This window comes from Leptolyngbya sp. FACHB-671 (genome assembly GCF_014695745.1).
In the GTDB taxonomy this organism is placed as follows: domain Bacteria; phylum Cyanobacteriota; class Cyanobacteriia; order Elainellales; family Elainellaceae; genus JAAUTN01.
This window is the reverse complement of the sequence record NZ_JACJOV010000059.1, coordinates 57,672-111,397: the sequence shown is the minus strand read 5'-3', so window position 1 is coordinate 111,397 and position 53,726 is coordinate 57,672. Positions and strand designations below refer to the sequence as shown.

The 53,726-nt window shown below is 48.9% G+C and carries 51 protein-coding genes, 1 tRNA gene and 1 riboswitch (1 of these 53 only partly in view); of the genes, 19 read left to right on the top strand and 33 right to left on the bottom strand.

Going from position 1 to position 53,726, the window contains the following annotated elements:
* Nucleotides 1-190: IS1 family transposase (locus H6F93_RS07035; RefSeq protein WP_190678820.1), on the top strand; the 190-nt coding region annotated here is incomplete at its 5' end.
* A gap of 576 nt (nt 191-766) precedes the next feature.
* On the opposite strand, the gene H6F93_RS07030 is transcribed toward H6F93_RS07035, so the two are convergent.
* Nucleotides 767-839 (bottom strand) — tRNA-Val (locus H6F93_RS07030).
* 126 nt (nt 840-965) lie between these two features.
* Between H6F93_RS07030 and H6F93_RS07025 the strand changes: the two genes are divergently transcribed.
* The 3 genes from H6F93_RS07025 (at nt 966) to H6F93_RS07015 (ending at nt 3,790) form a co-directional block, all read left to right on the top strand.
* The gene (locus H6F93_RS07025) at nt 966-1,556 is read left to right on the top strand and encodes a metal-binding protein (protein WP_190679853.1); all 591 of its coding nucleotides are present in this window, start codon (nt 966-968) and stop codon (nt 1,554-1,556) included.
* A gap of 39 nt (nt 1,557-1,595) precedes the next feature.
* The gene (gene mazG / locus H6F93_RS07020) at nt 1,596-2,429 is read left to right on the top strand and encodes a nucleoside triphosphate pyrophosphohydrolase (protein ID WP_190679852.1); all 834 of its coding nucleotides are present in this window, start codon (nt 1,596-1,598) and stop codon (nt 2,427-2,429) included.
* A 104-nt stretch (nt 2,430-2,533) separates the two neighbouring features.
* Nucleotides 2,534-3,790 carry a glycosyltransferase gene (locus H6F93_RS07015; RefSeq protein WP_190679851.1) on the top strand — a complete coding sequence of 419 codons (1,257 nt, stop codon included), beginning with the start codon at nt 2,534-2,536 and terminating at the stop codon, nt 3,788-3,790.
* A gap of 82 nt (nt 3,791-3,872) precedes the next feature.
* Here H6F93_RS07015 and H6F93_RS07010 read toward each other — a convergent pair whose 3' ends face one another.
* Complete coding sequence (locus H6F93_RS07010; RefSeq protein WP_190679850.1) at nt 3,873-4,421, bottom strand: general stress protein; 549 nt, start codon at nt 4,419-4,421, stop codon at nt 3,873-3,875.
* 278 nt (nt 4,422-4,699) lie between these two features.
* Between H6F93_RS07010 and H6F93_RS07005 the strand changes: the two genes are divergently transcribed.
* On the top strand, nt 4,700-4,906 hold the full coding sequence (locus tag H6F93_RS07005) for a chlorophyll a-b binding domain-containing protein (RefSeq protein ID WP_190679849.1): 207 nt from the start codon (nt 4,700-4,702) through the stop codon (nt 4,904-4,906).
* Here the strand turns inward: H6F93_RS07005 and H6F93_RS07000 are convergent, their stop codons facing one another.
* The 6 genes from H6F93_RS07000 to H6F93_RS06975 all read right to left on the bottom strand — a co-directional run bounded on the left by H6F93_RS07000 (nt 4,907) and on the right by H6F93_RS06975 (nt 11,872).
* On the bottom strand, nt 4,907-6,637 hold the full coding sequence (locus tag H6F93_RS07000; RefSeq protein WP_190679848.1) for an ABC transporter ATP-binding protein/permease: 1,731 nt from the start codon (nt 6,635-6,637) through the stop codon (nt 4,907-4,909). It lies immediately after the preceding gene.
* Nucleotides 6,638-6,683: 46 nt separating this feature from the next.
* Nucleotides 6,684-8,009: a guanitoxin biosynthesis MATE family efflux transporter GntT gene (gene gntT, locus H6F93_RS06995; RefSeq protein ID WP_199313531.1), complete on the bottom strand. Its 1,326-nt coding sequence runs from the start codon at nt 8,007-8,009 to the stop codon at nt 6,684-6,686.
* Nucleotides 8,010-8,244: 235 nt separating this feature from the next.
* Nucleotides 8,245-8,895 carry a WGxxGxxG family protein gene (locus H6F93_RS33885; RefSeq protein WP_190679847.1) on the bottom strand — a complete coding sequence of 217 codons (651 nt, stop codon included), beginning with the start codon at nt 8,893-8,895 and terminating at the stop codon, nt 8,245-8,247.
* A gap of 408 nt (nt 8,896-9,303) precedes the next feature.
* Complete coding sequence (gene crtW / locus H6F93_RS06985; RefSeq protein ID WP_347277257.1) at nt 9,304-10,056, bottom strand: beta-carotene ketolase CrtW; 753 nt, start codon at nt 10,054-10,056, stop codon at nt 9,304-9,306.
* A gap of 225 nt (nt 10,057-10,281) precedes the next feature.
* The gene (gene ubiG / locus H6F93_RS06980; RefSeq protein ID WP_190679846.1) at nt 10,282-11,043 is read right to left on the bottom strand and encodes a bifunctional 2-polyprenyl-6-hydroxyphenol methylase/3-demethylubiquinol 3-O-methyltransferase UbiG; all 762 of its coding nucleotides are present in this window, start codon (nt 11,041-11,043) and stop codon (nt 10,282-10,284) included.
* Nucleotides 11,044-11,236: 193 nt separating this feature from the next.
* Nucleotides 11,237-11,872, bottom strand: a complete 636-nt coding sequence (locus H6F93_RS06975; RefSeq protein ID WP_190679845.1) for an HPF/RaiA family ribosome-associated protein — start codon at nt 11,870-11,872, stop codon at nt 11,237-11,239.
* A gap of 441 nt (nt 11,873-12,313) precedes the next feature.
* On the opposite strand from H6F93_RS06975, the gene H6F93_RS06970 reads away from it, so the two are divergent.
* On the top strand, nt 12,314-12,769 hold the full coding sequence (locus H6F93_RS06970; protein WP_190679844.1) for a DUF4383 domain-containing protein: 456 nt from the start codon (nt 12,314-12,316) through the stop codon (nt 12,767-12,769).
* Between the two features lie 73 nt (nt 12,770-12,842).
* Nucleotides 12,843-13,055: a hypothetical protein gene (locus tag H6F93_RS06965; RefSeq protein WP_190645407.1), complete on the top strand. Its 213-nt coding sequence runs from the start codon at nt 12,843-12,845 to the stop codon at nt 13,053-13,055.
* A 215-nt stretch (nt 13,056-13,270) separates the two neighbouring features.
* Here the strand turns inward: H6F93_RS06965 and H6F93_RS06960 are convergent, their stop codons facing one another.
* The 5 genes from H6F93_RS06960 to H6F93_RS06940 form a co-directional block, all read right to left on the bottom strand.
* Nucleotides 13,271-14,503, bottom strand: a complete 1,233-nt coding sequence (locus tag H6F93_RS06960; RefSeq protein ID WP_190679843.1) for an MFS transporter — start codon at nt 14,501-14,503, stop codon at nt 13,271-13,273.
* A gap of 284 nt (nt 14,504-14,787) precedes the next feature.
* Entirely contained in the window at nt 14,788-16,806 is a 2,019-nt protein-coding gene (locus H6F93_RS06955) for a TolC family protein (protein WP_190679842.1), read from the bottom strand.
* Nucleotides 16,807-17,149: 343 nt separating this feature from the next.
* A complete protein-coding gene (locus tag H6F93_RS06950; protein WP_190645411.1) occupies nt 17,150-18,112 on the bottom strand; it encodes a polyphosphate kinase 2 family protein in 963 nt (320 codons plus the stop codon).
* 126 nt (nt 18,113-18,238) lie between these two features.
* Nucleotides 18,239-19,270: a histone deacetylase family protein gene (locus H6F93_RS06945; protein ID WP_190679841.1), complete on the bottom strand. Its 1,032-nt coding sequence runs from the start codon at nt 19,268-19,270 to the stop codon at nt 18,239-18,241.
* A 241-nt stretch (nt 19,271-19,511) separates the two neighbouring features.
* Complete coding sequence (locus tag H6F93_RS06940; RefSeq protein WP_190645415.1) at nt 19,512-19,658, bottom strand: hypothetical protein; 147 nt, start codon at nt 19,656-19,658, stop codon at nt 19,512-19,514.
* Nucleotides 19,659-19,940: 282 nt separating this feature from the next.
* On the opposite strand from H6F93_RS06940, the gene H6F93_RS06935 reads away from it, so the two are divergent.
* Together H6F93_RS06935 and H6F93_RS06930 are read left to right on the top strand one after the other, a co-directional pair.
* On the top strand, nt 19,941-21,764 hold the full coding sequence (locus H6F93_RS06935) for a serine/threonine-protein kinase (protein WP_190679840.1): 1,824 nt from the start codon (nt 19,941-19,943) through the stop codon (nt 21,762-21,764).
* Nucleotides 21,761-22,366, top strand: a complete 606-nt coding sequence (locus H6F93_RS06930; protein WP_190679839.1) for a GspH/FimT family pseudopilin — start codon at nt 21,761-21,763, stop codon at nt 22,364-22,366. The genes H6F93_RS06935 and H6F93_RS06930 overlap by 4 nt, the downstream gene beginning before the upstream one ends.
* A 148-nt stretch (nt 22,367-22,514) precedes the next feature.
* Here the strand turns inward: H6F93_RS06930 and H6F93_RS06925 are convergent, their stop codons facing one another.
* The 4 genes from H6F93_RS06925 to H6F93_RS06910 all read right to left on the bottom strand — a co-directional run bounded on the left by H6F93_RS06925 (nt 22,515) and on the right by H6F93_RS06910 (nt 25,789).
* Nucleotides 22,515-23,099 carry an LURP-one-related family protein gene (locus H6F93_RS06925; protein ID WP_190679838.1) on the bottom strand — a complete coding sequence of 195 codons (585 nt, stop codon included), beginning with the start codon at nt 23,097-23,099 and terminating at the stop codon, nt 22,515-22,517.
* A gap of 142 nt (nt 23,100-23,241) precedes the next feature.
* A complete protein-coding gene (gene thiC, locus H6F93_RS06920) occupies nt 23,242-24,618 on the bottom strand; it encodes a phosphomethylpyrimidine synthase (RefSeq protein WP_190645422.1) in 1,377 nt (458 codons plus the stop codon).
* A gap of 8 nt (nt 24,619-24,626) precedes the next feature.
* Nucleotides 24,627-24,724, bottom strand: a riboswitch (TPP riboswitch).
* 350 nt (nt 24,725-25,074) lie between these two features.
* Nucleotides 25,075-25,485 (bottom strand): fasciclin domain-containing protein, encoded by a 411-nt coding sequence (locus H6F93_RS06915; protein WP_190645423.1) that lies wholly within the window; start codon nt 25,483-25,485, stop codon nt 25,075-25,077.
* A gap of 91 nt (nt 25,486-25,576) precedes the next feature.
* Nucleotides 25,577-25,789, bottom strand: coding sequence for a hypothetical protein (locus H6F93_RS06910; protein ID WP_190679837.1), 213 nt, complete (start codon nt 25,787-25,789; stop codon nt 25,577-25,579).
* Between the two features lie 185 nt (nt 25,790-25,974).
* Between H6F93_RS06910 and H6F93_RS06905 the strand changes: the two genes are divergently transcribed.
* The 3 genes from H6F93_RS06905 to H6F93_RS06895 all read left to right on the top strand — a co-directional run bounded on the left by H6F93_RS06905 (nt 25,975) and on the right by H6F93_RS06895 (nt 28,581).
* Nucleotides 25,975-26,424, top strand: coding sequence for a DUF4112 domain-containing protein (locus tag H6F93_RS06905; RefSeq protein ID WP_190645427.1), 450 nt, complete (start codon nt 25,975-25,977; stop codon nt 26,422-26,424).
* 191 nt (nt 26,425-26,615) lie between these two features.
* Nucleotides 26,616-27,002: a hypothetical protein gene (locus H6F93_RS06900; RefSeq protein ID WP_190679836.1), complete on the top strand. Its 387-nt coding sequence runs from the start codon at nt 26,616-26,618 to the stop codon at nt 27,000-27,002.
* Nucleotides 27,003-27,084: 82 nt separating this feature from the next.
* Complete coding sequence (locus H6F93_RS06895) at nt 27,085-28,581, top strand: protein adenylyltransferase SelO (RefSeq protein WP_190679835.1); 1,497 nt, start codon at nt 27,085-27,087, stop codon at nt 28,579-28,581.
* Between the two features lie 72 nt (nt 28,582-28,653).
* On the opposite strand, the gene H6F93_RS06890 is transcribed toward H6F93_RS06895, so the two are convergent.
* The 5 genes from H6F93_RS06890 to H6F93_RS06870 all read right to left on the bottom strand — a co-directional run bounded on the left by H6F93_RS06890 (nt 28,654) and on the right by H6F93_RS06870 (nt 34,616).
* Entirely contained in the window at nt 28,654-29,424 is a 771-nt protein-coding gene (locus H6F93_RS06890) for an FHA domain-containing protein (RefSeq protein WP_190679834.1), read from the bottom strand.
* 34 nt (nt 29,425-29,458) lie between these two features.
* Entirely contained in the window at nt 29,459-30,568 is a 1,110-nt protein-coding gene (locus H6F93_RS06885) for a hypothetical protein (protein ID WP_190679833.1), read from the bottom strand.
* Between the two features lie 132 nt (nt 30,569-30,700).
* The gene (locus H6F93_RS06880; RefSeq protein WP_190679832.1) at nt 30,701-32,302 is read right to left on the bottom strand and encodes a mechanosensitive ion channel family protein; all 1,602 of its coding nucleotides are present in this window, start codon (nt 32,300-32,302) and stop codon (nt 30,701-30,703) included.
* A 102-nt stretch (nt 32,303-32,404) separates the two neighbouring features.
* A complete protein-coding gene (locus H6F93_RS06875; protein WP_199313530.1) occupies nt 32,405-33,508 on the bottom strand; it encodes a saccharopine dehydrogenase family protein in 1,104 nt (367 codons plus the stop codon).
* A gap of 238 nt (nt 33,509-33,746) precedes the next feature.
* Entirely contained in the window at nt 33,747-34,616 is an 870-nt protein-coding gene (locus H6F93_RS06870; protein WP_190679831.1) for an inositol monophosphatase family protein, read from the bottom strand.
* A gap of 476 nt (nt 34,617-35,092) precedes the next feature.
* Here H6F93_RS06870 and H6F93_RS06865 point away from each other — a divergent pair, with 476 nt between their 5' ends.
* On the top strand, nt 35,093-35,326 hold the full coding sequence (locus H6F93_RS06865; RefSeq protein WP_190645437.1) for a hypothetical protein: 234 nt from the start codon (nt 35,093-35,095) through the stop codon (nt 35,324-35,326).
* Nucleotides 35,327-35,499: 173 nt separating this feature from the next.
* Here the strand turns inward: H6F93_RS06865 and H6F93_RS06860 are convergent, their stop codons facing one another.
* Nucleotides 35,500-36,000 (bottom strand): orange carotenoid protein N-terminal domain-containing protein, encoded by a 501-nt coding sequence (locus H6F93_RS06860; RefSeq protein WP_190645439.1) that lies wholly within the window; start codon nt 35,998-36,000, stop codon nt 35,500-35,502.
* 97 nt (nt 36,001-36,097) lie between these two features.
* On the bottom strand, nt 36,098-36,451 hold the full coding sequence (locus H6F93_RS06855) for a DUF565 domain-containing protein (RefSeq protein WP_190679830.1): 354 nt from the start codon (nt 36,449-36,451) through the stop codon (nt 36,098-36,100).
* Nucleotides 36,452-36,811: 360 nt separating this feature from the next.
* Here H6F93_RS06855 and H6F93_RS06850 point away from each other — a divergent pair, with 360 nt between their 5' ends.
* Nucleotides 36,812-37,429 (top strand): hypothetical protein, encoded by a 618-nt coding sequence (locus H6F93_RS06850; protein ID WP_190679829.1) that lies wholly within the window; start codon nt 36,812-36,814, stop codon nt 37,427-37,429.
* Between the two features lie 82 nt (nt 37,430-37,511).
* A complete protein-coding gene (locus H6F93_RS06845) occupies nt 37,512-39,305 on the top strand; it encodes an ArnT family glycosyltransferase (protein WP_190679828.1) in 1,794 nt (597 codons plus the stop codon).
* 54 nt (nt 39,306-39,359) lie between these two features.
* On the opposite strand, the gene H6F93_RS06840 is transcribed toward H6F93_RS06845, so the two are convergent.
* From H6F93_RS06840 to H6F93_RS06820, 5 genes are all read right to left on the bottom strand, one after another.
* Nucleotides 39,360-40,646 carry a phospholipase D-like domain-containing protein gene (locus tag H6F93_RS06840; protein WP_190679827.1) on the bottom strand — a complete coding sequence of 429 codons (1,287 nt, stop codon included), beginning with the start codon at nt 40,644-40,646 and terminating at the stop codon, nt 39,360-39,362.
* Between the two features lie 186 nt (nt 40,647-40,832).
* Nucleotides 40,833-41,657 (bottom strand): ABC transporter permease, encoded by an 825-nt coding sequence (locus tag H6F93_RS06835; protein ID WP_524537908.1) that lies wholly within the window; start codon nt 41,655-41,657, stop codon nt 40,833-40,835.
* A gap of 45 nt (nt 41,658-41,702) precedes the next feature.
* Nucleotides 41,703-42,620: an ABC transporter permease gene (locus tag H6F93_RS06830; protein WP_190645447.1), complete on the bottom strand. Its 918-nt coding sequence runs from the start codon at nt 42,618-42,620 to the stop codon at nt 41,703-41,705.
* A gap of 61 nt (nt 42,621-42,681) precedes the next feature.
* Nucleotides 42,682-43,833 (bottom strand): ABC transporter substrate-binding protein, encoded by a 1,152-nt coding sequence (locus H6F93_RS06825; protein ID WP_190679826.1) that lies wholly within the window; start codon nt 43,831-43,833, stop codon nt 42,682-42,684.
* Nucleotides 43,834-43,928: 95 nt separating this feature from the next.
* Nucleotides 43,929-45,068: an ABC transporter ATP-binding protein gene (locus H6F93_RS06820; RefSeq protein ID WP_190679825.1), complete on the bottom strand. Its 1,140-nt coding sequence runs from the start codon at nt 45,066-45,068 to the stop codon at nt 43,929-43,931.
* A 364-nt stretch (nt 45,069-45,432) separates the two neighbouring features.
* Between H6F93_RS06820 and mrdA the strand changes: the two genes are divergently transcribed.
* The 3 genes from mrdA to H6F93_RS06805 all read left to right on the top strand — a co-directional run bounded on the left by mrdA (nt 45,433) and on the right by H6F93_RS06805 (nt 49,265).
* Nucleotides 45,433-47,250, top strand: a complete 1,818-nt coding sequence (mrdA, locus tag H6F93_RS06815) for a penicillin-binding protein 2 (protein WP_190679858.1) — start codon at nt 45,433-45,435, stop codon at nt 47,248-47,250.
* Between the two features lie 96 nt (nt 47,251-47,346).
* Nucleotides 47,347-48,273: a homoserine kinase gene (gene thrB / locus H6F93_RS06810; RefSeq protein WP_190679824.1), complete on the top strand. Its 927-nt coding sequence runs from the start codon at nt 47,347-47,349 to the stop codon at nt 48,271-48,273.
* 32 nt (nt 48,274-48,305) lie between these two features.
* Complete coding sequence (locus H6F93_RS06805; protein ID WP_190679823.1) at nt 48,306-49,265, top strand: HEAT repeat domain-containing protein; 960 nt, start codon at nt 48,306-48,308, stop codon at nt 49,263-49,265.
* Nucleotides 49,266-49,509: 244 nt separating this feature from the next.
* Here the strand turns inward: H6F93_RS06805 and H6F93_RS06800 are convergent, their stop codons facing one another.
* Together H6F93_RS06800 and H6F93_RS06795 are read right to left on the bottom strand one after the other, a co-directional pair.
* Nucleotides 49,510-51,327 carry an ABC transporter ATP-binding protein gene (locus H6F93_RS06800; protein WP_190679822.1) on the bottom strand — a complete coding sequence of 606 codons (1,818 nt, stop codon included), beginning with the start codon at nt 51,325-51,327 and terminating at the stop codon, nt 49,510-49,512.
* Nucleotides 51,328-51,507: 180 nt separating this feature from the next.
* A complete protein-coding gene (locus tag H6F93_RS06795; RefSeq protein WP_190645460.1) occupies nt 51,508-51,648 on the bottom strand; it encodes a hypothetical protein in 141 nt (46 codons plus the stop codon).
* Nucleotides 51,649-51,888: 240 nt separating this feature from the next.
* On the opposite strand from H6F93_RS06795, the gene H6F93_RS06790 reads away from it, so the two are divergent.
* Nucleotides 51,889-52,842, top strand: a complete 954-nt coding sequence (locus H6F93_RS06790) for an SGNH/GDSL hydrolase family protein (RefSeq protein WP_190679821.1) — start codon at nt 51,889-51,891, stop codon at nt 52,840-52,842.
* Between the two features lie 58 nt (nt 52,843-52,900).
* Here the strand turns inward: H6F93_RS06790 and H6F93_RS06785 are convergent, their stop codons facing one another.
* A complete protein-coding gene (locus H6F93_RS06785; RefSeq protein ID WP_199313529.1) occupies nt 52,901-53,686 on the bottom strand; it encodes a HoxN/HupN/NixA family nickel/cobalt transporter in 786 nt (261 codons plus the stop codon).
* Nucleotides 53,687-53,696: 10 nt separating this feature from the next.
* Nucleotides 53,697-53,726 carry the 3' end of a DUF6640 family protein gene (locus tag H6F93_RS06780; RefSeq protein ID WP_190679820.1) on the bottom strand. 405 nt of this gene lie beyond the right edge of the window, so only the last 30 of its 435 coding nucleotides appear in the window; the start codon falls outside the window, past its right edge — the gene reads right to left on this strand; its stop codon occupies nt 53,697-53,699.

Sequence of the window (53,726 nt, the reverse complement as noted above, 5' to 3'; positions counted from 1 at the left end):
AGATGGCGATCATCTGGTGAGCAAAACAGCCATGACTCGGGTTGAAGGAGAAAATAGTCGATTACGGCACCATCTGGCGCGGCTGCACCGCAAAACCTTCTGCTATTCCAAGTCCATTGAGATGCTTCAGGCATCGATTCGCTTGTTAATTTACTACTTGAAGCATCGACAAGTGCCTACTTTGAAATGATCATTCACCCATTGTGCAACGCCCAAAATCTAACTGGAGTTTAGACTTAAGTGTGATAAGTTGATGCGCGTGTGCTCTAACCGTTGTTTGTGGAGTGCTCCGCCTAAGTATAGTGGCAGAGGTAGACCGCGTGTACATGGTGCCAAGTTCAAGCTCAACGCTGCAACCCTGACCAGTCGGTTGAGGTGAATGACCCCAGACAAGGACGACTGCGCTTGCGCTGCTAGCAGCAGATGCACTTCCGCTCTGCAACGACTCATTCGATGCAACTGGTCTTGGTGGAACGACTTGATGCACAGAGCAATTGCCGCATGGATAAACCTGTCTGGCTGACTTGGGTAGGTGAATCAATCCACCGCTAGACCAAATTTGGCAACTCTACTGCCGCCGGTTTGAGGTTGACCACTGGTTTCGCTTTGCCAAGCAACGACTGCATTGGATCCTGCCCAATCTCAGCATCGCTAAACAAGCCGAACGTTGGAGTGATCTGATGCCCCTGCTCGCTTGGCATAAGAATGTTAACGACGACAAGAACTTGTTAACGACGACAGATAAAGTGTTACCTGATACCGGGAATGGGCAGTGAGGGACTCGAACCCGCGACATCCTGCTTGTAAGGCAGGCGCTCTACCAACTGAGCTAACCGCCCGGAGAGGCTGTGAAATTCCATCAATTGAAATCGCACGAATTCTAATATAGCAGATAAATTTGATTCTGCTGCGCTAAATCGCAGATAAACTATTAAAACTGCTAATCTAATTTGCTCCGTTCAATCATGCCATCGGGTCGGACGCACGATCGTATTACGCTTTGGACTCTGCCCATATTGGCGGGGCTGACGTTGGCGATCGCCCGCAACAGCACGATTACGCTGATTATTTGTGCAGGCTTTCTGTTTGGCGGTTTGATGTTTGGGCCTGACCTGGATGTGCTGTCGATTCACTACAAGCGCTGGGGCTGGCTCCGCTGGATCTGGATTCCCTACCGGGGCAGCATGAAGCATCGCTCAATCTGGTCACACGGCCCGATTATCGGCACAACGGTGCGGGTTCTCTATCTCTCGGTTTGGCTAACCTTTTTGGGGCTATTAGGCTTAGCTTTGATTAATGAAGTGCTGCGCGTCGGCTGGACGTGGAATGGAATTGGGCAATCATTGCAACGATCGTTTCAGCGTTACACGATTGAGTGGCTGCTGTTTTGCCTGGGCTTGGAATTGGGGGCATTAAGTCATTACGTAGCGGACTGGGGTGTATCCGCTCAAAAGCGCTATAAAACTCAAGGATGGAAAGCTGTCTTGCCACCTGCACCCAAAGCCAAGAAACGCATGACTAGACGGAGTAAGGGACAACGGCAAAGTAAACGTTAGCTAAGATCAACCCATTCTCATGTTAGTCTTTGTTTTTTTATGTCTACCCCACCCGCATCTCACTCATTTGAGTCAGCTATTCTCAGCGCCCTGCAACGGCTAGTTGAAGTTGTGGCACAGTTGCGATCGCCCAACGGGGGCTGTCCCTGGGATCTAGCCCAAACACCTGAAACGCTGATTCCTTATGTAGTTGAAGAAGCCTACGAAGTAGTAGATGCGATTCGGCAGGGCAATCAGGAGGCGATCGCCGATGAGTTAGGAGATTTGCTGCTGCAAGTTGTTTTACAGGCGCAGATTGCTAGTGAAGCTGGGCAGTTTGACCTCAAGGATGTGGCAGAAGGAATTACCGAAAAGCTAATTCGCCGTCATCCGCATGTGTTTGGCGATGTCGAGGTGCAGAGCGTGGAGGAGGTGCATCAAAACTGGGAGCAAATCAAAGCGGCTGAAGAACAGTCTCCTGCTGAGCCTCAGCGACTCACCCCGCGACTCAGCCGCTATGCGCGATCGCTCCCTCCACTAATGGCGGGGATGAAAATCTCCCAAAAAGCAGCAGCGGCTGGATTTGAGTGGGAAAACGTAGACGGTGTATGGCAAAAGTTTCATGAGGAGCTAGCAGAATTTCAGCAGGCGATCGCTTCTGAAAGCAAAGCCAACCAGCAAGCCGAGTTAGGTGATTTACTCTTTACCCTGATTAATATTGCTCGCTGGCATGACCTCGACCCGGTCGAAGCGCTTGAGGGCACTAACCAGCGATTTATTCAGCGTTTTGCCCAGGTGGAGGCAGGGTGCGATCGCCCCCTTTCGACTTACACTTTGGACGAACTAGAAACGCTGTGGCAGCGAGCAAAGGCAAAATTGGCGGGTGGAGATTAGGGTCGCAGCGTAGCTTGCTGTAGGGGCTTGGCACTGCCAAGCCCCTACCTAGACCAAACCTAATCCACGATAGCGCTTGTTCATTTACTTACAGGACGAGGGACATGGCCCGCATCACCATTTTGACGGTTGGCTCTCGTGGCGACATTCAACCCTTTTGCGCGATCGCCTTAGGCTTAATCCAAAGCGGACACCAAGTCACATTGGCGAGTAGTCCTAACTTTGCTGACTTTGCCGCTCACTGGAACATTCCGTTTATACCGATCGCGGGTGATTTTAAGCAACTCCTGAGTTCACCAACAGGACTGGAGCTACTCGAAGGCAATCGGGTGAAGCTGATTCCTGAGGAACTGCTGTGGCAACAGCTTTTGGATGCCTGGAATGCCTGTCACGGAGCGGATTTGATTGTGTTTTCGCCTCTAGCGCTGTGGGGCTACCATCTCGCTGAAGCGCTCAAGGTTCCTGCAATTTTGGCGACCCAAATTCCTATCGCTGCAACGCGAACTTTCCCTTTTCTGGGTTTTACCGAACGCACCGACCAGCGGTTGCCAGGGCTAGCCAACCTTTTGAGCTATCATCTGGTGGGATTCCTCGGCTGGCGTTCCAATGCAAAGCTGATCAATCGGTTTCGACAAGACGTGCTGCACCTGCCTCAATTGCCCTGGGCAGGAGCCCGATATCGGCGTGATGCGTCTCCGTTCCTTTCACCCCTGACCATTGTTAATTGCTATAGTGCAGCGGCGATCGCCCCTCCTTCAGATTGGGGCCCGGCAGTTTACCAAGCGGGATACTGCTTTCTCAATACAGCAGACTCATTTACTTCCTCACCCAAACTACAAGCCTTTTTGGATGAAGAGCCAAAGCCATTCTATGTTGGCTTTGGCAGTATGATCCCTCGGCATCCTGAGCAGTTAGCTCAAACGATCGTCTCAGCTTTAGCGACAACCAAACAGCGAGCCATTCTCTGTTCCGGTTGGGGGAGCGTTAGCACCGACCTGTCCCCCTCCATCTACCGACTTGAGGAAGCTCCTCACGATTGGCTTTTCCCTAGAGTCAGTGCTGCAATTCATCATGGCGGTTCAGGAACCGTAGCTGCGACATTACGGGCAGGTATTCCCTCTATCGTTGTCCCTTTCTTTGGAGACCAGCCAACTTGGGGGAATTTGCTCGTACAACTGGGAGTTTGTCCCGCCACTCATCGTCAATCAGAACTCACTAGCGATCGCCTCGTTGCCAGTATCCAAACCGTTCTTGAGGATTCCAGCTTCCGAGAACGGGCCCAACAGTTGCAGGTACAACTGCAAGCTGAGGATGGGGTAGCACGAGTCGTCTCAGTAGTTGAGTCCCAGCTTCAGCGCTGAGGTTTGGTATCCAATTTCACCACGAAAACCTGCGGGACAAATCTTTGTCGGTTACTGCCTGCCTTAACCAATCTCAGTCACCTTAGCTCTGACGGTCAAAGATACCCCACTCCTGAACGCCTTGACTTTGTAAGACTGATTCTGCCTGCCCGACTTCGGTGTCCGAGCCTTCTAAAAAGACCAGATAGTTTCCCCCAATCAGGCGATCGCTATAAACTCTAGCTTGCTCTTCGGGAATACCAGAATCCGCTAAAGCATGAATCAAACGATTGGTTTCTAAGGTTCCGAGTCCGGTTCCTGCAAGGTTAGTTAGAAGAGCTGCACCTAAAGTACCTGCCGCCAGTACAGGACCCGCTCCAGGAATAGCTAGACTTGTTAAACCTAGTAGGATTGTGCCCCAGGTAGCTCCTGAGACGGCATTTGAGACGACTTGGGTAGGGCTCTCTACATCTTGTCCTCCGACGCGATCGCTCATCTCAACTCCAGCGACTTGCTTCTCATCATCACCCTGTTTAGCAATGACGGAGACTTTGTCCATTGAAAAGTTAGACGCTTTTAACTCATTTAATGCGCTCTCAGTGTTCTCATGGTTAGGGAACACTCCAACCGCTAATTTTTGACCTTCAGCCATATTTTCCTCCTTCTGCAAACATCTGTCTAACTAGTTAAATGTTTAGAACGGAACAGATGCAGAACTATTGTTTGGGTTATGCCATCATTCTTGTTGTTCTCCTCTAAATGCTCATCAATCAAAAGATGTAAGCAACATTGACTCACAACTGGTGCTTCTGGTACTTCTTCACAAACTATTCTCTAGAAGTAAAGCTAGATAAGCTCAAAGACAGACCTTGTCAGCGTAGGCAATCGATAGCATGAGGCTAATCTTAGTGAACTGGAGACTATTTAGCCATGCAAACCACTACACCCGAAAAAACTGCAGTTACTCCTATTGCTCCAGCTTATAATGGCAGCGATCGCAATGCCTGGATCTTTGGCTGGAACCCCCAACAAGAGCTATGGAATGGTCGTCTTGCCATGCTCGGTTTTGTGGCTTACTTGCTTTGGGATTGGGCAGGCTACAGTGTTCTTCGAGATGTGCTTCACCTGATTCATTAATTAGGCTTTAGCCAGGTCTAAAACTAGTTGGTGATGGTCCGCCAAAGATGAGCGATGTCCTACGCTCAAAAAGGTAGCACCAATTGCAGACAGATGTTGATAGAGTCGTTCTTCATTGTCGAGGTCAAGGGCACTAGTTGCTTCATCTAAAATGGCGTAGTTTGGCTTGTTTAACAGTAGCCGGGCAAAGGTGAGCCGCTGTTGTTCTCCTAGAGATAAAACATCGGCCCACTCTCGTTCGGCATCAAAGCCACCAAACCGTTCATCTAAATCTGCTAAATTCACCTGTTCCAAAACTTGCTTAAGGTGTTGGTCTTCGACCTGAAGCTGAGTGTTGGGATAAAGCAACTGGTCGCGCAATGTTCCCATGACCATATAAGGACGCTGAGGTAGAAACAGGATTTGGTCTGGTTTAGGACGCATGATTTTGCCTGTTCCAGCATTCCACAGACCTGCGATCGCCCGCAGCAGCGAACTCTTTCCACATCCACTTGGCCCCATCACCAATAACCCTTGCCCCGACGGAATTTCTATCGACAAGTCTTTGATCAAGGTGCGTTGTCGATTCGGCGTCTGTAAAGTGAGGTGCTCTAAAGCAAGGCGATCGGATTCGACCACTTGAATGACGGAGGGTTGACCAGAATTGAAGGATGCTTCAGTTTGTATTCCCTCAATGGACGTACCTGCTGCTGTGGCTGCTGTTGTCTGGGTTTGATCCGTTTCAACCTGTTCTAGAAATTCAGCGAAGGTGTACAAACGATTGATTCCGGCTGTGAAAGTGGTGAGTGACTGAAAGCGAGCAACTATGATGTTGAGTGAGAAAAAGACGCGCACAAAAGCACCCTGCGCTTCGCTCACCTTTCCCACTTCGATCTCCCCGGCAAAAATTCCAGGAGCTACTACCAGTGCGGGCAAAATGAACGGAATAAACTCATAGGCATTGGTCAAAACGTTTAGACTTAACTCCCAAACAAGGAGCCGTTTAACATTCTCAAACACCTCTGAAAACCGCTGATTGACCTGGTTTGATTCGCGTTCTTCACCTCGGTAAAAGGCGATCGCTTCTGCATTTTCCCGAATTCGCACCAGGCTAAAGCGGAAGTTGGCTTCTCGTCTTAACTGTTCAAAGTTTAGCCGCACCAGCGGTTTGCCAAATACACCTGTTGTTACTAATGTCCCGACTAGCGCATACAGTCCTAGAAAAAACACGAGTGGTCTGGAAACGCTCCACAGCACACCACTAAAGGCAACCACAGCTAGAAATGATTCTACAAGTGCCAACAAAAAGGTGAGTGATTCTTGAGTAAAACTGCGAACATCTTCAGCAATTCGCTGGTCGGGGTTATCGATGTTGATGTCTGAAATGTTGAGTTGATAGTAGGCGCGATCGCTGAAATAGCGATTCACAAACCGCTCAGTTAGCCAGCGTCGCCATTGTAAACTGAGGCGATCGCGCAAATAAGTGTAGCCAGCCAGCAGCGGCGCATAGATCACTAGCACTGTTAAGAAGATCATCACCGTTTGCCAAAATCGCGGCTCATCCTGAGCAGAGAGGGCTGAAATCAGCACTCCGCGCTTGTTGTTGAGCAAAACGCTTAGCCCTGTGTAGGCTAACAAAAACAAAACAACTCCCAGCAGTAGTCCTCTAGCCTGCCACTTTTCGTCCCCTGACCAGTAGGATTTGGCGATCGCCCAAAACTGCTGAAAGACTTGTAAATTCAATCGATCCATCAACTTATTTCCTTTAGGACTGGTTTGCTTACATTACTTGCTTGCATTACTCCTGCGTTACCGATTTAACCCGCAGTGTTTCAGGTACTCGGCGGGTCAGGGTGATAGCTCGGGTTGCCATTAATAACACCATTGCCATCCACAGCAGATGAGCACTGTGAAGTTGCCAGGCGATCGCCCCCATTGGCACAAAGCCTAGCAAAGTTGCCACAACAGTAGATTGACGCAAAATTTGTCCCTCAGTCAAACCCAAAAAGTAGCCATCCAGAGTGTAGGCGATCGCCCCAAAACCGAGAACCGGAAATAGCCACAGCACAAACCGATTTACCTGCTCCAACACATCTGCATGGTTTGTCAGTAGCCCAAATAACGGCATGGGAAAGAGGGCAAACGCCGCCGCAAAGGCAAGCCCTAACCCCAGGCTCACTCCCCCTGATAGCCAAATTAGTGTCAGCAGGCGATCGCTTGCGCCTTGACCATAAAACTTGCCCGCAAAACTCTCCGTTGCAAACGCTAACCCATCAATAAAATAAGCTGCCAGTGTGACGACTTGCAGCAATAGAGTATTCGTTGCCAATACCGTTGTTCCCAGAGCAGAGCTGAAATTTGTAAATAGCGCAAAAGCTGACACCAGCGCAAAGGTGCGAACCACAATATCACCATTCAGGAGAAACGCCGCTCTCCAATCGCTCAGGTCAAACAGTTTTGCTATGACCGCTTGAACCTGGCTTAGCTTCAGTTCTCGGCTCACCAAGACTAGCCCTATCAGAAGCATGAGACACTGACTGAGTCCTGTTCCCCAACCCGCACCTGCGCTCCCCCACCCCTGCTGCACTACAAACAGGTAATCCAGTATCACATTAGTTCCATTTCCAATAAGCGAAAGCACCAGCACTTTACCTCCATGCTCTCGCCCTAGAAACCAACCAATCAGCACAAAATTTATCAGAGTTGCAGGTGCTGCCCAGATCAACGCGTTGTAGTAATTAATGCCTGCGGCTTTTACCTCTGGCTCTGCACTCAAAAGGGCAAACCCAATTTCTCGTAGGGGATATTGCAAAATCCAGATTGCTATTCCTATTGCCAGTGCCAGTCCAGCGTTACGTAACCCAACTAATAGGACACCATCTTGATCTTGCCGTCCGACTGCTTGGGCGGTCATTCCCGTTGTCGCCATCCGCAGAAAGCCAAACGTCCAATAGATGTAATTGAATAAAACTGTTGCTAGCGCCACACCTGCCAAATGACGGATTTCTGGCAAATGCCCTAAAAACGCCATATCGACTAGCCCTGCTAACGGCACCATCAGGTTAGAAAGCACATTGACAGCAGCTAGTTGAAAGAAGCGATCGCGAAACTGCATAGAATGCATGAAAATAGGTGAAAAGGAACAGTTACACTCCCTAGCCTCTCACAACTCACTGCAATTAACCCCGCACCTGGAGGTTAACCTCCTGCATAAATCACGTTTCCAAGCATGAATGGTAGCGTGGTGAAGCCACGCTACCATTCATGCTTGAGGTCTATTGAGAGAAAAGGATGTATCCCTGTCTTCCGAGAGTGCATCCTTAGTTTGCGGAAAGATAACTAGTTCACACAAAACAACTCTAATATCTGTTGGAACTAGAACTCGATACGGTTGTTTCACGACGGGTTGGAGTTCTGTCCTTAGGCTTGAGACCAGCCAAACCCAGCAATCCAAGCAAGCCTAGCCAGCCCCAGTCAAAGTCGCGATCGCCCTCAGCCGCCTGAACATCACTGGTTGTATCGCCAGTTTCCTGTCCACCCGTAGTCGTTGTGTTAGGGCTTACGGTAGGAGCGGTTGTAGTACCATCAGTTGAGCCACCCGTGGTACCTGCAGGAGCCGTTGTTCCACCCGTTGTTCCACCGGTTGTTCCGCCTGTTGTCCCACCTGTTGTCCCACCCGTTGTTCCGCCTGTTGTCCCACCTGTTGTCCCATCGATAGCAGTACCGGGCGTTGTAACCGTACCGTCAGTTCCACCCGTGGTACCCGTGGTATTTCCTTCAATGTCTCCTGTGGTGCTGCCTGTCGTGCCACCGGTTGCTCCACCCGTCGCACCGTCAACAGTTCCACCTGAAGGACTGCTAGGAGCTGTAGTCGTGCCACCTGTGGTGCCACCTGTCGTTCCACCAGCACCCCCTGTCTGAGCAGAAGCATTAAATGCAAAAGGGAAAGCGGCCAGGCTAAGGGCGCAAACGCTACTTAGAATAGTTTGTGTTAAAGCTGTAGATTTCATGGTTTTAGTTTCTGGTACTTTCTCAATGTCTAAGTGAGTTTTTAAGGTGTAGGTAGAGCGGTAGTGCTAGCCGTAAAAGAGTCTAATGATTCATAACCGTCGCTTTGCCTCCTATCTGTTCCGCTATTAACAGAAGGAATCCTGGAAATGTTGAGCAAAATTTTAGTGATTTAGGACTCAACACCTCCAGGCAAACAACGAGGAAAACTAGAACTATCTTTGTTGCTAATTCTGATGTTAATCCTGGAAGTTTGCTAGAGCGTCTACCATAGGAACATCTTTGTTTTAAGTTGATTTGTAACTAGAAACACAAAGCTTCTCACTGGAAAATTCACTATTTTGGAGCTTGCTCAATGTGTATAGAGTGTGCTTAAAAAGTGCAGTTTCAGGTAAAAACGGTATTAGCTTTTAGCTATTTCGAATTGCTGGCAGTTGCCACCAGGGTACATGAGGATGCTCATGATGCTCTTCATGGTAACCAAAGTAATAACAGGTGATGAAAGACAAGAACACAGGCAACGAAGTGCTTTGAGTATGATGAGAATTGGTATAGCCGTCCTGGGGTTCTCGGTGAGGTAGAAACGTTCCAAAGTAAAACAGCTGTAACGAACTTAGAACAGGAGGAATAATCCAAAACAAAATTAGATTTGTCTCAGGCACATGGAGGATATACTTGCTCAAATTGAAGGCAACTATCAAACTGATTGATTGCTGTAGATTCCAGTATCTCTTAATAAAGAGAAAATACCAGGAAAAGAAACTTTTATGTTTGAAATCGTGAAAATCTGGGTCAAGCTCACTTCCCGGGTGGCGATGATGCAGCCAATGTTTTTTTAACAAGCGCTTATAGGAAAAAAATGCATAGCAAAACGCTGCAACTGAACCAATTAAATAGTTGGCTTTAGGATTTTTGGGAAAGACCACTCCATGCATCGCGTCATGCGCCGTGATGAATAGCCCCGTGTACAAAAAAGTCTGCCAAAGTAAAACAAAAATCACTCCTAGAATCGGCAGCTTTGACACATCTGTAGAAAGCAGCAAAACTAGACTGCTTATCCAAAGACCAAAGATCGTAGAAGCAATTAGGACTCCATAATTTTTTGCCTGTTTAACAGTTGTTGAAGCGAATTCTACAGGCTTAATAGATGCTGTCTGAACCACGTAGGAACTCCATTGCAGGGTAGAAAATTATTTGCGATCGCCAAATCTTAAAATCTGTCAAGGCTTCGCTATATATCTAAATCCTAACTACCCAGGTACTTAGGGAAGTCTACCTATAGTCCTAACTGATTCCTATCTTGAGAGTAATATCGAGTGACATCAGCATTCAAGCCTTGTGATGTTTGATACCGCAGGCTTGCTATTTGAACCTAGGAAAAGTACAGTTTATAGAAGCTTGTCGGCTTTGCCGATATAGCACATAGAAGTATCTCGGTTAATTTGAATCTTAAACAAATCTGCTTCTCCACCTTCACTCCGAGTACTCAATCCCTTGAGAAGAATGTCTTTAAGAACTCCAAAGTTCATCCCATTAGTAACATCAAATCCTTTAACCTCAATATTAGAAAAATGCTTCTCTCTCAGCATCAAATTCAACTCATCAGGCTTAATAAATTTGTTCCAATCATGAAGTCCACGGGGTATCTGGTTTAGAACATCCTCTAGAAGCCAAATCATCACCAATTTTGACTTAAAAGTTCTGTTAATTGTATCAAATAGAAATACTCCGCCCTGGGATAGGACTCTATGAACTTCTGAAAGCACCTTTTCTAGGTTTGATACGTGTTCTAGCACATCAAAGCATAACACCACATCAAAGGTATGACTACTATAGGGCAGGACTTCGGCAGATCCTTGTTGATAATCGATTTCAAGTTGACTTTGGCTTGCGTGCTCTTTTGCAACTTTAATTGAGTTCTCAGACAGATCGATTCCTGATACCTCAGCGCCCAGTTTGGCTAAAGCTTCACAAGCTAATCCCCCTCCACAGCCAACGTCTAGAACTTTAAGATTTTTCCAGTTTGGAATGTAGCTAGCGGCAAACTCAAACCTTGTTTGATTGAAGTGATTTGACAAATGTAAGGTTTCGCCGTTCTTCCACCATTTCTCAGCGTTTAAATCGTAGTATTCCAAGTCATTTTTCTTCATCGTTTCCTTCCTATACCAATTTAATCTGAGAATGTTACAGATATGGGTAGGAGCGCACCGCAGTGCGCCCTTACAGTCTTATAGAAATTGATGTGTCGTGAAATCTGTTTAACCCGATATTGTTTCTATTTGGCGAAATCAGGAGTTGTCAAAGGAAAACTCCTGATTTGTTCAATTTGATTCGCTGTTCAGACTACTCCCAACCTAGGGGCGGCTCAATCGGTGTCTCTTCTGACTTTCCAACACTTGCCCCGGGCTTATCGACAATTTGAATTGTTGTCGCGTGGAGCAATCCCTCTTCACTCTCTATGGCTTCAAACCGAACACCTGTCCCTATCTCAAGGCGATCGAAATCATTGTGTAGTACACTGTCGCAATTGAAATAGATATCTTCTCCTCCAAGAGTTTTGAGAAAGCCATAGTTCTGCTCTTTGAATAATTTGGTGACAAGAGCAGTAGTATCTTGGACTTCGTCGCTTACTCCAGCAGTATCATGCTCCCGCTGCTGTCTTGCTAAATCTCTAAGCTGTCGCCAAGCTTTGCTAAATGCATCTCGAATTACCGTATCGAGTTCAGGATACTGATTGCGCTCTCCGAGAGTGGGATTACTCTCTGCGACCAGCTCATGGCTGGGAGGAACGGTCATATCGAGTCGAACTCGATAAGGAGATCCACCGCGAGGGTGGTCATGTACTTTTTCAACTGCAATATGGCAACTACTGATGTAATTACAGACCTGCTCCAATTTGTTTAGTTTCTCATCGATTAGAGAGGCGATCGCCTCAGTCTTGTCAACGCCTCGGTAGGTAATTTCTGGTGGAACTTTCATCTGCATCCTTCCTTTAATCTGAGAACTCCGGCTTCCAGGCAGTAAAGCGCATGTAGGGTAGATGAGGAGCCTGGGAAACGCCCATGGAAGCACCATCTTAAGGAATTGAAAGTTATCTCTCCTCTAACTCACGAGCCGTTATATTCATCCAAGTACCTGTCTAATAGGAGAGGTATAAGAGAAACAAGATGATACCCAACAGCATCTTGAGACTAAGAACTCTGCCTGCGTAGCATGTTCATCTTTTCTAGACTTAGCGTAAGAGATGAACATCACAAAACAAATTCATCATGAACTCCTCTTTGGACATAGCCGGAACTGACTTTAAGAATGAAGTTAGGCTTTTGAAACTGGTCTTGAATGTTAAGTGAGTAGCTAGCAGTTCAATTAAGTGCTATTGCTACGCCATTCAATACAGTTCATTTTGGAAAAGACATTACTATGCAAGCATCATCTGACAACATGCAAGTTCGCTACTGTGCGCTAAGTTTGGGCATTCTTTTCCTGCTATTAGGATTAGCGGGTTTTGTGCCTGCTTTTGTCGCTCCGCCTGCGGATGTCTCCTTCGCTAGCGGTTATGGCAATCTATTTGGCATCTTTCCAACCAACTACTTCCACAACGCTATTGGAGTTTTGGTTGGACTTTGGGGAATTGCTGCTTTTACCAGTCTAGGTGGCTCAATCACCTTCAACCAAATTTTCGCTTTTGTGTATGCCGCACATGCCATTCTAGGGATAATTCCTTTCACCAACACTTTCTTTGGCATTGCACCCCTGTTTGGCAACAACGTTTGGTTTAATGCAATTCTTGCCGGTATTGCTTACTACTACGGATTCGTAAAGCCTACAGTGCTCGACCGAGTTGGAGTATCCGCTAATGCTCAGAAAGCGGCTTAGTTCAACCATTAATATCCCTGGAATCAGCAAAACTTACAACACTTAATCGATCAACAAATTTAAGGAGAAAATTATGCCCGGTGGTCATGCTAGTCACAAAGGCGGTGGAACGAAACACAGTCATGACAATAGTCAGATTGATTCTGCTGCAAACCTTGTAGGAGATCCAGAGAACCTTTTAGATGAAGGCGAAGGATATCCCTTTGATGAGCAGGGAACAGAGATTAACCCTGCTGCGACAGAGCGTCCTAGTGAAAGCTCAGCGGAGCAACAGAAACAGGAGTAAACATAGGGGTTGTGCTTCAAGACCTTCTGATTGTTAGAGGGTTTTTAAGAGAGTGTTTGCAGAGTAGCGTATATTTTGGTGGGGCATAGCATTCGGGCAAGAATTTTTGGTCTATTCCAAAGTTTACCTACCGAATGCTATGCCCCTACAATTTCTCTAGGTTACAGAACAGGCTTTTCGAACATCCTTCAAACGCTAGCATTCATGCAAAAGGTTTATTCTTCTGCGGGTACCAAACTGCGCTTGGGAAGAAGGTTCAACAAGCCTACAGTTAGCGCTACCAGTGCAGTGGTATAGAACACTGTTGGGAGATTGGAATGGGTGAAGACAAACCCCAACAGAATGGGAGATAGGAACTGTGCCAGAAAACTCACGCCTGTTCCAGTTGCCAGGACAGTTGACTGTAGGTTGCCAGGCGCTAGCTCAGCTAAGCTACTGTAGAGCGTTGGTACAACGATGCCGAAGCCAAAACCAAACAAAATCGCGACGGGGAGCAAAGTTTGCATCTGGTGCAGGTAAGGCATTGTCGCCAAAGTGAGTGACATGGTTACAGCCCCTAGAATGATCGTCCAACTTTCACCAATTTGTTTGACCAAACGTCGCACCAGAAAGGCAGAAACTAGCGCTGCGCCACCTGCCTTCGTCGCTAACACAATGCCAATTGAAACGGTATTGCTGCTCATATCCGTTTTCATATAGATCGGCAAATAGACGATCAGGGCATACACGCTGGCTGACACCAACGCTAAACACAGCAACAGTTTCAAGATTTGAGGTTGACGAAATAGCTGAGCGGGTGTGGCAACTTCCGACACCGTAGCATTTTGGGAAGATTCTGCTGAAGATTTCTCGGTATCCTTTTGGGTAGACAGAGCTTCAACATTCAAACCAGTAGATTGGCGACTGCCATAAAACACAACAGCAGCCCATAGCGCCAGTGGAATTCCCAATCCGTATAACCCAAAGACAAAGTGCCAGTCGATTGTGCCAATCCAGCCTGCAATCAACGGATAGACAATGTTAGCCAGGGTTAAAGTGGTAGCGACATAGGCGATCGCCTGTGCCCGTGCTTCACCTTGGTAAAGCTTGCTAACTAACCCCAACCCTGCCGCTGCAATACCGCCATTGGCGATCCCTAACAGGGCCCGTGTTGCCAACAGCGGTGTGAAACTGTGCATTAATACTCCTGATATGCCAAAGACGGCGTAGCAGACCAGAGACGGTAGCAGCAGCCGAATTTGTCCAATTCGGTCAGCCAAAATTCCAAGCAATGGCGTAAAGATTGCTAAGGTCAGAAAGTGAAAACTGATCAGGTTGCCAGCTTGGGCCGTTTCAAAATGGAGGCTGTTTGCCATTTCCGGCAAGATGGGAGCTAAGATTGCCCCAGTCATGGCAATCAAAGAACTTGCAGCTAGCAATACCAACAGCCTGGAGTCAGAAAAATTCATACGCTGTGCAACTTAACACCACTCAACAGCAACAGGTCAATTCCAAAAGCTGCCCAAAAATTTGGGCACTTTCAGAAGAGTTACCAGATCAAGCTTTAAACAGCAAGGGCCAGCAAGTTTCTGTGTCTGTTAAGTCGTATGTTGGGTGAGGCATCGCGAAACCCAACAGAATCGCGGCAGGAGTTGGGTTCCGCCTTGCTCCACCCAACATACATCAGAAGATTTGTCAGTCAATCGGGTGGAGGAATTCGATGAACCCTTACCGATTCCCTTCTACTTCCTCCTCACACCTCCGAGAAGCTGCCAACTGCCCGCTGCAGCGAGGCTAGGGAGCGATTGTAGCCGAGAATTGCTTGCAGCAAATTGACCTCTGCCTGAGTGAGATCGGATTGCGCTTGCAGGACTTCAGTTTGGGTGCCGACTCCTGCCCGATAGCGCAGTCTAGCTAGGCGCAGGGCTTCGGTGGCAAAGTCTACGGCTTGAGTGGCTGTGCGCGTATTCTCAAAGCTGGACTGGAGGGTAAAGTAGGCTTGCTCGACTTCAAGCCGCACCTGGTTACGCACGTTGGCAAATTGGGTTTCGGCGATCGCCACATTGGCTTCCTCCTGTGCGGCTCTAGCTCTAGTTGCTCCACCATCAAACAGGTTCATGTTCATTCGCAAACCTAGCTGATAAGTATCATCCAGCCCACCTTCCTGGTTGAGTGTGTCCTGCACCCCATAGCTAGCAAAAGCTGAAACTTGCGGTCCTAACTCCGATAACGCTGCTCGTCGCTGTTGCTGGCTAATCTCGCGCTGTACCAACTGCTGCTCTAGCTCCGCCCGGTTTTGGTAAGCGAGAACGATGCTTTCTTCAAGATTGGGTAACCAGTCTCCTGCGACCCGAACGGGATCAGCCGCCGCTACATTCACCGACTCAGCAATGCCAAGTCGCTGTCGCAATTGACGACGAGAAACTTCCTGCTGACTCAACGCTTCGACCAGGTCTTGCTGGGCGTTCGCGACATCTACTTGAGCCTGAAGCTGCTCAAATCGGGTACCAATGCCAGCCTGCTCTAAAGCCGTTGCGTCTCGCAGGCTAGATTCCGTTTCTGCTAGCGAGGCACGGGCAATTCTCACCTGCTCATCAGCTTCCTGAAGGTCATAGTAGTCGTTCACCACGTCTAACACAGTGGCTTCTGAAGTAACTTCTACCTGGAGCTGCTGAAGCCGCACTCGCCGCTCACCCGCACTGATTTGAGCCGATCGCCGACCTGATGTAAAGATGTCATAGTTCAGTTCTACGGAACCGCCCAATACTGCTGCTGTGGAAGAGTTATTGCCACTTTCAATTCCTAGTGCAGCTTCTAACTCTTCGGGAAGACCAGAGGATCTCTGGCTTTGCTGCAGGGTGAGGTCAGCGCCAGCCGTCAGTCGAGGCAAGTTAGCTGCTTGAGCTTCACGCAGTTCCGCCTCAGTGCGTTCTAGCTCTAGTTGAGCGGTTTGCAGGTCAAGGTTGTGACGCTGTGCTAGGGCGATCGCCTGCTCCAGGGTGATTGGCACAGCTTCTCCCACTTCCACTTCTTCAGGAAAGGTGGGTCTGGTTAAAGGATTGGGAGGTGGGGCAAATTCTTCTAAAGTGTCTAAACTAGCTGGGTTAGGGGGCGCTTGCACCTCTATTTCAATTCCTGACTCGGCATCGACTTCGATTCCCGGTTCAGCGTTCAGTAGTTGAGCAGGTTCACCTTCTGGCGCAGCATCCGGTTCCATCTGCGGTGCAACCTCAGATTCAACTTGATCTGATTCCAGGTCTGGTAGTTGAACCGGTTCGTTTTCCGGTACGACTACTGGTACAACTATTGGTTCTTCAGGAGTTGGCACCTGGAAATTTTGTTCTTCACGGATTGGTTCAAAGGGGGCAAAGTTAGGACGAGACCATTCCACTGAATTTTGCGGTGCAATTGCTGTCCATTCAGGGGAAACGGCTGCAACTTCGACACTGCCGATAGGTTCTGGTTCTAGTTCTGGTTCTGGTGTCGGTAAAGCTATTTCAACCTTGGCATCTGGCTCAGGGGCTGTCGGTGCTGAGGTAGGGCGATCGCCTGTTACACTGTGGGCAACCTCTCGATGTGCAAAAGGTTTAACAGGCTCTACTTCAGGCGGAGTAGTGACTGGGCTAAGTTCAGGTTTTGCATCATTTGCAACACTAACCGGACTTTCTTTGGTTTCCTCCAGAGCAGGGGCAGGGGTAGCGATCGCCCGTCGCGTAATCGCTTGAGCGGTAATCAGTGTAAGTGTGCAAAATACAAAAGTTGAAAAGCGCATGGAAATAATTACCTGGAATCTTGTTTCGATTGCCGGGTATGGGTTTCTACAGGGTGTCACCTCAGATCTTGCACTCATTGGCAGGGTGATCCGGAAGGTCATGGGGCATTAGATGTACATTGCATCTAATCCGCTAAAAACCCTGGTTCCCTGAAGTGGTGGCTACAGCAACGGCTCAATTTCTTCATAGGCATACAGCAGGCGATCGGCACGCAAGCGAATGACGAATTCCTGGAACACAGAAGCAATTTTGGGTTGCTCTTGCTGCGTTTGATTGAGAGAACGTTCCCAGAGGCGGTAGAGCTTGCTGGGTTGGTTCGTAGTGACTAACGCTATGGGCTATCTATTCTGGAATTTTCACATTATCCAATGCTTCTGTCTCTGCTGGATACTGAGGATTCATCGCTTCAAGGGTGTCAGCGATCGCCCTTGCTACAACCAGGTTGCGATACCACTTTTTATTAGCAGGCACTACATACCAGGGCGCGTAGTCAGTTGAGCAATTTGTAATAGCCTCCTCAAAAGCAAGCTGATAATCATCCCAAAACTGACGTTCTTTAATGTCACTAAAGGAAAACTTCCAGCGCTTATCTGGATTGTTTAAGCGACTCTCCAACCTCTTTTTTTGCTCATTCTTAGAAATGTGGAGAAAGAACTTAACCACCATGATGTGATTAAGTGTGAGCATGTGTTCAAACTCATTAATCAACTGATAGCGCTTACGCCAAACGTTTTCTGGTACTAAATCTTTGACTCGAACAATTAATACATCCTCATAGTGCGATCGATTAAAAATGGTGATCATACCGCGAGGTGGAGTTCGCTGATGATAGCGCCAGAGAAAGTCATGGCTAAGTTCTTCTACACTGGGCTGCTTAAACGACCAGACCTGACAGCCTTGAGGATTAATCCCCTGAAACACATGTTTGATTGTGCCGTCTTTGCCACCTGTATCCATTGCTTGCAGCACAATCAACAAACTACGCTGTTGTTCTGCAAACAGCCGTTCCTGTAGCTTCTGCAAGCGTTCTCTTTGATATTCGAGTTCTGCTTCGACATCCTTCTTACCCTGATAAGACTCCGCAGTGTCTGGGTCAATATCAGCAAGATGAAATGGCTCCCCTGGATGAACTCGATATAGGGGGTAATTGGGTTTCGGTGGCGGCTCATCAACAACCGCCGTCTCGGGTGACATAACCTCTGTCACGGCTGCCGTTGCTGCTGCTGCTGCCCGTTTTGTTTTAGCAGTTTCGGCTTTGTCACTGCCAGAAACAGAATTGGGGTTAGAAGAATTGGAATGGTTCATAAAGAATCTCGCTGAAGCGCCCACGAGTTTTTGCTGTAAGTGCAGGGTAGCGGAATTATAAGCTGCGAGACCTCTCCCCTCTGTTAGACTTTGCTGTTTAGATGCCAACTGAAGTGCACTGCCAGATTATGCCGCTTCAAACCCAGACAACACATTAACCGCGTTGATGCCAATCTCGGCTACTGCATACCCCCCTTCCATCACAAACAAGGTTGGTTTACCAAGATGGGCGATCGCCTCCCCAATTCGCTGATAGTCGTCCTGTTTTAGGCGAAACTTTGAGATAGGATCATGCTCAAATGTGTCAACCCCGAGCGATATAACCACAACATCTGGAGCATAGTTACCAATGTGATTAACCGCATCTGCAAGCGCGTTCTGATAAGTTCCCCAATCCGTTCCCCAAGGCATCGGATAGTTGCGGTTAAATCCTTCACCTTGCCCTACACCGATTTCATCTTCATAGCCTAAAAAGTAGGGATACTCATCTTTGGGATGAGCATGGAGAGAGAGGAAGAAAATGTCAGCACGATCGTAAAAGATGGACTGGGTGCCATTGCCGTGATGATAATCAATGTCCAACACCGCAACCCGCTCCGCACCTGCGTCTCGAAAAGCTTGAGCAGCGATCGCCGCATTGTTTAAAAAACAGTAGCCTCCATAGAGGTCACGTCCTGCATGATGTCCAGGTGGACGGCAGAGCGCAAAAACAGCCTGTTCTCCATTCGCCACCCGCTTTTGTCCGGTTAACGCCACATTGGCAGAGGCGCGGATTGCTCTCCAGGTTCCGGCAGTGATGGGCGTACCTGCATCAAAGGAGTAATAGCTCAGTTTGCCATCAATGGCTTCTGGAATGCGGTCTTGACGCATCGTTCGCGTTGCCCAATTTAGCGGCAACGCATCATAATCTCCGTGAGCTGCCACCCACTCACCCCACGCCGTACTCAAAAAGGAGACAAACTGCTGATCATGGACTTGCAAGATTGGCTCAAGCCCAAACTCCTCAGGTGGCAGTACCTCACCCAGATTTGCCGATCGCACCTGTTCAAGCAGCATTTCTGCCCGTTTTGGCATCTCAAACGGGGGTAAAAACTTGCCATCAATAAGTTCTGCCGTGGCGTTTTGATAACGATGCTCGTCGCTGTAAATCGTAATCATCTCTAACCCTGTTTCTCTAACCCTATCAAAGTCCTGCTTGATCCAATGCCATCATTAAATCCTCCGATAAGTTAAGAGTCTGTGCCCACTGCTCCAAATAGCCAAAATCCAGCCTTTCACCTTGAAGCTTAAGGACACCTAAAACGTCTCGCCACTGTTTTTCTAAATCGCTGTTTCTTCGTCAAGCCAACTTTTGCAAGATAATATCTTCGGCACTGGCAATCCATATTTGACGGATTGCTCAGTCAGTTTTCTGGACTTGTTCAGCTTTGTCCTCAAAACTCAGCCGCCGCAATAAATTGAATATCAACACATCTGCATCAACGCTAGTGTCATCTGACTGAGCCTTATATCCTGACTTAACAATTGCTTTGGGAATAGAAGGCATTTTTTTATTTTGAATATTAATATTTCGACTATAAAGTTCTCTGGGACATTGAGAGGAACGACTGGTCAAGTGCCTCACCCATACGGGTGAATGCGAAGCTACTTATGAAGATTTAGAGAAACATCATTCTGAACCTTTTGAGGGAAGCCCATAATTCCAGGTAGGGGGTTAAACTGATCTATGAGTTTATCCTCCTAATGGTGTACTCCGATGGAAATAGGGAAGGCTTCTATTTATAAATCAATTTAATTCAAACTTTGAAATTCTTTGACTTAATTGACGTTGAGACCTAAACCTCATTACTGCGTTAACCCGACTTGCCCCAATCCGGCTGATCCCGATAGTGCATCAGCTACGGTTTGTCGTCATTGCAATTCAACCTTGCTGTTGCAAAATCGATATCGCGTCAAGCGGCAGGTCGGCGAAGGTGGCTTTGGCAAAACTTACTTGATTGAGGACACGCTGAACATAAAGGCAGGCAAGCCTGAAACGCAAAAAGTTCTCAAGGTCTTGCTAAACCAGTCGCCGATCGCCGCCAAGCTATTTCAGCGAGAAGCAAAAGTATTACGCCAGCTTCGTCATCCCGGAATTCCTAAGGTAGAGGAAGAATCCTTTCAGTTCCGACCCGGCGCTGGCGCTGAAACGCTGCATTGCCTGGTCATGGAGTTTATCGAAGGGGTTGACCTCAATTCTTGGGCTAACTCACGCGGCAAGCTGCGCCGGACTGTGACTCAAGCTCAGGCGATCGCCTGGTTAAAACAACTGGTTGACATTCTTGGCGTACTGCACAACAACTCAGTGCAGCAGTGCTTTCACCGCGACATTAAGCCGTCTAACATCATCTGCCGTCCCAATGGTCAGCTTGTGCTGATTGACTTTGGTGCGGTGCGGGAAGTAACGCCTACCATGTTAGTCAAGGTAGGCGGCGGGCAAGCTCTGACCGGCATTTGTTCCCCTGGCTATGCCCCGCCGGAGCAGATCGATGGCAGACCTTTGCCGCAGTCTGACTTTTTTGCGCTGGGACGCACCTTGGTACACCTGCTAACAGGCAAGCATCCACTGGAATTAGACGCTGACCTCTACACGGGCGAACTGCGTTGGCGGGATCAGGCTCCCTCCATTAGTACTCCGTTGGCTGACCTAATTGACCATTTAATGGCTCCAACGGTAGGTAAGCGACCGCCAAACACAGACGCAATCTGGCAACGCCTGGATGCGATCGAGCAGGGATATGACCTTCAGGATTATCCTCAGAAGCAAGATCATGAGCAGGAAACAGCGCTGCTGCCTCCTAAACGCGCTGGGTTGAAAAAGCTGCGCTTGGCGTTGGCAGTACCCGGAGTGGCGATCGCCCTGGGTCTGGGTGGGGTCACCTGGCAGTGGGGAGCCATGCGGATGGCAACGGTCTACCATGAGCGTGGCATCACGCACCAGATCGCAGAAGAACTGTATCTGGCTCAAGTTGAGTTGGAGCGGGCGATCGCCCTCAAACCCGATTATCCAGAAGCCTACTTCCACTTAGGACGTAACTATGAGCAGCTAGGCGACCTTGAGCAAGCTCGCACGGCTTACGAAACTGCTCAGCAGGCAGGGTTACCAGAGGCATACAGCAACCTGGCTCGGCTTGACATTTTAGCAGGGCAGCCAGAGCAGGCAATTTCGCTGCTGCAAGCAGGATTGAAACTAGAGCAAAATGATACTATTCGGTATTCCATGCTCAAAAATCTGGGCTGGGCTTACTTAACCCAAGCGAATTACACTGAGGCAGCATCTTACCTAAATGCGGCAATTCAGCTTAATGATGAAGAAGCCTCTGCCTATTGCTTAATGGCACAGTTGGCAGAAGTTCAGGGATCGCCTGAAGTGGTGACCAACTGGGAGTCTTGCCGCCGTTATGCATCTCGGATGCACCCTGACCAAAGACAGTGGCTTCAGCAGGCTGAGCAATATCTCACAACGATTCAGGAAGACGCTCAGCCGAAAACTCAACCAGGAATTCAGTCAGGTCAATCGTCTACCCGTTCTACTCGTGAAAGGGATCAACCTAGCATTCAACCACCTGCGCCACACGATTTGCAGCGTCTGGCAACGGATGGAGGGAGATGATGAAACTTCGTCAGTTGCGAGTTTCTGAGAGGAGCGATCGCCTATCTCAGCACTTCAGTCAGGGATTCACCTTGATTGAACTGCTGGTCGTCATTTGCGTGATGGGAATTTTGGCAGCGATCGCTATCCCTAACTTCATCAGTCTGGTTAATCAAACCCGAGTCAACCTTCTAGCCGAACAAATTCGTCAATCACTCAAGGAAGCGCAGCAGCAAGCTATTTCGGAAGGCTACAACTACACGGTTCACTTTCGGAAAACTGATACAGGAATTCAGGTTGCACAGTCACCCTACACGACAGAACCACGAGAATGGAAAACGCTGTCTCCCAATATTCCAGCAGATCGGCTAATTTTCACCATTCCAGACTCTTCCAACAACTCACTCACATTTACGCCCGACGGCACCGTAGAGTATGAAGCGCTCGTGTTTGTCGCATTGGGAAACGAAGATCAACTCCAAGTCAGCACCAGACGCTGCATCAATGTGCTGAATCGTAGAGACGGTATTAGCTACGTTCAAATCAACCAGGCCACAGCCTGTGAGATTGCGCCCAACATTTCACCCTATTTGCAGCCTCCACCTGGAGACATTGCTCGCTAATCCTTAAGAGGCTACAGATAGAAAGGCACCCCGCTCAGCGGGGTGCCTTTCTATCTGTAGATTTTGAAATTGGTAGTAGACACTTCAGTTAAAGAAGGGAGGCAGAACCCAGTCCTGTCTCCCTTCTCCTTTAAGATGTATAGCTAATTTAACCGCGAGCGCGTTCTAGCAGAATCATCATGAGCAAGCTGAGTAAAGCTTGAGCTTCTTCGCGATCGCTCATTTGATCAACTGGTTTTAATACAAACTTTCTTGAGAAGAATGAAGGTAGCTTTTCCAAACGCATCACCACTTGACCATCGGGACGGCTGACCAGATATTTGGGGTGAAATACATAGCCACTGAGCGCTCCCAGGATTGGAATTTCCTGAAACAAGCTGTCCCAAATTTTGACCCAGGGATTTTCTTCTTGAATCATCAGGCTGCTTGCATCACCATCAAAAATGTCATATCTGGCGCGCCAGAGTGACCGCAGACCTCGACGCTTGACGCTGCCTAGATAGGCTCCATCCTGATCAGCAAAGTTATAACGAGCGGAAAAATCAATGATGCGATCGGCTTTGATCGTGAATTTCGAATGGGTCTGTTGAGCATCCGAAAAGACAGTGATGTGTTCCTTGAACTTAAACAGCTTTTGTCTAACGTATAAGACCAAGTTGCCTTGAGCATCTGTGACTGAAATGGTGGGAGCTAGCGTCCAGATCTTAAAAGTTAGTTCGAGAGGATATTGCATGACGGGTTCGGGAAGATGAAAGAAATATTACCCCCGATAGATTCCAAATTACTGAACGTAATTCCGGACGAGGGTTTGCATTCTAATTAATCCCGGTTTTCGGTCCGAATCAGGGGACTAAGCCCCTGATTCTCAAAAATCGTTACACACCGCTGCCAACGCTTTCCTTCGCCAGAAACTTTTCTAGCTCAGTTAGCGCTTCTGCATCGACTTTGGTTTGCATGGGGCAAAACTTTGGACCACACATCGAACAAAACTCAGCCGTTTTGTAAATATCAGCGGGTAATGTTTCGTCATGGTATTCCCGTGCCCGCTCAGGGTCGAGCGACAGCTCAAACTGGCGATTCCAATCAAAGTTATAGCGTGCGATCGAAAGCTCATCATCGCGATCGCGTGCCCCTGGTCGATGACGCGCAATGTCTGCTGCATGAGCCGCAATTTTGTAAGCGATTAACCCATTTCGCACGTCCTCGGCATCGGGTAAGCCGAGGTGTTCTTTGGGTGTGACATAGCAAAGCATTGCTGTACCGTGCCAACCGGCGATCGCCGCTCCAATCGCTGAGGTGATGTGGTCATATCCTGGCGCAATATCCGTTACCAGTGGTCCCAACACATAGAAAGGTGCTTCTGAACATTCTTCCATCTGTTTGCGGACATTGAACTCGATCTGATCCATCGGTACATGTCCTGGGCCTTCCACCATAACCTGTACGTCATCTTCCCAGGCTTTGCGGGTAAGCTGCCCCAAAGTTTTCAGCTCTGCTAACTGGGCCGCGTCTGATGCGTCGTGAGCGCAGCCCGGACGCAAGGAATCACCCAGACTAAACGAAACATCATATCTTTTGAAAATCTCAATGATGTCCTGAAAGTGAGTGTAGAGTGGGTTTTGCTTATGGTGATGTAGCATCCAACGAGCCAGAATACCACCGCCTCGTGAAACAATGCCTGTCAGCCTCCCTCTCACCAGGGGTAAATGCTCGATCAAAATGCCTGCATGGATCGTTTGGTAGTCCACCCCCTGCTGAGCATGTTTTTCAATGATGTGCAGGAAGTCATCAGGCGTGAGGTTTTCAATGGTGCCATGCACACTTTCTAGCGCCTGATAGACCGGAACGGTGCCGATTGGTACGGGTGAGGCATTAATGATAGCAGTGCGAATTTCGTCTAGATTGCCCCCACCCGTGGACAAATCCATCACGGTATCTGCGCCATACTTGACCGCTAGTTTAAGCTTGTTGACCTCTTCTTGCAGGTCGGAAGAGTTGGGGGATGCGCCAATGTTGGCATTCACTTTGCAACGAGAAGCAATGCCGATCGCCATCGGCTCCAGATTCGTGTGGTTAATGTTAGCGGGAATAATCATTCGCCCCCGCGCCACTTCCGCTTGAATTAGGTCGGCAGGCAGGTTTTCGCGCCGTGCCACATAGTGCATCTCTTCTGTGATTACACCTTGACGGGCATAGTGCATCTGAGACACATTGCCTTGTCCGCGCCGCTTGGCGATCCATTCAGTCCGCATATGAGGTTCCTCAAAATAAACAGCTTCCCTCCGCTGGTGCTAGCCAGACTCAGGTTCTAAGGGTGTAATCTCAGCCTGAGAAACTCAGGCACCCCTAGCTTGACTGCTTATCTTATCACCCTTGAGCAACGAAGCTGCGCCGACTGTAAAAACTTGACGGTTCGTATTGGACAGCAATGCTGTAGAGAAGTTGCTTAATGATTTAAGTTTTTTGCCGCTAAATTAGGGTTCCAACACTGTATACCAAGCGATCGCCCTTTCCAGTGAAGGCTTGAGGGCGATCACCTAGTTAACTGACAAAACTCCCAAGACTATGGGTATGTCGTAGGTTGGGTGAAGCGAATGCGGAACCCAACGAAATCTAGGTGAGTGTTGGGTTACGCTCTGCTCCACCCAACCTACATCAGAAGATTTGTCAGGTGATTAGGGCGATCGCCTCTCTTTTTTACACCTTTTCTACACCAAAAGTGCTGGCGTTAAAACAGTGTCAATGACATGAATCACACCATTGTCAGTCAGGATATCAGTTTGCAGTACCTTCGCCTCATTTACGTGAACGCCGTCTCCCTGCTCAACGGATACCACTGAACCTTCTAGGGTCGGGGCTTCATCGATTTCAGCCAAGTCATCCGATCGCACATCGCCTGAGATGACGTGATATAACAACACCTGCTTTAGCTTATGAGGATCTTGAAGCCAGGATTCTAACGTTTCTGCTGGGAGCTTGTTAAATGCGTCATCGGTTGGCGCAAGCACAGTGTAAGGACCTTCACCTTTGAGAATATCTACAAGACCAGCACGTTCGACTGCTGTAATCAATGTCCCAAAAGAACCTGCTTCAGTAGCAACTTCTACTAAGTTAGCCATAATTCATTTCTCCGCTTAGATTGCCACCCTGAGAGCGTATGTCTGAAATGAGGCAAAATTCATCGCTCAAAGGATAGGCTCTAAAGCAAATCTACCGATTCAGGTCTTCAAAAAAGTCTTTAGGATCTTCAAAAAACTCCTCTACATCCTCAAAAAATTCTTCTAGGTTTGGTGACGTAACTTCAACAATAGGATCACCCAAGACTCGTACAATCAAACCGCTGACAACTGCAATTAAAAGAACGCCTAGCCAACTCAACGGTCTATTCATACCTGAATTGTCTTTATCTTGTGCTTTTGGCATTGCAATAAATCTTGTGAGTAATCCTGTGAGTGGTCACGAATGGAATGAATTCTACAGCGATCGAGTCAATAAATATAACCTGGAATAGGCAAAATTTCCCTAAAACATACTTCTCACGGTACAAGCTGCTTTCTAATAACTATGTCAAGCTTTTAGACGTATAAATATATGAATATTACTTTGACATGAATACATCAAGTTTAAATGCTGTAGAACGGCTTGCTACCCTCAATCGCATTCGTAAGCTGAGTCGATTGATGGATACTGCCATTCGCATTCCTTTTATTAACTTTCGAATTGGGCTAGATCCTATTTTAGGTCTGGTTCCTGGTGCAGGAGATATAGTTACAACTGCATTTTCGGCTTATATTATTTTTCTGGCGCGGCGCTTTCAGCTTCCTTCGGAGGTGCTAGGCCAAATGATTGCCAACATTGTCTTAGAGGCAGTGGTGGGTTCAGTGCCCCTTCTGGGTGACTTGTTTGACGCTTATTACAAAGCAAATGTGCGAAATCTGGCTCTTTTAGAGAGGCATTTGCAGATGGCTGAACCAGATCTTGAGCAAGTTGACTCCTTGAATCTGTCGAGTACCGAGATGGCTGGGACTGCTTCTGCAAACATATCCGCTCCGAGGTAAACGGGTAATTCTGCCCGGGCAACCTGCCAGAATGAGTACTTTTGTTCTACAAACAGCCTTCTGAAGATAGACGGCACCTTTTAAGCAGTGTTTTACAAAGGAAGGGTAATAGTTTCAGGTCAGATTTAAAGCGCTCTTGGATCGCTTTAACTCCCCTGTACTGAAGTCACAGCTTAGTAAGGAAGTGCATTATGGCAGTTAAGGAACTCCGTAAAAGTGATGTAATGGCGCACTTGCTAGAGGCGCTCGACCAAAAGCAGGATATCGGGCATTATGGCAGGCTGACGTTTGCTATGGTGGCGCGTCACTTCATGTCAGAAGAAGAACTGGTGACTTACCTTCAAAAGGATCCAGACTGTGATGAACGAGAGGCGCGATCGCTCTACCAGCAGGTGCAGGGCAAGGACTACAACCCACCCAAACGCGATCGCATTTTGGAATGGCAAAAAAATCAGGATTTTCAGATCTGTCCTGATTCCGATGATCCTGATGCTTGTAATGTCTACAAAGACCTCCAATTTCCTCAGGATGTCTACGAACACATCTCTGAGTACTACGAGCAAAAATCAAACAGTTAGACCTCTATCGCGACCAGACGTTTATGCGAACCAGGACTTCCTTCTAAGATGAGAAGATGAAGTAGGTGTTCTAGCAGTAACCATGTTCCCTGAAGCCCTTGACCGGACGAGTTCTCCAAATCCTTTTCTATCGCTCAACTATGAGCCGGCCCTAGAAAATCTGGGAGACGATTATTTTGATATTGTCTCAGCAGCGGAGTTTCCCCGTCACATTCTTCGCTTTCGTAATGATCAGGTGTTGCCTAAACTAAGACTTGATCCAAAGTCGGTTACGGATGCAGATTTTATCCAGGCTTTTGGACATTTTCAGGCGCAGCAACTGCCGCTAGCGCTGCGCTACCACGGCTATCAGTTTGGTGAGTACAATCCGTTTTTGGGCGATGGCAGAGGCTTCCTGTACGGGCAGGTACGTGGTGTAGACGGTGAACTGTACGATTTTGGCACTAAAGGTTCTGGCACAACGCCTTACTCCAGGGGTGGGGATGGCAGACTCACACTCAAAGGGGGTGTACGAGAAGTGCTGGCATCCGAAATGCTAAATGTTTTGGGTGTCCGTACTTCTCGTTGCCTCAGCTTGATTGAAACCGGGGAAGCACTCTGGCGAGGAGATGAGCCGTCTCCTACGAGATCTTCAGTAATGGTGAGATTTTCGCGATCGCACATTCGCTTTGGCACCTTTGAACGACTCCATCACCTGGGTCGTCCTGATCTCACCCAAAGGCTGCTGAATCATGTGATTCAGTACTACTATCCGCATCTGTGGAACCAACCTGACCAGTACGCTCATTTCTATGCAGAACTGGTGCAGCGAGTCGCAAAACTGGTTGCAGAATGGATGTCTGTGGGCTTTTGTCATGCCGTACTCAACACAGACAATATGTCGATTACTGGGGAAAGTTTTGATTACGGTCCTTACGCTTTTATTGATCAATACGCTCCTCACTTCACTGCTGCTTACTTTGATTACGCTGGTCGCTACAGCTATAGCAATCAGCCTTCAATCTGCCGCTGGAATTTAGAAATGCTGCAAGTACCACTAAAAGCAGTGATCAGCCCCGCAGAAATGGAGTCAGGTCTAGCTCAGTTTGAGCAACATTATGTCACTGCCTATCTACAGCGAATGCTGAACAAGTTGGGCTTTGAAGGATTAGAGGAACTAGATGAGGCGATCTCGGAGAGATACCCACAAGGGGTCGCCACTCACTTACTTAAACTCACTTTGCAACTGTTAGAAGAAGCCCGAATTGGTTATCACGACTTCTTTTTAGCGTTACGACAACAGTTTTCACCAGATTGGCGCACCGATAAAGCCTTAATTTTTGCTGAAGGTGAATCCCAATCTGATGCAGTGATGGATTGTTTTGACCAGTGGCGATCGCACTATCATCAGATTCTCACTGCTTTGCCGGAGGAAAAGATGGGGGCGATCGCCCAACGGCTGCAACAACACAATCCCAGCACTATTTTACTTAGACCCGAAATTGAGGCAATTTGGGAACCAATTACCGTTGAAGATGACTGGGCTCCCTTTTATGACCTACTCAAGCGAATTTGGGAATCTGTTCAGCCAATGAAGTAATCGTCGAGATTTCTGCCTTTTCCCGATTTTGCGGCAAGGGTGATCGCCTAATACTCAGCAACGCCCAATATCTTATCCTTCTTTTTCTTGCCAAAGAGTGAAATGTTCAGGATATTCCACTAGGAGGCAGAGTTTGCCGGAGTCAAGTTCAGATTGCCAGAGATCAGTTGCTTTTTCGCGCAAGCGTTTAGCCAAAGAGATGCCTTCTACCAGAACTTTGCCTTGAAAAACACATTCTGTAAAACCCTGGTTCAAAATACCTTTTTCTTTTAACTCTTCCACCTTAAACATTAGCCGCTGCACTGCGGGTGCCTCAGCCGCAGAAATAGGTGTTGAGCTAGTAGGGTTGCCTTGAGAAATATAGAAGAGACCATCAGATGAGTCATTTTGAGGCAAAGAATCATCAGGCAAACCGTTTTGCGCTGGATTAGGTTGACTCACAGCGTTCCGATTTGCATTGGATGACACACTGGCAGCACTACCATCAATCAAAGTTGCTTTTGAGCCACTCATTGCTGCTGCCTGTAAGTCCAGTTCTTTGACGAGTAGAATGAACCCGCCAATGCGGATAATGTCGTCTGTTTGAAGCAAAAAATTCTGGTTGGTCTGCACTGTCTGGTCGTTGACCTGAGAGCCATCGGTACTGCCCAAATCGGTGTAATAGTATTGCCCCGACTGATACAAAACTCGACCGTGAACTCGACTCACTTCAGGACTATTTAGCACCAGATCACAGTTTGGGTTTCGTCCGATTAGACCACCCCCCTGAGTTAATGTTTCTGGTGTTAGGATTTTTTCCTGAGACTCACCTGTTTGGTAGTAAATCGCCCTTATTTTAATCATGATTTTTTGTCACTTTTGACTTTGACCCAATCCGTTAAAGCGTTGTCTGCTCCTCCTGATTGGGACTTTGGTTTTGCCCAATTACAGTAATTTTTTCTGGATCGGTACTTTTTAAGGAGGAGATTTTAGGGTTAGCTAATGGAGAATTAGGACTGCTTCCATCAGCAGGCTTGGGGGTAGTGACGTTGTTTAAGTCTTGGCTTGGAAACGGGGCGGCAATGGTTGGCTTGTTGCCAGTTTTTGCCTTTGGGGGACCAATTACCGTTTTTTCATCTGCGGAGCTATTAGGCTGGAACGGTCTGGCAACGGTCGGCTCATCTGCCGACTGCGATTGGAACGGTCTAGCGACAGTTGGCTCGCTTGTGGCTGGGGAACGAATGACGGTCTGATTGCTTTGGGGATTGAGGAAACCGGGTGTGGTAACAGGTTCATCCCAGGGATTGGGCTGACGGGAGGGTTTGGCGATCGCCTGCTTGCTCTCCTCCTTTGGCAGAACAGTGGGTTCTTCAGCCAAGCTCGTTGCATTGGGGTTTGCTTCAGCAGACCCGGCAAAGTGAATTTGGTTGAGCGACTCAATTACGGTAGGGGCATCGGCTAGAGCTGCGTCTGACTCGGCCTGAGTAAAATTCTGAATTGCTTCTGCAATTGCATCTGCCTCTGTAGCTGAGATCAGTGTCAGCGGCTCCTGAATGACTGTGCGATCGCCTCCTACAGCAGATTGAGCAGGAATTGCACTAAGGGGCTGATCAAAATCCGATCTGCTGGAGTGCTTGACTGATTTCTCTTCTACCAGTTGAAACCGAAGCTTGCCAGCAGGTTTTGCAGTCAGTTTAACTGCATCGGGTAGAGGTACTTCAGACTGCGATCGCTCAACTAAGCCGTCTTCTAGCTTGGCTTTACGGGACCGATTTGATAGCGCTAAGGGACGGCTCTGTCGCCAAATCTCGTAACCAATAATGAGCAAAAGAATTAGGGAAAACGCGACGAGCGCTCCCCACAACCAAGTAACGACCAGAACGAACCCGCCAATTGCCAAACCCCAATAGACAAGGCGCATTTGCTCTACCTCTATGACTTTTTCCCGGGCTAGTAGGCGATCGCACCACTCCCACCCAGCGATCGCAAACCCAGCTTGCGATACCAAGAAGTTGCTTTCACCCTATAACTTCTCCAAGCAACTGGAGTCGTTTCAGGAAAGTTTAGAAACGAAGGTTTGTTTGAGAGGTTGAATTTTTTGTGCATTAAGCGCATGGAAAATCCAACCCCTTGAATAGCTTTAAAGCTGCGATCGCTCTAACCACTGCTGCACCATCTGCTCCATTTTTGGGGACAGTTTCAGGGGCAGGTGATCGACTTGGAGGTGCAGGTCGCGTTGGGGGAAGGGAATGTCTACCTGATTTTGACGTAGCAGAGCTTCCATGCGGAAATAGAGATCGCTTTTGATCACAACTTGCTTGCTGGGTTCTGCTGTCCAGACCAGCAGTTCAAAATTCAGGCTGCTGTCGCCAAATTCTTTGAAAAAGACTTGGGGCTGCGGAGTTGAAAGAATTTTAGGATGATTTCGCGCCGACTCTAACAGCGCCGATCGCACCGCTTCAATGTCTGAGCCGTAGGCTACCCCGACAGGCAGGTGAATTCTAGAAACAGGGTTATCGTGGCTCCAGTTGATCACTTCCTGTTCTAAAAAACGCGAGTTTGGCACAATGATCGAGATCTGATCGAGCGTGCGAATTAGGGTGCTGCGTGCCCCGATGCGCTCGACGTTGCCTTGAAATTCACCAACTTCAATAAAATCTCCAACTTGAATGGGACGCTCAAACACTAACACCAAGCCGCTACCGAAGTTTTTGGCAATATCCTGCAAACCAAAGCCGATTCCTACCCCGAGGGCGCTGACCAGAATTGCCAGGGAACTGATGTCTAGCCCCCAAATTTGCAGCACCACCAGCGAACCGATAAACAACATGGCGTAGCGGATGATTACCGCAACGGCTTCCTGTGCACCTCGGTTTACCCCAGTCATTTGTAAAATGCGGGACTTGAGTAGATCCGTTGCCATCTTGGTAAAGACGATCAGCCCCAGCAGCATGAATGCCAAAACCAGCAGATCCGTCACTGAGTAACTGCTTTGCCCCAGGGTAATGATGGGAGAGGTAAAGCTAGCTATTAGGCTATTGAAGATGCGGTAGCCCCACTGACGAGTCAGCGGAAACAGGTTAGTGATGTAAAGCGTTGCGCCCAGCCATACGCCCGTTCGGGCGATCGCCAGCAGCAGATTCACCAGCAAGTTCAACGCTTGGGGGTGTTCAATGGTTTCATCTTCATCGGCATTCGGCTGCGGCAAGATTGCAGCTAGGGAAGGGCGCAGCGATCGCTGCCAAAACTCACCCAGCCCCCAATGCAACAAAGTGGCGATCGCTACGACTCCCACAGCGATCGTTCCTGCCCACCGCAAAAATTCTGCCGTCCGCTGCTGCTGGGCTTGCTGAACAGCATCCCTAAGCCGCCGGGTTAACTCTCTTGCCTGCTCTTCAGGGGTTCTGCCTAGGGGAGCATCCCGGTCTGTCACCGTCATGAGATGGCGGTCATTCAGCCGGATAGTCGGCAAGCCGTTGCGCTGCTCAATTTCAATCTGGACGGGCTGATCTTCCTGTACTGCTTCTTGCAGCAGCGAATTGACCAACTCTGCCCGCTCGGTGGCTGTGTATTCGCCTGAAGGGCTAATTTGAAAAATTTCTCGCCCGTCTAACACCACTGAAGCTGGAATTTCTTTTTGGGCGATCGCCGGGGCTATTAGCAGAATTAGCGTCAGAATTAAGGCGATGCCAACGGTTTGTAAAATCTGCGATATGGCAGATAAAAGTCGATGAGGTGCCAATGAATCTCAGTCCCAAGCGATCGTTCCCGATGCCATTCTGCCTCAAGTTTGGGAGTCGAATTATTAAGAACAGGCAGGCAGAAAGCAAAATATGCTTAGACGCTACACCCACTCTTGCTGAATAGTAACTTTGCGCGCTTGCATGGCTTGCTCAAATAAATCTGTAGGAAGGGCCTGCTCAACGGCCCAAACGCCTGGTTTTTTCAACTGACCGGACAGCAAGAATTGAGCAATGCAACCCGTACCAAGACCCGTAGCGATCGCTGCACTAGAATGAACCAGAGCTGAGCGGTAGCGTTTGGGCTGTCCTGCTTTTTGCCCAACCACTTCAGCCTGTACGCCCACCCCTGTGCCGCTAAACAAATCGGTAACAGACGTCATGCGATAACTCACGTGAGATAAAAACTCAACGCCATTGGGGTTTTTCAGCCACGATTTAGGAAATACATTGGCAGCAATCCAGGTCAGGTGATTGTAGAAATCAGGCACTGAACCAAACTTGGTAACAACAGTTTTGACCGGAAAAGAATCCACTAGAGTGAACGTCTCCGGCATCTCATACCAGTAGGCATGAACCGTACCATAAGGAGCAGGGAGGTGAATCTTTTGGCGTTCGGTGTAAGGCTTAATTTTTTGCCACTGTCCGTCTATCCAGGCTTCAAACGGCTTGAGCAATCCTAGAAATGTTGTTCGCATTACGGTTACGCCTGCCCCACCAGAACCGCTCACCACATAGTAAAGGCGAATCTCTTCTGCCTGGTCAAGTTGCTCTACGCCCTGTCGCACCATGCTGTTAGAAATACCTGGGAATATACCAGAGTTAACAACAGCGGTTACTCCAGCTGCCTCCGCCTCTGCCTGATAAGACAGAGCTTTCTCGGTAAAGCCGCGTGTATCGCTGACATCAACGTAGTCCACACCCTGCTCGATGCAAAACTTCAGGACGCTGGTGTCACGGTAGTGAAAGGGCCCAGCACAGTGAACGACCACATCAGACTGGGCGATCGCCTGTTTCAGCTTTTCTAGATCCGCGAGGTCTAGCTGCAAAAATCGTACCCGCGAACCAAGCTGTTGGCTGCCCGATCCGTCTTTGAGGGTGTCACTTCTGCCGGTGACAATAACTTCTGCCTGAGTGTGATCGATTAGGTCGGCTGCAACACTACTGCCGATTCGCCCCTGTCCACCTATAACTAAAACCTGTGTCATCAGTCAGTATTATTCAACACCAACCTCAGTTCACCACTTTTAGAACGGGTTTACATCGGCATAAAGCAAGAATCTGTGAGCGGTATTTTGTCCCTATGGGCATAAGCGCTGTCAGTGCTTGTGCTTCAGTGCTTCTGACTCATAGCAAACACGCATCTTCTAATATATTTCCTGCATGAATCATTTTTTGAAGCGTAAATGGTGGCACCACCATCCACGTAAGAGATCTAATTTATCTTCAGGCTGATGCCTCTGATAGAGAGGCGATCGCCTCCAAAAGATGCTGGTGTACTGTCGCAGAAGCCGCAATGACCAAACCGGGACGAGAATAATCTTCGCAGTCGTGCAGGGGTGGAAGGGCTGCTCCAGTGTGAGTCGTGACAATGCAGCCCGCCTCTTGTGCTAAAAATGCCAATGCAGCACTATCAATAAATTTGCCTGCACGAGTGACTGCTCCTGCTAAGTCTCCACTTAACATGCCATTCACGTTAGGGATTTGGACTTCATCGGAGTAAGAAGTAGCAACGTCAATCACGGCGTAATCGTCTTTTAGCTTTGGTGCGAGTGCCTCCATGCCCCATCCCAGCAGAATTGTTGGACTGGTTTTAGCAATTTTCAAAGGCTGACCGCTTGCCAAACCCGCATCTAAAGTGCCTTGCCAGCAGCCCTGCCCTCGAAAGGCAAAACAGTAGGTGTTTTGTGCAGGAGTGATGGCGATCGCCGCCTCAAACTCATCCCAATTCAGCACACCCACAATAATCTGATAGTTTGAATGCCCGTCCAGGTAAAATTGAGTGCCATCAATCGGATCAAGCGTTACCAGATAATCATCTTTTTCGCCTAAAGTAATGGCTCGAAAATACTTTGTGTTGTAAGACTGCTCATACTCTTCCCCATAAAAGCGAATGTTAGGAAAAGCACCCAACAGCGCCACTTCTACCAGCGTTTGAATCGACAGGTCAGCATCACTCAGCGCTGCTCCAAAGAAACTATCTGACTCTTTAGAAGGACGCGCCGCAATCTTAGGCTGAACTTCAACCGCGTAAGCAGCAGCGATCTTGAGATAGGGAAACAGCATTTCCAGAATTAAACGGGGATTTGGCAGCATCTAAACTTTGCTCTCACTATCGGCAGCATGGCAACAATCTTACCCCTTAAGCTCAACGAAGCTTTATGCTTAGCGAAACAAATTAGTTCGTTCAGATTTCAATAGGGAAATTTGCTTCAATGCTGTCAACTTACAACTCCCTAAATTTGTTCAAATCCTACTTTCTACAGGGTTAAACTGAGAAAAGGAGCGAGGATACATTTAACGTTTGTTAAACGCTACAACAGTATGTTGTTAACCTGGTTCAAAGAGTAGAATTCTATCATCCAGTTGGGTTTGTATTCTTGCTTCCTTAGGTGGACGCAATCGGTTTAGAGAAATTTAATACTGGCAAATGTAGCAATCTTCAATCACCTGTAAAAAGAGCGGTTATGAGAAGAACATTCCTCAAAGGTATGCCTCTCATAACCCATTTAGGATCACCGTATAGTTCACCAACAAAGTAAAGTTTGTAGCGCATTTAAGAATTCAAAATCATGTCAACCCAGAAGCCTTCAAATAATCCAAATCCTCCCTTTCCTACCCCTGATCCGGTTCATCTTCAGTCTCAAGCGAGTAGGGATGAAGTTCATGAAACGCTTGCCAAAGAGCAGGGCAAAGAAACTAATGTAATTGATGATGTGGAGAATAGCGACGGGGATAGCGACCTCATGGAAGCTAAGTTTCAACCGACAGCTTATGGATTGAGCAGCCCACCTCCTGCGGATTAAGCACTGCCATCAGGTGTTCTAATTTGTCGTAAAGCACTTTAGGGCGAAATCGGGCAGACTTTTGTCAATCTCTTCATCCAGAACAACGGGATGCGCTCTACACATCCCGTTGTTTTGTTTGTATGTAGTTCAATGAACTAGCAAGCAACGTCTGCTAATTTTCAGAGTTGGCACTAGAGTCCAGTAGCTTCGTCATGCTCTGCCGTAGTGGGATCAACTCCCATGGGGGAAACAATATCGCGGAAGAGGGTAATTTGCTGTTGAAACTCTAGCCCTTTGATTTGATTGAGCAAACCTTCTGCTTCAGAGGCAAGCTGATAGTTAGGTGGCATAGGGATGATTGTGGCACTGTCCATACCCTGAGCCAGCAGATACCAAAACAGCAGTTTGGTGGTATCGCCTAGTGCGCCGTACTCCCGGCTAATCAGATTATTATTTCCAGAAATCAAGTCTCGCTGAATCTGCAACTGCTGTTCATGAGACATATCCTTAACTTGATTAAATAGCCCCTCTGCAACTTCTGTAGAAACGGTGCTAGCTCCGGGTGCCGCAGGCGTAACTGATTTGCCCATTTCTTTGTAGACAAACCAAAATAGGGCTAGCTGCTGGTCTACGTCCAGACTACGAAAGTTTTGGACCAGTTCGCTGGAGGGGTTTGAAGTCGTATATGTCATGAGAGTCTCATAAATCGTCTCTCTGACGCTATCAAGACCGCTGCGATCGCTTAAACCTGCTAAAGGCAGAGGCTCATAACCCCTCTCAAGACATAGCTTAACTGCCGATTTTGAAAGCTTCCACGAACATTCCGTAGATCAAACCAATCTTGACGCTGTTCAACATTTCTGTGAACAAGGGGCGCTTAAAAGGGCCTTCGGCTGACCTGCGAAGGCGATCGCCCCTGGTTACAACCCAATTAGTTAATTCTGTGGAGGCAACCAGTAGCAAAGCAACGATGGAATCTAGCTCTGCGTTTTGTCCGGCGGTTGTTGCTACCACTGTTGCCAGCAGGTTGCCAAACAAGAGACTAATGATTAGCAGCGAAAACCGTCGCCAAGGGTTTTGTAACCACCGATCAAGCCGTCCGAGCAAGGTATCAACCAAACTGTTGAGACGAGTGTTTTGCATGACCGCGGGGTTCTCCAGAAACTAGGCAACAGCAATCGGGTTAACGCATCAAACTATCAGAATTAAACCATCAGAACAGGGATAGGATGAAGTCGCCGCTGCATATTTCTAAAATTGCGGATCGCATCAGTATCGAGAGGAAGTAATGTAAGTCCTGGACTAGACTAAAGGAAGCAAGAATTGCAAGTCCACCTGAGTATAGGATGCAACCCAAAGAGCATCTTCAGCTCATGCCATAGGATGTAATACGCACCATAGGCTGTCAGCGGTAGGCTGTTAGCGGTTTATTGAAGAGCCGCCGATTTTTCCGTTAATTCAATTTCGCGAGTTTGCAGGGGGCAGGGTGAAGTGACCAAAGATATGAAGCTAAAACTTTACCCCGCAGTTATCGGAGTTTTAGGCGTAGGCATTATTGTCTTACTGATTGGGCGATTTGATATCAGCATTTTGATGGAACCCATCCCACCCAAAGAAATTGGGCTGGATTCTGCGCCTCCCATTGCTGAGGAAGTTCCTAGAGAAACGGTGCCTTCTCCTAGCGTCACTTCGCCCCCAGTCGTGGTTAGCCCAGCGGCTCCAGCGACTCCAGCGGCTCCATCTGCGCCTCCAGACGAAAATCTGGCGATCGCCCAATCTGGCAATCTCCGAGTCAGCAATCAAACTGAGCATCCTGTACGAGTTGCGCTTTTGTCGCAAGTCCCAGGTGATGCTACCTCTGCCTCAGATGCCTCAGCTACCGAAAACAGCACAGACGCTTATAAAGAACCTGTTCATTGGGACTTCGCACCGGGAGAGGGCAGCGCTAGTGGTCTGCTGCTTTCTCTACCAGAGGGTGAGCTTCAACTGCAAAACGGAGATGTTTTGGTCGTTTTTGCTCAGGATGGTTCGCGGCAATATTGGGGCCCATACGTGGCTGGCAAAACGGCAGGACCGACCTGGAGCAGCGGAACCGGAGAATGGCAGTTGATCGTCCAATAGAAAGGTCAGTTTTCCAGTTAAAGTAAGGTCTGGCAGACTATCTGTCAGACCTTAAACCCTCTTAAGCATCTGATAGCTCTACATGAAATTTGGGATCGATCGCCCCAGCAAACTTTTCCAACACTGGGAACAGCCCGTTCCAGCCTGGACACTTTCAATCATTTGGATTTGCCTAATCAGCTTTGTGGCTTTCATCTGGCATCTAGGCAGCATCGGTTTGGTTGACGAAACCGAGCCACTATTTGCCGAAGCCGCCCGCCAAATGACTGAAACGGGGGACTGGATTACGCCTTACTTTAACGGGGCAACTCGGTTTGATAAGCCACCCCTGATCTATTGGCTGATGGCGATCGCCTACCAAACCATTGGAGTTAACGAGTGGGCTGTGAGGCTGCCCTCCGCATTGGCAGCGATCGCCCTCACCACAATGGGATTTTACACCCTTAAACAGTTTGGCTTTCCTTCCCCTGCTGCGGCTGAAACGGCAACAGTCCCAAATTTATCTCACCAAACCAGTCGTCAACGCTGGCTAGGGTCCTGGATCGGTGCAGCCATGCTCGCCCTCAACACGCACACGATTGTCTGGGCTAGAACAGGTGTTTCAGACATGCTGCTAAGCGGCTGTATGGGAATAGCATTACTTGCTTTCTTTTGTGGCTATGCTCAGCCTGCGCGACCCCAGGTGCAGGCCCGCTGGTATCTAGCTTTTTATGTGCTGTCTGCATTGGCTGTGTTAACCAAAGGTCCCGTGGGGATCGTGCTGCCCGTGCTGATTATCGGCGCATTTTTGCTTTACGTCGGCAACGGCTGGACAGTGCTGCGTGAGATGCGACTGCTGCGCGGTGGGCTGATCTTTTTGGCGATCGCGGTCCCCTGGTATATCCTAGTCATTCAGGCAAACGGGCAGGAATATATAGACAGCTTCTTTGGCTACCACAACTTTGAGCGGTTTACCGAGGTCGTCAACCGTCACGATGCGCCCTGGTATTTTTACTTCTTCGCTGTTTTAGTTGGGTTTGCGCCCTGGTCGCTATATCTGCCCGTGGCGATCGCCCGTCTTCGCATCTGGCAGCGCACCCACTGGCAACAGCAACCCCGCGCTACACACCTGGGTCTGTTCGCTTCAAGCTGGCTGTTGATAATCTTCAGTTTTTTCACCATTGCGGTCACAAAGCTTCCCAGCTATGTCCTGCCGCTGATGCCTGCCGCAGCCATTCTGGTGGCGCTGCTCTGGAGCGAACAAATCACTCGTCCGCAGATCAGTCGTAGCGTTTTGATTACGGGTATTGTCAATACTATTTTTCTAGCAGCGCTGGCTGGGGCAGTGCTTTACAGCCCAAACTGGCTGGGTGATGACCCCACCATGCGGAATCTGCCAGAAGTAATCCGCCAATCTGGACTTTTGCCCTGGGGAGCAGCGAGTTGGGCGATCGCGGCGAGCGTCATGTTGGTTTTGCTGCTGCGCCGCCGGGGACGCTGGCTTTGGCTAGTCAATTTCATGGGGTTCTTTGCTTTCATCGTGTTTGCTGTCATGCCCGCTTTCTCAGTTGTGGATGGTCTGAGACAACTCCCTTTGCGACAGCTTTCAGCGACCATGCTGCAAGCTCAACAACCGCAAGAAATGCTGACGATGCTTGGGTTTCAGAAACCTAGCTTGGTATTTTACACAGAACGCCCTATTCTGTTCATCTCTGATCCCGATGACCTGGAAGAGCAGCTCGATCAGCTCTTTGAGCAAAATACCCCTTCGGTGCTGATGGTAGCCTTTCCCCACAAGCTGAGAGAAGCAGACCTGGAGCCTGAACAATATCAGTTAGTTGAACAAGCAGGAGCCTACCAGCTAATTCGGATTCGGCTACCGCTCAAGGAGAATTAGCAATTGTCGCTGAATTGAATGGTTGGCATTTGCCATCCGTCATGAGTGAATAGGCTAGAGCAACTGTCGGAATATCAGTCCAAATTTGCCTCGAAATTTTTCTAAGAACGAGCGTTTTTGCCAATCTTCTAGAGAAATTAGAGCACTTTTGGCGAAAGAGTCTAGCAGAAAATTCTCGGTCTGTTGAGCCAGGTGGCGATCGCTCACGGACACATTCATCTCATCATTTAAGAAGAAGCTGCGCTCATCCATATTAGTGCTGCCATGACTGACCCAGGTGTCATCGACCAGCACAACTTTGGCATGGAGCATGTTAGGTACATACTCATAAATTTTTACGCCAGCTTTGAGCAAATCCCCGTACAGTTCCCGCGCCGTGTAATAAACATAAGGCTTATCGTTGCGAACCCCCATTGTTAGGATTCTTACATCTACGCCCGCTTTGCTAGCCTTTACCAGCACGTTTTGGGTGTGTTTATCGGGTACGAGATAGGGGCTGCTAATCCAGAGTCGCCGTCGTGCTGCCTGAATGCTGGTCTGAAACAGGATGTGCAGCGCAGAGTTTTCAGGAGAGAAAGTGCCCATTGTCACGAAGGCAGTGTGTCCTTTGGGTGGGCAAGGTTGAAACACTTCTGAACTCAAGTCACCAATGCCGCCCACGGTTGTCCAGTTTTCCATAAACACCCCTTCCAGGGTGCTCAAGATTGATCCCTCGTAGCGCACTTCAAAATCTCGCCAGGGTGCAGTGCCACCTGTATCGCTTTTACCGTCCCACTCGTCTGAAACACCTGCGCCACCAATCAGAGCAACTTTGCCGTCGATCAGCAATAGTTTGCGGTGGGTGCGGGTGTTGTAGTCAAGGGGCGCTTTCCAGCTAAACGGGCTGAAGAAGTGTACTTCTACACCTGCGGCTTTGAGCGACTTCCAGTATTTTTTGGGCATGGAGCTTGCTCCATGACAGTCAACTACAAGCTGCACTGCAACTCCAGCCTGGGCACGTTCACTCAGGGCGATCGCAAAATCATCTGCCCGTTGCCCTGGTGTCATGTAAAAAGTTTCAAAATGAATTGTCTTTTGAGCGCTTTGAATTGCCTGAAGCCGTGCTGCATAAATCTCATCAGCTTCAACAAAAAATCCGATGGGACAGGCATGGGTAGGCAGACTAGAGGCAAACCCGGCAATCACCAGAAAGAAACTAGGCTCATCCACCCGTGGAACATTCCGCAGCGGGTAACTGATCTTGCGACGAAAGCTGCCTCGGAAGTAAAGGATTAGTAGCGTAGCAGCAAGCAGAACCAGGAGAACAGTAATGATCCAGCCTAAAATTCCTTCTGGTTCCATAATTTTTTCCAGGTTCTGGCTCTAAGCCCTCGAATGACATTCAGGAGCTTAGAGGGATGAATCGATTTCTCGCTACTACCAAAAGCCAGATATTCCTGTAGGAGCAGTCCATTGCACCCACAAGTCAGCCTGCATGGGTATGAATGTCAATGTTGTTTGTTTCTGCTTCCAACCGATATACCAAATCTAATTAGTCGATCGCCTCTGATCGCCGCGATAGCGAATATATTCGGCTACAAATGCCAGTACGCCAGATGCCAGAATTAGCACGACGCTAAGCGCGTTAATGTCAGGTTTAACGCCTGTGCGAACACGGCTAAAGATTTCCATGGGTAACGTATTCGCCCCGCCGCCTGCTGTGAAGCTAGAGATTAACAAGTCATCCATGCTCAACACAAAAGCTAGCAGGCAGCCAGATACGATCGCAGGCATCAATTCAGGCAGTAAAACTTTGAGGAATGCCTGAGTGGGAGTTGCGCCTAAATCCAGAGCCGCTTCTTCTAAATGTGGGTTTAAGCCAGACAGACGAGTGGAAACCACTACTGCTACGTAAGCCAGACAAAAAACAATGTGGGATGCCACTATCGTCCACAGGCTGAGGGGAATCGCAAATGAGGCGAGAAAAACCAGGGTTGCAACGGCGATCGCAATATCAGGAATAATCAGCGGCAAATAGGAAGCCCCCCGATAAAGCCCTTTCCCCCAAAACTGGTATCGCGCTAAACCGACTGCCATCAACGTTCCCAACACAGCCGACACACCGACAGCACAAATGGCGATCGCTAGACTGTCTTGCAGTGCGGCAAAAATGCGCGAGTCGTTGAATAGGATCTCGTACCACTTCAAACTAAACCCTTCCCAGGTGGCGCTAAAGCGTGAAGCGTTAAAGCTATAGAACGCCAAAATCAGAATCGGCAGGTACATGAACACGAACACCGCTAGCGAAATGGCTGCCTGCCAGGATGCCCGGATTGGAAAGGTGGGTTTGGAAGTGGGTTTAGGGGAGTTCACGCCGCAGAGGAAGGGATTAGGGGTTAGGTAGGGATTGGGGATGAGTTATGAGAAGCTTTCGGGGTCGCGATCGCCATACTTGATTAACAGAGCGATCGCAATGCTCACTGCCAAGATCAGCACCATACTGAGACCAGAACCTAAGCCCCAGTTGCGAGTTGCACCAAGAAACTGGTTATAAATTAACCGCGAAACGGTCATGCTAGACGCGCCGCCCAATAGTTCTGGCACTACAAAATCTCCCAGACCAGCAATAAACACCAGCAAACAGCCTGCTGCAATGCCAGGTAGCGTCTGTGGTACCGTCACTTTCCAAAAGGTTTGTGGAGCGCTAGCACCCAGGTCTGCTGCTGCTTCTAGCAAGCGTTTGTCGAGCTTTTCTAAAGAAGCATAGAGAACCAGCACCATGTAGGGCAAAAAGCTGTAGCTCATGCCAATAAACACGGCTGAACTGCGGTTGAGTAGATCCAGCGTGGGTAGCCCAAAGGTGCTGAGAAATGAGTTCAGTACGCCTGTGGGACGCAAAATCGTGATCCAGGCATAGGCTCTGAGCAAAGAGGAAGTCCACAAGGGCAACACAAAACCAACCAGCAGCAGGTTTTGCCAACGTTTAGGAGCCATCAGCGCAATCCAGTAAGCAACCGGAAACCCCAACAGCAGCGTCAAGACCGTACTGCCAAGGGCAAAAAAGACCGATCGCCAGATTACCTGAAGATAAATGGGCTGCAAAATGTTCAGGTAATTTCCTAAGCCAAAGCCATCCATTGGCTGTCCGGGACGAATCCCAGGAATCAAGCTGAGTTGAAAAATTAGCAGCGTTGGGATGACCAGCAGCAGCAACAGCCAAACTCCTGGTGGCCCCAGCAACACCAGCGGCCCAACCAGGTGACTGAGTTTTTGCTGCCACCTCGGACTCACTTTGGCTTTAGGAACTACAGAAGGCGTTGGGGTTGAAGTTGACATAGACGCATAACGAGGAGGAAAAAATACAGGGGCGCAAAGTTTGCGCCCCTACCCAAGTCAATTAGCTACTGGTTAGCTGTGTCCAGTACTGGTCATACAGCTCTGTTGCTTCTTCCGAGACGGGCGCAATTCCCTCGCATCGATCGAGCAAATCTTGAGGTGGGAACAACTTTGTATCAGCTTTAGTTTCCGCAGACAGTTGCTCGTAGGCAGTTTTATTGGGCGTTGCAAATTTAAGTCGCTCTACTAAACTGGCAGCGTTTTCTGGTACCAGTAGGAAATTTAGCCATTCATAAGCTGCATCCAGGTTGGGTGCCGACTTAGGAATAACCATCGTGTCCGTCCAGAGAGAGGAACCCGTTTCTGGAATGACATATTCCAAGTCGGGATTTTCCTCGATTAAGGCAATTGCATCAACGGAGTAAGCCATTGACACAAGTAGGTCACCGCTGGCAACCTGGTCTTCCCAACCGTTGGTGATGAAGCTGGCGATCGCTGGTTTTAGCTCTACCAATCGGTTATAGGCTTCCTCAAGCTCAGCCGGATCTTCGGAATTGTAGGAATAGCCGAGCGAATGCAACACTCCGCCCATGACTTCCCGCACGTCGTTCAGCAAGGTGATTTTCCGCTCTAACGACCCCCCGTTTTCCCAGAAGTAATCCCAGCCTGTCAGGGTCGCACCCAGGTTAGCGGGATTGTAGATAAAACCTGTCGTGCCCCAAGTTGCGGCAATGCTGTGGGCACTGCCTGGGTCATAAACGGGGTCTTGCCACTGCGGTCGCAGGTTGTCTAGCCCGACCAAACGAGATTTATCGAGGGGAGTCAGCATATCCAACCCGATCATCTCACTCACCATATAGTCAGATGGGAAGATGATGCTGTAAGCGCTACCGCCACCAGCCTGCATCTTCGCCAGCATGGTTTCATTGGAGTCGTAGGTATCTACAACGACTTCAACGCCCGTTTTTGCCTTAAAGCTGTCTAGCAACTCCTGATCCGTATAGTTTGCCCAACTGTAGACATGTAGGGTACCGCCATCAGAAGCAGCACTGCTAGCTGCTGGCTCTTCAGAGCTAACGTCTGCCAGGTTACGGGCACAGTTTGACAAAACGACACCCGAGAGGGCGGCGGCTGACAGTTGCAGAAAACCGCGTCTGGTGCTGGCGATCCGGGGCGATCGCCCTGGGTAAAATCGGGGCTTTCGGGTGTTCATTAGAAGTAAAACGCTCTCCTTGACCTAATACAACAGGGGAATATCAAACACGGTGACAATTTTGTACGCCAATGCGAGACGAGATTTCAACTATCCTACGCTGTTAGCGCTAGACAATCAGTTTCTGCCCAATAAATATAGAGAGGGGAATCTAGTTCAGCAGCAAGTTTAGCTCGATTAGGCTGTAGAACGGTGAGGCGATCGCCCGACAGCAACTCCACCAAGTAATGGACATGAGTACCCAAGTACATCATATGCATCAGCCGCCCTTCAAAACAGTTGATTGGACTGCTGGGCTTTTCTAGACTCAGTTGAATTTTCTCGGGACGCACACTCACAACCACCTGATTGGGCATAGAGCTATTTGTAGAGCCATTTAAGGATTCAGTTGGCTTAACCAAAATTCGCAACCCTCGCTCTGTTCTCACCTGCCACATGCCATAGTCTGTCGTTTCTATTTGCCCCTTAAACAAATTTGTATCCCCAATAAAATCAGCCACAAAGGGCGTTTGAGGATAGTCGTAAATCTGATTTGGGGTGCCAATTTGCTCTAGCTTGCCATCGTGCATCACTGCAATTCGGTCAGAGAGACTTAAAGCTTCTTCCTGGTCGTGAGTCACCATTACAAACGTCACGCCCAAGTTTTTGTGCAGTGTCGAAAGCTCAACCTGCATCTCCTTCCGGAGTTTTAAGTCCAGCGCGCCCAAGGGCTCATCTAATAGCACAACCGTCGGCTGATTAACCAGTGCCCTGGCTAAAGCAACTCGCTGCTGTTGACCTCCCGATAGCTGTGCTGGATAACGCCGGGCAAACTGCTCCATCTTGACCAAACGCAGCGCTTCCTGCACTCGCTTTTGAATTTCTGCCTTACTCTGACGCTTAATCCGCAGACCAAATGCAATGTTCTCCCAAACCGAGAGATGGCCAAATAGGGCATAGCTCTGAAAGACAGTATTAACGGGGCGGCGATAGGCTGGCACCCCAGACATGGATCTGCCTCGAATTAATACTTCCCCGGCTGAAGGTTCTTCAAATCCGGCAATCAACCTGAGCGTAGTCGTCTTGCCGCAGCCGGATGGGCCTAGGATGCTAAAAAATTCACCTTGTCGAATATTGAGATCAATTCCTCGAACGACGGTTTCGCTATTAAATACCTTGAATACTTTGCGGAGTTCGACATCGAACCGCGTATTGGTCTCGGCGACGGGTCGATTTTGCATAGCAGTCTGAGACATTGTTGCAACTCTCCGCAATAGTTCCCAGTTAGGTGGTGAATCATTGATGTTAGCTAAGCCTATCTTTAGGCAGCCATTAAAAATTGATAGTTACCTGTGATACAGCTTGTTTCGGCTGATCAGCCTAGCCGACCGCTGCATTAAGCTGCTTCCCGTAGAATTTAGCTCTAACTGCACCAATACTTTATTGCATCAACTAGGATACAAGATACTAAAAGAGAAAATTGGCATTGCTTACCTGAGAATGGGCTAAAGTTGAACACAACCTTGGGGATCAGCTACGGTACTGCTTTGTAGAGAGTAGCGGTAGACTAGGAAAGGTTTTTTTCAGATGGAAATCGTCGAGGCTTAATTTGTCGTGCCGATGACTCTAACCAAACACCCGTCTGCTACGACTCAGCAGCCCAATGCGCGCAGCGTTGGGAAACAGTATCAGTCTTTAGTGGTGATGCTGCTGGTCACTCTGACGCTGCTAGGGGGCATCGGAAGTCGTTTAACTTATTTGCAGTTGGTGCAGGGCGATCGCAACCGCCAGCTTGCTGACAATAACCGCATTCGTCTGATTCCAAGGCAGCCAGAGCGCGGCAAAATTCTAGACCGGGAAGGTAGAATTTTGGCGGGTAGTCGCCTGTCCTATGCGGTGTTTCTCTGGCCGATCGCCAATCAACAAGCTGAATGGAACAGAATTTCACAGCACCTCTCAGAAATTTTAAACATTCCCGCTGATCAGATTCAGTCTCGCTTAACTCAGGCAGGCTACACCTCGCCGTTTTTGGTCCGAATTGCACGAGGCATTAGTCCGGCTCAGGTAACCGCACTTGCCGAGTTTAGTCATGAGCTGAAGGGCGTTCAGGTGCAGGCTGAAGCCGTGCGGAACTACCCCTATGGTGACCTGGCAGCGCACGTGATCGGCTACACCGGGGAAATGACCGACGACGAACTCACTGAGCATGAAGATGAAGGCTACCGCTTGGGCGATGTGATTGGTCAAATGGGCGTTGAATCAGCCTTTGAGCAACGGCTACGAGGCGAATGGGGCGGGCAGCAGGTAGAAGTAGACGGCATGGGCCGCGTCCTACGAGTGCTGGGCGAAAAACCTGCAATGGCTGGGCGAGATGTGCAGTTGACGCTGGACTTAGATTTGCAGCAGGCGGCTGAAACTGCTCTGGGAGAAAGGAAAGGGGCGATCGTGGCGATCGATCCTCGCAATGGCGCTGTGTTAGCGATGGTCAGCCGTCCTGCCTTTGACCCCAATCTCTTCTCGACTTACATTACCGATGCCCAGTGGCAGCAGCTTCAGGGCATGGACTTTCCGTTTGTGAATCGGGCGTTGCAGGGCTATCCACCTGCCAGCACCTTCAAGATCGTTACCACGACAGCGGCGATCGAGTCAGGAGAGTTTTCACCCGACACCGTTTTGCCAACCTATCCGTTCATTCGAGCTGGCGGCATCGAGTTTTGGGACTGGAATCGGGCTGGCTTTGGCCCGCTCAGCTTTCCGGGGGCGATGGCCTGGAGTAGCGATACCTTCTTCTATCAAACCGCGATGAGAATGGGTGAAGTGCCGCTGATCGAGTGGACTCAGCGCTATGGCTTTGGGCGCAAAACTGGGATTGAAATTACTGACGAGGAAGCGGCTGGCTTGGTGCCTGACGAAGAATGGAAACTGTCAGAGCTAGACGAACCCTGGTATCAGGGCGACACGATTAATATGTCAATTGGGCAAGGCTATTTGCAGGCTTCACCTCTGCAAGTTGCAGTGATGTTTTCAGTCCCAGCGAATGGCGGGTATCTGGTTAGACCACATTTGCTCAAAGACAATGAGGCGGAAAGGCAGTGGCGGCAGTCGCTCAACTTGCAGCCTGAAACGCTGCAAATTTTGCAGCGAGGGTTGCGGCAAGTCGTCACGAGCGGCACCGGAAAAGCTGTCAATGCGCCGGGACTGCCTCCGCTTGCTGGAAAGAGCGGCACTGCTGAAGATCCGCCCCGTGAGTCTCACACCTGGTTTGGCGCGTATGGACCCGAAACCAATCCTGAAATTGTCGTAGTCGCCTTTGGTGAAAATTCTGGTGGCGGTGGCGGTTCTTTAGCTGCGCCAATGGTGCGTCAGGTTTTAGAAGCCTACTTCAAAGGAACACAGCCAACCGGAGCGGCCAGCCAGGAATCCGTTGTTTCGGATTAGGCGTTAGGCAACTCTTTAGCCCTTTGTGGGATGGGCATCTGCCCGTCTGAAGCAAGCAGGCAAGATGCCTATTTCACAGTCAATCAGGTTTTCACCATGACCAACTCTGTCACTGTTACTGTTCCGGCTACAACCGCAAATCTTGGTCCCGGCTTTGACTGCATCGGGGCAGCGTTGAGCCTGTATAACCAGTTTCGCTTCTCCCGATTAAGCCCTAATTCCTCAGGTGAGTTGGCGATCGCCGTCACAGGGTTAGACGCTGAACAAGTCAAAACCGATCACAGTAACCTGGCTTATCAAGCCTTTGCCAAGCTCTATCACCATTTGGAGCAACCTGTTCCACCCGTGCAAATCGAGATCGACTTGGGTGTGCCGCTCGCTAGAGGACTGGGCAGTTCTGCGACTGCGATCGTAGGTGGGCTACTGGGTGCAAACGAGTTAGCAGGGACACCGCTTTCCCAGGAAAAGGTGATGGAATTGGCGATCGCCTTAGAAGGACATCCCGACAACGTAGTTCCGGCATTGCTGGGTGGCTGTCGGCTATCTGCCTCAAATGCAGACGGCAACTGGACGATTTGCGATATTCCCTGGCACAGCGACATTATTCCGGTTCTGGCAATTCCTGACTTTGAGCTTTCTACGAGTGAAGCCCGTCGAGTTTTGCCGACCAGCTACAGCCGAGCCGATGCAATTTTTAACGTGGCGCATCTGGGCTTGCTGCTGCGCGGACTGGAAACCGCAAAACCAGACTGGCTGCGTACTGCCCTGCAAGACCGAATTCACCAACCCTATCGCCAAACCCTGATTGCTGGCTTTGAGCAGGTTCAATCAGCCGCGATCGCCGCTGGTGCTTATGGACTGGTGATCAGCGGAGCCGGTCCAACGCTACTGGCTTTAACGAACCTGGATCAAGCAGAAGCAGTAGAAGAAGCGATCGCCACCACCTGGAAATCAGTAGGAATTACCGTTCAGGTCAAGGAATTAAAACTTGACGAGCGAGGAGCCTGGGTTGAACGGTTTTGAGGTTCCAAAATTCAAAAAGCTGACCTCTGAAAATGGCAAAATCACGCAAGCTGGAAGAACTGATTGAGCAGGTCAATCAGTTTCGGAAAGACCCGACTGCGGAAGCATCTCTGGAGGGGCTGCGGCAGATTCTTCAGAGCAAATACTCAGTGGCGATCGCCTCTGCCGCCAAGCTCATTGGGGAAGCTGCCATTAGTGAGCTAACGCCTGATCTGGTCACTGCCTTTGACCGACTGATGGAGAAACCAATTAAGCGAGACATCGGCTGCACAGGCAAATTCAGGATTGCCGAAGCGCTTTATAAAATGGGGCGCAGTGAAGCAGACCTGTTCTTGCGGGGCATCCGGCATCGGCAGATGGAGCCAGTTTGGGGTGGACAAGAAGATACCGCACCCAGTCTGCGCGGAGTGTGTGCCCTCGGCTTGGTGCGAATGAACTATCCCGACGTGATGAGCGAATTGGCTGACCTGTTGGCTGACTCGATTCCGCTGGCGCGGGCGGCAGCAGCTAGGGCGATCGCCTACAGCGGCAGCAAACAGGGAGTTCCGCTGCTGCGTTTGCGGGTCAAGTTGGGCGACGAACCTCAGGTTCTTTCGGATTGTTTCACAGCGCTGATCAATCTTTCCCCTGATTCTCTGCCGCTAGTTGCCAGTTTTCTAGACGATGCCAATCCTCAAGCCTGTGAGATGGCTGCCCTGGCATTGGGTGAATCCCGCAGTGCAGTAGCATTTGAGCAGCTTAAGCACTGGTGGTTACAGACAACGCACAAAGAATTGCGGAAAACAGGGCTCTTGGCGATCGCCATGCTGCGCCAAGACGAACCGCTAGAATTTTTGCTGTCGTTGGTTGCTGAGGGCAAAAGTGCCGATGCAAAAGATGCTGTAGCTGCCTTGAGTCTTTACCAATCTGAAACGGTACTGTGGCAACGGGTACTTCAAGCTGCTGAAACACGGGGCGCAGCCGCAAAGATTATTTTAGGAGAATTTCGGTAGCGCCTCCGGAGTAAGAAGCATAAATCGTTGTGTGGCTGAGCTGCGCAACGATTCACACAGAGGGTTTACAGTCTATTTCGGTAAGTCCTAAATTTGTCCTGATACCAAATCCACCTGTAGAGTAGCGGTATCACTAGGGGCGAAGCCTTCGGTTACAATCTTTGCAACTGAAGCACGATTCTTTTGCCGAATGCTTCGCCCGTACACCCAATAGTGCTTCTTTACGAAACGATTCCGTATGAGTTTAGACCAGCAGTTCACCTGTTTCTTGCAAAGCATGGAGACGGTGATAGATGCCGCCGTGCTGCAATAGCTCGTCATGATTGCCGACTTCAACAATTTCACCCTTGTCTAAGACCACAATCTTGTCCGCCTCGCGCACAGTGCTGAGACGGTGAGCAATGATAATCGTGGTGCGAGTACCGAGAATGCTTCGCATTGCCAGTTGAATCGATCGCTCCGATTCATAGTCCAGGCTCGAAGTCGCCTCATCGAACACCAGCACATCAGGATTCATCAGCAAGGCACGGGCAATTCCTAGTCGCTGCCGTTGTCCGCCAGAGAGGCGTACCCCGCGTTCACCCACAATGGTGTGATAGCGCTGGGGAAACAGGTGAATAAATTCGTCTACTCGCGCAACCCGACAGGCAAACTCCACTTCTTCAAAGGAAGCATTGGGGTTGCCGTAGGTGAGGTTATCGAGCAGCGTACCGTTAAACACATCCACCTCCTGGTGAACGATCGCCAGTCGTTTGCGATAGCCCGCCACATCTAGCCTGCGAATGTCTTGCCCGTCGATCAAAATTTGACCCTGCTGTGGCTCAAAATAGCGGAACAGCATTTTCACCAAAGTAGACTTGCCGGAACCGGAACGTCCGACTAGCGCCACCGTTTGATAGGGCTCAATCAGCAGGTTGATGTCTTTCAGCACCGGACGATTTGGGTCATAGCCAAAGGTGACATGGGAAAAATCAACCTTTCCGGTGAACTGGTAGTGCTGCACAGCATTAGGGTCTTTCACCAGACTGGCAGCATCAGACCCCGTCGGCAGTTGCATAAACTCATGCAAGCTGACCATTGAGGCATAGCGACGAGCAAAAATCTCGGCGAGCTGACCAATGGGGTCTAGCTCAGAGTAAGCCATGCTAGAAATCGTCAGAACGGTGACAAAATGACCCAGGGAAATTTGCCCCCGTAGCGTCGCAATCAGAGTGAACGCCAGCACCAGGAATACACAGATTTGCACAATTGTGCGCTGCATCATGCCAAGCTTGATGTAGCCGCGATGAATCCGGTAATCAATCACCATAAACTCACGGTTAAACCGAGTGCTTTGGCGCTTTAGCTCGTGAGATTCGGTGGCAAAAGCTTTGACCGTTTTGATGTTGGTAATGATTTCCGAGGTACGGCTCTCAGTATTTTCCTCGTGTTTTTCGATCGCCCGTTCTTGAGCAATCAGTTGCTTTAGCTTGTACAGGCTGAGCGTGAGAATGAAGATAAACGAGATTAGAAAGGCGATCGCAATCCGCCATTCAATGAACCAGATCATGATGAAAATACCCAGCACCCGTGCCAGCTTGGGAATCAGCTGTCCTGCAATTTCAGGATAAGTCCAGGTATGGTTTGATAGCCCTCTGGCAACTCGTCCGGCAATTCGTCCTGGGTTGTTTTCGTCGTAAAACTCTAGCGGCAAGGTGAGAATTTTGCGTAACACCTGCTTGGCGTGATCTCGACGGGAACGCAGAGCAACGTCCCAGTGAAACCAAGACCCTATCCAGGGCTGAATTGGCGCACGCACAACGGTTGTTAGAAAGATTAAACCCAGTAAGACGGCGATCGCCAATCCTCGATTGGACGGTAGATTAGCCAAACCTGCTAGCACGTCAACGCTGCGTTGAAGCAACGCATCAACAGGCTGATTAGACAACACATTCAGAATTTGCCCAATCGCGTAGGGCACCACCAGATCAATAATTTCAAAAAGGCTACTGGCTGCGATGCTGAAGGCAGCAATCGCAGCATACGGTTTGTAGTAACGGAGGATGTCAGAAAACTTTGCCATGATATTTAACCTCACTGCCACGCCAAATCGGTAGAAGCAGTCGAGTAGCCCCCAAATTCGTCAAGATTACAGATTGTAGCATAAGCGTATTACAAATAATTTACTAGCCCAAAATTTTTAGGCGGAGGTGCAGCTAAATTGCACCTCCGCCTAAAAATTTTGGAGTATTGGTTTGTAGGTTTAATTAAGCACGTAAGCAGACTGCAACGCCCACAAAATCAGCAAAGCAATCGAACCTAATAGCAGGGTAGAAAAAAGGGCGATCGCCACTGGGCTATCTGCTCCCTTAAACTTCATGATCCCCCGGTTGAAATCTGTCATAAATGCAGTGTCCTCCTCTTGGAAATTTTCAGGGTTAAAGACAGAATGGACTGGCTTGAAAAAGATTGGACTGAAGAATGGGGTTGAGAAAATTGCTAGAGCCGAACCTGCCTCGATTTTATCCAGGACTTAGAGCTTCTGAGGTCAAATTGAGGGCTAAAAGCTTAAATCTGTCTTGAAGTTTGGTAAAGCAAAACTTTGGGCTGAGCTAGAACTACGCACTATGAATGAGGAAGTTAGATGAAGGTTGCTTTGATTGTCGTGGCGGTAATCGTCGGACTGGTTTTACTCACCGAAGTAGGCTTGCGAATTTTGTTTGGCTTCGGCAATCCGCTGATTTATATCGCTGATGAGCAAATTGGCTATTTGCTGGCACCCAACCAAAAAGTGCGTCGATTTGGCAACCGAATCACCATTAACCAGTATTCGATGCGGAGTCCCGAAGTTACAACATCTCGACCCCAAACAACCCTGCGCCTGCTATTGTTAGGAGATTCTGTCGCGAATGGTGGCTGGTGGACAGACCAAAATGAGACGATTTCAGCCATGCTACAGCAGCAGCTACAGCCTTCTCTTAATCAGACTGAATTTGAGCAGCTAGAAGTCCTGAATGCTTCGGCAAACTCCTGGAGTCCGCGCAATGAGTTAGCCTATCTGCGACGGTTTAGCAGCTTTGAAGCTCAGGTCGTGATATTGCTAATCAACACAGACGATCTGTTTGGTACGGCTCCGACTTCTCTTCCTGTAGGGCGCGATCGCAACTACCCTGACCACAAACCCCCTTTTGCATTATCAGAACTGGTGAACCGCTATCTGATTAAACAGCAGCCTATTCCAGGAATGGATGAAGTGATGTCAGAAGGGGGCGATCGCGTTGGCTTTAACCTGGAAGCGATTCAGCAAATCAACGAACTGGTTAGCCAATCCAATGGACGACTGATTCTAGCCATGACTCCTTTACTCCGAGAAATTGGCACTCCTGGCTCACGCGACTACGAAATCAAAGCCCGGCAGCGACTAAAAGACTTTACCGAAGAAACCCAAATTCTCTATCTGGACTTTCTGCCCATCTTCAACACTGCAGAGTCACCCAAAGCACTTTATCGCGATCACATTCACCTCAGCCCCCAAGGAAATCAAATCGTTAGTGAAAATTTGCTCAAAGTTCTGCAAGATATTCAAGCAGGAAAATGAGTAAATGATTTTTGGGGTAGCGATCGCATTAAAGAACGCACCCTAATCGACGATCGCACTAAATGACAGCACAAACCATAAGTGTTGTTCCCACCATAATCACCGCAATTGCGCTAATCATTGGAATGTAGAGCTGAAAAGGTTTAACCCAGTGAACTTGCTTTAACCAATGGTGAGCATAGAGAGTGACCCAGCCAATGGTAATTAGTACGATCGCCAATCCAAAACTAAAGGCACAAACTAACAACAAACCGTAAGCAGTTTGGTGCAGGGCGATCGCACTCAGCAGCAACACCAAAGCTGATGGACAGGGAACCAATCCTCCAGCAATTCCCAATGACACGAGAGACCGTAATGTGATTTGAGTCGGGGAATGCTGATGCGTATGGTTAGCAAAATGCGGGTGAGGATGGTTATTGGCAGCAGAATGCAAAAATTGATCCAGTAACCAGAAACCAACGCCACAGACCATCAAGCCGCTGACCAAACTGAGAACCGGATACAACTGCTCTGGCAAGATGTATCTGGACAGAAATAAGGCTAAAATCCCCAGCGCGAAGACGGTGATGGTGTGGGTCAATGTTGTCACCAACCCTAATAAAACCGCGTCTTGAGGTGTACCGCGTGAGCCGACCAGATAGGCAGCTACCATTGTTTTTCCATGTCCTGGAGAGAGCGCATGTCCAGCTCCAGCCGTCAAAGCAAGTCCTATTCCACCCAGCATGAATGTTGGAGACAGGTTGGTTTGCGCCAGGCTTTGCGTCAAAAATTGACCATGCCCAATGTGTGCCAGAATCGGCTGACCAGCCAGAAATAGAGTGGGTAATGCAGAGCCCGCGATCACAATCAGCCTCCTAGACGTCTGCTTCTGATCGAGAAGCTCG

Bases quoted from the DNA above. Each gene is read 5' to 3' on its own strand.
- H6F93_RS07000 (WP_190679848.1), bottom strand. From the start codon at position 6,637: ATGGATCGATTGAATTTACAAGTCTTTCAGCAGTTTTGGGCGATCGCC.
- H6F93_RS06925 (WP_190679838.1), bottom strand. From the start codon at position 23,099: ATGCAATATCCTCTCGAACTAACTTTTAAGATCTGGACGCTAGCTCCC.
- H6F93_RS06945 (WP_190679841.1), bottom strand. From the start codon at position 19,270: ATGATTACGATTTACAGCGACGAGCATCGTTATCAAAACGCCACGGCA.
- H6F93_RS06915 (WP_190645423.1), bottom strand. From the start codon at position 25,485: ATGGCTAACTTAGTAGAAGTTGCTACTGAAGCAGGTTCTTTTGGGACA.
- H6F93_RS06930 (WP_190679839.1), top strand. From the start codon at position 21,761: ATGATGAAACTTCGTCAGTTGCGAGTTTCTGAGAGGAGCGATCGCCTA.
- H6F93_RS06795 (WP_190645460.1), bottom strand. From the start codon at position 51,648: ATGACAGATTTCAACCGGGGGATCATGAAGTTTAAGGGAGCAGATAGC.
- H6F93_RS06965 (WP_190645407.1), top strand. From the start codon at position 12,843: ATGCCCGGTGGTCATGCTAGTCACAAAGGCGGTGGAACGAAACACAGT.
- H6F93_RS06900 (WP_190679836.1), top strand. From the start codon at position 26,616: ATGGCAGTTAAGGAACTCCGTAAAAGTGATGTAATGGCGCACTTGCTA.
- H6F93_RS06905 (WP_190645427.1), top strand. From the start codon at position 25,975: ATGAATACATCAAGTTTAAATGCTGTAGAACGGCTTGCTACCCTCAAT.
- H6F93_RS07025 (WP_190679853.1), top strand. From the start codon at position 966: ATGCCATCGGGTCGGACGCACGATCGTATTACGCTTTGGACTCTGCCC.
- H6F93_RS06950 (WP_190645411.1), bottom strand. From the start codon at position 18,112: ATGAACCATTCCAATTCTTCTAACCCCAATTCTGTTTCTGGCAGTGAC.
- H6F93_RS06830 (WP_190645447.1), bottom strand. From the start codon at position 42,620: ATGTCAACTTCAACCCCAACGCCTTCTGTAGTTCCTAAAGCCAAAGTG.
- H6F93_RS06790 (WP_190679821.1), top strand. From the start codon at position 51,889: ATGAAGGTTGCTTTGATTGTCGTGGCGGTAATCGTCGGACTGGTTTTA.
- H6F93_RS06975 (WP_190679845.1), bottom strand. From the start codon at position 11,872: ATGAAAGTTCCACCAGAAATTACCTACCGAGGCGTTGACAAGACTGAG.
- H6F93_RS06850 (WP_190679829.1), top strand. From the start codon at position 36,812: ATGAAGCTAAAACTTTACCCCGCAGTTATCGGAGTTTTAGGCGTAGGC.
- H6F93_RS07005 (WP_190679849.1), top strand. From the start codon at position 4,700: ATGCAAACCACTACACCCGAAAAAACTGCAGTTACTCCTATTGCTCCA.
- H6F93_RS06825 (WP_190679826.1), bottom strand. From the start codon at position 43,833: ATGAACACCCGAAAGCCCCGATTTTACCCAGGGCGATCGCCCCGGATC.
- H6F93_RS06970 (WP_190679844.1), top strand. From the start codon at position 12,314: ATGCAAGCATCATCTGACAACATGCAAGTTCGCTACTGTGCGCTAAGT.
- H6F93_RS06895 (WP_190679835.1), top strand. From the start codon at position 27,085: ATGTTCCCTGAAGCCCTTGACCGGACGAGTTCTCCAAATCCTTTTCTA.
- H6F93_RS06955 (WP_190679842.1), bottom strand. From the start codon at position 16,806: ATGCGCTTTTCAACTTTTGTATTTTGCACACTTACACTGATTACCGCT.
- H6F93_RS06940 (WP_190645415.1), bottom strand. From the start codon at position 19,658: ATGCCTTCTATTCCCAAAGCAATTGTTAAGTCAGGATATAAGGCTCAG.
- H6F93_RS06890 (WP_190679834.1), bottom strand. From the start codon at position 29,424: ATGATTAAAATAAGGGCGATTTACTACCAAACAGGTGAGTCTCAGGAA.
- thiC (WP_190645422.1), bottom strand. From the start codon at position 24,618: ATGCGGACTGAATGGATCGCCAAGCGGCGCGGACAAGGCAATGTGTCT.
- gntT (WP_199313531.1), bottom strand. From the start codon at position 8,009: ATGCATTCTATGCAGTTTCGCGATCGCTTCTTTCAACTAGCTGCTGTC.
- H6F93_RS33885 (WP_190679847.1), bottom strand. From the start codon at position 8,895: ATGAAATCTACAGCTTTAACACAAACTATTCTAAGTAGCGTTTGCGCC.
- mrdA (WP_190679858.1), top strand. From the start codon at position 45,433: ATGACTCTAACCAAACACCCGTCTGCTACGACTCAGCAGCCCAATGCG.
- ubiG (WP_190679846.1), bottom strand. From the start codon at position 11,043: ATGAAGAAAAATGACTTGGAATACTACGATTTAAACGCTGAGAAATGG.
- H6F93_RS06805 (WP_190679823.1), top strand. From the start codon at position 48,306: ATGGCAAAATCACGCAAGCTGGAAGAACTGATTGAGCAGGTCAATCAG.
- H6F93_RS07010 (WP_190679850.1), bottom strand. From the start codon at position 4,421: ATGGCTGAAGGTCAAAAATTAGCGGTTGGAGTGTTCCCTAACCATGAG.
- mazG (WP_190679852.1), top strand. From the start codon at position 1,596: ATGTCTACCCCACCCGCATCTCACTCATTTGAGTCAGCTATTCTCAGC.
- H6F93_RS06845 (WP_190679828.1), top strand. From the start codon at position 37,512: ATGAAATTTGGGATCGATCGCCCCAGCAAACTTTTCCAACACTGGGAA.
- H6F93_RS06840 (WP_190679827.1), bottom strand. From the start codon at position 40,646: ATGGAACCAGAAGGAATTTTAGGCTGGATCATTACTGTTCTCCTGGTT.
- H6F93_RS06820 (WP_190679825.1), bottom strand. From the start codon at position 45,068: ATGTCTCAGACTGCTATGCAAAATCGACCCGTCGCCGAGACCAATACG.
- H6F93_RS06910 (WP_190679837.1), bottom strand. From the start codon at position 25,789: ATGCCAAAAGCACAAGATAAAGACAATTCAGGTATGAATAGACCGTTG.
- H6F93_RS06865 (WP_190645437.1), top strand. From the start codon at position 35,093: ATGTCAACCCAGAAGCCTTCAAATAATCCAAATCCTCCCTTTCCTACC.
- H6F93_RS07015 (WP_190679851.1), top strand. From the start codon at position 2,534: ATGGCCCGCATCACCATTTTGACGGTTGGCTCTCGTGGCGACATTCAA.
- H6F93_RS06855 (WP_190679830.1), bottom strand. From the start codon at position 36,451: ATGCAAAACACTCGTCTCAACAGTTTGGTTGATACCTTGCTCGGACGG.
- H6F93_RS06870 (WP_190679831.1), bottom strand. From the start codon at position 34,616: ATGCTGCCAAATCCCCGTTTAATTCTGGAAATGCTGTTTCCCTATCTC.
- H6F93_RS06960 (WP_190679843.1), bottom strand. From the start codon at position 14,503: ATGAATTTTTCTGACTCCAGGCTGTTGGTATTGCTAGCTGCAAGTTCT.
- H6F93_RS06860 (WP_190645439.1), bottom strand. From the start codon at position 36,000: ATGACATATACGACTTCAAACCCCTCCAGCGAACTGGTCCAAAACTTT.
- H6F93_RS06800 (WP_190679822.1), bottom strand. From the start codon at position 51,327: ATGGCAAAGTTTTCTGACATCCTCCGTTACTACAAACCGTATGCTGCG.
- thrB (WP_190679824.1), top strand. From the start codon at position 47,347: ATGACCAACTCTGTCACTGTTACTGTTCCGGCTACAACCGCAAATCTT.
- H6F93_RS06875 (WP_199313530.1), bottom strand. From the start codon at position 33,508: ATGACACAGGTTTTAGTTATAGGTGGACAGGGGCGAATCGGCAGTAGT.